The organism is bacterium, assembly GCA_020444065.1.
GTDB lineage: Bacteria > Sumerlaeota > Sumerlaeia > SLMS01 > JAHLLQ01 > JAHLLQ01.
Genome location: JAHLLQ010000001.1, coordinates 461,374 through 519,044, shown reverse-complemented (window position 1 = coordinate 519,044; position 57,671 = coordinate 461,374). Strand labels below are relative to the sequence as shown.

At 58.4% G+C, this 57,671-nt stretch carries 37 protein-coding genes and 1 tRNA gene (2 of these 38 only partly in view); 21 read left to right on the top strand and 17 right to left on the bottom strand.

The genetic code is table 11. The features are described from left to right. Positions 1–147, bottom strand: the 5' portion of a protein-coding gene (locus KQI84_01940; GenBank protein ID MCB2153620.1) for a hypothetical protein. 3,234 nt of this gene lie to the left of the window's left edge; 147 of the gene's 3,381 nt are visible here — the first part of the coding sequence; its start codon is at positions 145–147; its stop codon lies beyond the left edge, outside the window. A 132-nt stretch (positions 148–279) separates the two neighbouring features. On the opposite strand from KQI84_01940, the gene KQI84_01935 reads away from it, so the two are divergent. From KQI84_01935 to KQI84_01925, 3 genes are all read left to right on the top strand, one after another. Next, positions 280–702, top strand: coding sequence for a hypothetical protein (locus tag KQI84_01935; protein ID MCB2153619.1), 423 nt, complete (start codon positions 280–282; stop codon positions 700–702). Between the two features lie 27 nt (positions 703–729). Continuing rightward, the gene (locus tag KQI84_01930; protein MCB2153618.1) at positions 730–3,417 is read left to right on the top strand and encodes a DEAD/DEAH box helicase family protein; all 2,688 of its coding nucleotides are present in this window, start codon (positions 730–732) and stop codon (positions 3,415–3,417) included. Positions 3,418–3,551: 134 nt separating this feature from the next. After that, positions 3,552–3,641 (top strand) — tRNA-Ser (locus KQI84_01925). Positions 3,642–3,695: 54 nt separating this feature from the next. On the opposite strand, the gene KQI84_01920 is transcribed toward KQI84_01925, so the two are convergent. Continuing rightward, complete coding sequence (locus KQI84_01920) at positions 3,696–6,932, bottom strand: carboxypeptidase-like regulatory domain-containing protein (protein MCB2153617.1); 3,237 nt, start codon at positions 6,930–6,932, stop codon at positions 3,696–3,698. 178 nt (positions 6,933–7,110) lie between these two features. After that, a complete protein-coding gene (locus KQI84_01915) occupies positions 7,111–8,067 on the bottom strand; it encodes a sigma-70 family RNA polymerase sigma factor (protein ID MCB2153616.1) in 957 nt (318 codons plus the stop codon). Positions 8,068–8,335: 268 nt separating this feature from the next. Between KQI84_01915 and KQI84_01910 the strand changes: the two genes are divergently transcribed. Then, entirely contained in the window at positions 8,336–9,415 is a 1,080-nt protein-coding gene (locus KQI84_01910; GenBank protein MCB2153615.1) for a hypothetical protein, read from the top strand. Between the two features lie 176 nt (positions 9,416–9,591). Then, positions 9,592–14,745: a VCBS repeat-containing protein gene (locus KQI84_01905; protein MCB2153614.1), complete on the top strand. Its 5,154-nt coding sequence runs from the start codon at positions 9,592–9,594 to the stop codon at positions 14,743–14,745. On the opposite strand, the gene KQI84_01900 is transcribed toward KQI84_01905, so the two are convergent. Continuing rightward, a complete protein-coding gene (locus tag KQI84_01900; GenBank protein ID MCB2153613.1) occupies positions 14,746–17,901 on the bottom strand; it encodes a serine/threonine-protein kinase in 3,156 nt (1,051 codons plus the stop codon). It abuts the gene before it with no gap. A gap of 115 nt (positions 17,902–18,016) precedes the next feature. Further along, positions 18,017–21,613, bottom strand: a complete 3,597-nt coding sequence (locus KQI84_01895; GenBank protein MCB2153612.1) for a carboxypeptidase-like regulatory domain-containing protein — start codon at positions 21,611–21,613, stop codon at positions 18,017–18,019. A gap of 580 nt (positions 21,614–22,193) precedes the next feature. Between KQI84_01895 and KQI84_01890 the strand changes: the two genes are divergently transcribed. After that, positions 22,194–23,138 (top strand): dockerin type I repeat-containing protein, encoded by a 945-nt coding sequence (locus KQI84_01890; GenBank protein ID MCB2153611.1) that lies wholly within the window; start codon positions 22,194–22,196, stop codon positions 23,136–23,138. Positions 23,139–23,202: 64 nt separating this feature from the next. Here KQI84_01890 and xseA read toward each other — a convergent pair whose 3' ends face one another. Then, complete coding sequence (gene xseA / locus KQI84_01885) at positions 23,203–24,465, bottom strand: exodeoxyribonuclease VII large subunit (GenBank protein ID MCB2153610.1); 1,263 nt, start codon at positions 24,463–24,465, stop codon at positions 23,203–23,205. Between the two features lie 145 nt (positions 24,466–24,610). Here xseA and KQI84_01880 point away from each other — a divergent pair, with 145 nt between their 5' ends. The 5 genes from KQI84_01880 (at position 24,611) to mnmG (ending at position 31,866) form a co-directional block, all read left to right on the top strand. Beyond that, positions 24,611–24,898: a hypothetical protein gene (locus tag KQI84_01880; protein MCB2153609.1), complete on the top strand. Its 288-nt coding sequence runs from the start codon at positions 24,611–24,613 to the stop codon at positions 24,896–24,898. Positions 24,899–24,972: 74 nt separating this feature from the next. Beyond that, positions 24,973–25,692, top strand: coding sequence for a methyltransferase domain-containing protein (locus tag KQI84_01875; protein MCB2153608.1), 720 nt, complete (start codon positions 24,973–24,975; stop codon positions 25,690–25,692). A 204-nt stretch (positions 25,693–25,896) separates the two neighbouring features. Next, positions 25,897–27,591 carry an AarF/ABC1/UbiB kinase family protein gene (locus KQI84_01870; GenBank protein MCB2153607.1) on the top strand — a complete coding sequence of 565 codons (1,695 nt, stop codon included), beginning with the start codon at positions 25,897–25,899 and terminating at the stop codon, positions 27,589–27,591. A gap of 267 nt (positions 27,592–27,858) precedes the next feature. Next, positions 27,859–29,901, top strand: coding sequence for a peptidyl-prolyl cis-trans isomerase (locus KQI84_01865; GenBank protein MCB2153606.1), 2,043 nt, complete (start codon positions 27,859–27,861; stop codon positions 29,899–29,901). 78 nt (positions 29,902–29,979) lie between these two features. After that, a complete protein-coding gene (mnmG, locus tag KQI84_01860) occupies positions 29,980–31,866 on the top strand; it encodes a tRNA uridine-5-carboxymethylaminomethyl(34) synthesis enzyme MnmG (GenBank protein MCB2153605.1) in 1,887 nt (628 codons plus the stop codon). 57 nt (positions 31,867–31,923) lie between these two features. Here mnmG and KQI84_01855 read toward each other — a convergent pair whose 3' ends face one another. Both KQI84_01855 and KQI84_01850 read right to left on the bottom strand, forming a co-directional pair. Further along, a complete protein-coding gene (locus KQI84_01855) occupies positions 31,924–32,202 on the bottom strand; it encodes an HU family DNA-binding protein (GenBank protein MCB2153604.1) in 279 nt (92 codons plus the stop codon). A gap of 147 nt (positions 32,203–32,349) precedes the next feature. Further along, a complete protein-coding gene (locus KQI84_01850) occupies positions 32,350–33,456 on the bottom strand; it encodes a hemolysin family protein (GenBank protein ID MCB2153603.1) in 1,107 nt (368 codons plus the stop codon). Between the two features lie 300 nt (positions 33,457–33,756). Here KQI84_01850 and KQI84_01845 point away from each other — a divergent pair, with 300 nt between their 5' ends. The 5 genes from KQI84_01845 to KQI84_01825 all read left to right on the top strand — a co-directional run bounded on the left by KQI84_01845 (position 33,757) and on the right by KQI84_01825 (position 40,599). Beyond that, positions 33,757–37,578, top strand: coding sequence for a hypothetical protein (locus tag KQI84_01845; GenBank protein MCB2153602.1), 3,822 nt, complete (start codon positions 33,757–33,759; stop codon positions 37,576–37,578). Positions 37,579–37,679: 101 nt separating this feature from the next. Continuing rightward, a complete protein-coding gene (locus KQI84_01840) occupies positions 37,680–38,420 on the top strand; it encodes a glycosyltransferase family 2 protein (protein ID MCB2153601.1) in 741 nt (246 codons plus the stop codon). Continuing rightward, the gene (locus KQI84_01835) at positions 38,421–39,170 is read left to right on the top strand and encodes a VTT domain-containing protein (GenBank protein MCB2153600.1); all 750 of its coding nucleotides are present in this window, start codon (positions 38,421–38,423) and stop codon (positions 39,168–39,170) included. Continuing rightward, a complete protein-coding gene (locus KQI84_01830) occupies positions 39,167–40,093 on the top strand; it encodes a 3'(2'),5'-bisphosphate nucleotidase CysQ (GenBank protein MCB2153599.1) in 927 nt (308 codons plus the stop codon). Before KQI84_01835 ends, KQI84_01830 begins: the two co-directional genes overlap by 4 nt. An 89-nt stretch (positions 40,094–40,182) precedes the next feature. Beyond that, complete coding sequence (locus KQI84_01825) at positions 40,183–40,599, top strand: PEGA domain-containing protein (protein ID MCB2153598.1); 417 nt, start codon at positions 40,183–40,185, stop codon at positions 40,597–40,599. Positions 40,600–40,683: 84 nt separating this feature from the next. Here KQI84_01825 and KQI84_01820 read toward each other — a convergent pair whose 3' ends face one another. The 5 genes from KQI84_01820 to KQI84_01800 form a co-directional block, all read right to left on the bottom strand. Continuing rightward, complete coding sequence (locus tag KQI84_01820; GenBank protein MCB2153597.1) at positions 40,684–41,538, bottom strand: LEA type 2 family protein; 855 nt, start codon at positions 41,536–41,538, stop codon at positions 40,684–40,686. Positions 41,539–41,639: 101 nt separating this feature from the next. Further along, complete coding sequence (locus tag KQI84_01815) at positions 41,640–42,347, bottom strand: TVP38/TMEM64 family protein (GenBank protein MCB2153596.1); 708 nt, start codon at positions 42,345–42,347, stop codon at positions 41,640–41,642. Positions 42,348–42,479: 132 nt separating this feature from the next. Further along, positions 42,480–42,662 carry a PLD nuclease N-terminal domain-containing protein gene (locus KQI84_01810; GenBank protein MCB2153595.1) on the bottom strand — a complete coding sequence of 61 codons (183 nt, stop codon included), beginning with the start codon at positions 42,660–42,662 and terminating at the stop codon, positions 42,480–42,482. 85 nt (positions 42,663–42,747) lie between these two features. Next, positions 42,748–42,948, bottom strand: a complete 201-nt coding sequence (locus KQI84_01805; GenBank protein MCB2153594.1) for a YtxH domain-containing protein — start codon at positions 42,946–42,948, stop codon at positions 42,748–42,750. A gap of 329 nt (positions 42,949–43,277) precedes the next feature. Beyond that, positions 43,278–47,288 (bottom strand): S8 family serine peptidase, encoded by a 4,011-nt coding sequence (locus KQI84_01800; protein ID MCB2153593.1) that lies wholly within the window; start codon positions 47,286–47,288, stop codon positions 43,278–43,280. Positions 47,289–47,715: 427 nt separating this feature from the next. Here KQI84_01800 and tig point away from each other — a divergent pair, with 427 nt between their 5' ends. The 5 genes from tig (at position 47,716) to KQI84_01775 (ending at position 53,362) form a co-directional block, all read left to right on the top strand. Further along, positions 47,716–49,152: a trigger factor gene (gene tig / locus KQI84_01795; protein ID MCB2153592.1), complete on the top strand. Its 1,437-nt coding sequence runs from the start codon at positions 47,716–47,718 to the stop codon at positions 49,150–49,152. Continuing rightward, positions 49,152–49,865, top strand: coding sequence for an ATP-dependent Clp protease proteolytic subunit (locus tag KQI84_01790; protein MCB2153591.1), 714 nt, complete (start codon positions 49,152–49,154; stop codon positions 49,863–49,865). The genes tig and KQI84_01790 overlap by 1 nt, the downstream gene beginning before the upstream one ends. An 18-nt stretch (positions 49,866–49,883) precedes the next feature. Beyond that, entirely contained in the window at positions 49,884–50,507 is a 624-nt protein-coding gene (gene clpP, locus KQI84_01785; protein MCB2153590.1) for an ATP-dependent Clp endopeptidase proteolytic subunit ClpP, read from the top strand. A gap of 360 nt (positions 50,508–50,867) precedes the next feature. After that, a complete protein-coding gene (locus KQI84_01780; GenBank protein ID MCB2153589.1) occupies positions 50,868–52,061 on the top strand; it encodes a hypothetical protein in 1,194 nt (397 codons plus the stop codon). Between the two features lie 197 nt (positions 52,062–52,258). Beyond that, positions 52,259–53,362 (top strand): type IV pilus twitching motility protein PilT, encoded by a 1,104-nt coding sequence (locus KQI84_01775; protein ID MCB2153588.1) that lies wholly within the window; start codon positions 52,259–52,261, stop codon positions 53,360–53,362. Between the two features lie 10 nt (positions 53,363–53,372). Here the strand turns inward: KQI84_01775 and KQI84_01770 are convergent, their stop codons facing one another. The 4 genes in view from KQI84_01770 to KQI84_01755 are tightly spaced (at most 53 nt apart) and all read right to left on the bottom strand, a layout consistent with a single transcriptional unit that may run on beyond the window. Next, complete coding sequence (locus tag KQI84_01770) at positions 53,373–54,116, bottom strand: ROK family protein (protein MCB2153587.1); 744 nt, start codon at positions 54,114–54,116, stop codon at positions 53,373–53,375. Positions 54,117–54,165: 49 nt separating this feature from the next. Next, positions 54,166–55,434, bottom strand: coding sequence for a response regulator (locus KQI84_01765; protein ID MCB2153586.1), 1,269 nt, complete (start codon positions 55,432–55,434; stop codon positions 54,166–54,168). A 2-nt stretch (positions 55,435–55,436) separates the two neighbouring features. Next, complete coding sequence (locus tag KQI84_01760; GenBank protein MCB2153585.1) at positions 55,437–57,548, bottom strand: hypothetical protein; 2,112 nt, start codon at positions 57,546–57,548, stop codon at positions 55,437–55,439. A gap of 53 nt (positions 57,549–57,601) precedes the next feature. After that, positions 57,602–57,671, bottom strand: partial view of a hypothetical protein gene (locus KQI84_01755; GenBank protein ID MCB2153584.1) — the 3' portion only. Its footprint extends 503 nt past the window's final position; only the last 70 of its 573 coding nucleotides appear in the window; its start codon lies beyond the right edge, outside the window; its stop codon occupies positions 57,602–57,604.

Sequence of the window (57,671 nt, the reverse complement as noted above, 5' to 3'; positions counted from 1 at the left end):
CGGATGGACATTGAGAGAGAAGGGCTCGGCCTTGCCGGCCGGCCCTTGGGGGAGGATGAAATCCGCAGTGGTTCCTGCCGGTGCGGGTGAAATGCACCAGACGAGGACCACGAGTAGGCTCACGAGCACGCGTGCTTTGGGGTCCATTGTGCAGTACCTCCGTTTTGGCATGGAACGAGCAAGATCCGGCCCGAGCGGAAATCGTTGCCATTCCGTCCTGGCTTGTGTCTACAAGGCCTGTCGCCGAAGGAAGTCGTTTCGAATACACAAGGGGTCACAATGCACGCACTTCTGACTGTCAGTCACATCATTCATTTGATCGGTGCCGCCGTGCTGGTGGGCGGCGTGTTCTTCTTCCGAGTCATCCTTTTGAAGTACGCCGCGCGCGAAGGCGGCCTGGACGATCAATTGAAGGACCGCATCGCCGGGCGTTGGATTCACTTGGCGTGGATGATCATCGCCATCATGATCGCTACCGGCATCTTCCAATTCACGCAAGTCTACAAAGACTTCACCAGCGTCTCTCACATGCTTTTCGGCATCAAGATGTTGGCGCTTGTGGGAATTCTTGCGGTCCTGGGCCTACTGTCTGTTGCAAAGGCCGGCAAGTGGGCGCAGCGTAAGTCCGCCCTGCTGACGATCAACGTTCTGCTTGGGCTCTTGATGCTCTTGCTGTCTGCGTGGTTGATCAAAACGCACTGATTGCGATTCCTGTCCCGCTGAAGCCCTATGCCGCCCCCGATCGAAGGACCTGCCAGCCACTACATCACTCGCGAAGCGCGGGAATTGATCGCCGGCGAAATCGCCGAAGCGGGCGGTGTTGAGGTCTTCTTCATCGGTCGGCGGGGGAGCGATGGCCTTGTCCAGGAAGTCGAATCGCACGCGTACGGTTCGGCGGATGCGGTGCCTGCGCTGATCGATCGCGTCCGTCCGGGCGAAGTCATTCTGCACAATCATCCCAGCGGAAACCTCCTGCCGTCCGATGCCGATCTCAGCATCTCGAGCCAGATGGGATCGCTCGGCGCCGGCAGCTATGTGATCGACAATGCAGCCGAACGCGTGCGCGTGATTGTTCGCCCGCATGATCCGAAGAAGAAAACTCCGCTCGATATCGCAGAGATCGAACGAAGCCTCGGGCCGAACTCGGCTATGGCGAAGGAACTGGAGCACTACGAAGACCGCCCCATGCAGCGCGACATGGCCGGAGCAGTCGCCGAGGCGCTCAACAACGACGGAATTGCCGTCATCGAGGCCGGCACGGGTACGGGGAAATCGCTGGCATACCTGGTGCCGACTGTTCAGTACGCTCTCCTGAATCAGGAGCGAGTCGTCATTTCCACCAATACGATTAACCTGCAGGAGCAGATTCTGCACAAGGATCTGCCGGCCGTTCGCCATGCTCTCGACCGAGAGTTCCGCGCTGAACTGGTCAAAGGCCGGGGCAACTACGTGTGCAAGCGCAAGGCGGAGTTTGCCGCCGAGGAAATCAACAGCGGCCAGGCGCAACTCTTCGTCGATGAGCGCGTCGATGAATTGCGCGAGCTGCTGAACTGGGCCTCCGCCAGCGAGACTGGCGACGTCGGCGAACTGGCCGTCTCGCCGAGTTTCGATGTGTGGGAACGCGTTGTTTCCGAAGTCGACAATTGCCTTCGCGTGCGCTGCAAGTTCTACGAGCAGTGCTTCTTCTACAACTCGCGTCGACGTGCGGCCCGGGCAAACATCCTCGTCGTCAATCACTCGCTGCTGATGAGCGACCTGGCCGTCCGTCGCGAGACCGGTAATTGGTCCACGGCTGCCGTGCTGCCGCCCTACACGCGCGTTGTTCTCGACGAAGCGCATCACGTGGAGGAAGTTGCCACGCGCCATCTCGGGCGCCAGATCACACGTGCCGGTTTGGCGCGGATCACCGGGCGCATCTATCGGCGCGATTCACGCCGCTCTTACGGATCTCTCGCTGCTGCAGCCGATCAGATGGAGAAGCTGCGTTCGAGCGGCAAAGTCGGCGTGGAGTGTCCAGCGCTGCAGGCCATCCAAGTCGCTGCTGTCAACGCCACCGAGGACATGCGCCAGAGCGTCGACTTCCTTCTCGAAGACATCGGGCAGCGATTCCTGGATATCACAGGACTTCCGCGGCCACGCCGCCGCAGCCTGGAACATCGCAAGCGCCTCGTGCCGGATATTCTTCAAAACCCCCGTTGGGCGGATGAAATCGAGCCGCTGATCATAGACGCATCAAACGAGATCGCCGCAGCGGTCGAGGCGAATAAGGCGGCTCTGAAGGAAATCGAAGAACTGCCCGAAGACGTGCAGGAGAGCCTGCTCAATCACGTCATGGAGTGGCGCGCTCACGTCGGGCGCCTCGACGAGCAACGTCGGATGCTGCGCAAGTTCCTCGAAGACGATCCGATCATCTGTCGATGGATAGAGCTCGCGGCCGACGCGCGCGATCGATTGATTGTGCGCCTTTGCCATGCGCCGATTTCCGTGGCGAAGGCGCTGAAGGAAACCCTCCATCACAACATGAAGACGGAAGTGCTGACGAGCGCCACACTGACTGTCGACAACGAATTCAACTACCTGATGGATCGCATTGGGCTATCCGGCGAACTGACGGCCGCCTTCGAACCGTCCGTTGAGGATGACGAGCCCGACTGGGAAAACGACCCGGTGATGGAAGAGTCCGAGATCGATCCGGAAGAGCCATCGATCGAGGAATTACCCGCCGCGCGACCGCTCGATACGCGCCAATTGCAGACGCCTTTCGTCTATCGCGACCAGGTCTTCTTTGGCGTTCCCAACGATCTCGGCGATCCGCGCCGACCAGGCTACGAGGACCGACTTGACGACCTGATTGTGCAGGCCGTTTCCGTCAGCGGCGGGCGCGGCTTCGTGCTCTTCACCAGCCACGGCCACATGCGACGAGCCCACGCCAAGTGCGCTCCCACCATCCAGCGCCTCGGCATCGATTGCCTGATCCAGGGCCAGGAATCGCGCGACCGGCTCCTCCGTCGATTCCGCGAGGACCATTCGAGCGTGCTATTCGCGACCAGCAGCTTCTGGGAAGGCGTCGACGTGCGCGGCCGGGCGCTCGAGCTGCTCATCATTGCGCGCCTTCCATTCAGCGTGCCCGACGAACCCGTTCACGAGGCGCAATTCGAGCACCTCCGCAACCTCGGCCTCGACCCCTTCCAGAATCTCGTCGTACCGCGGGCCATCATTCGATTGAAGCAGGGCTTCGGTCGCTTGATTCGCTCGCGCACCGATCGAGGCGCGGTGCTGGTCGCTGATGATCGCGTCACGCGGATGTACTACGGACGACGGTTCATCCGCTCGCTGCCCGAGATGGAAATCCAGACGGCTCCGTCTGGTGAACTTGTCCGCCGGATGAGCGACTTCTACCGCGGCATCGGCGACTGAGCGCTCCGCTCCAGCCCCCAGCCGGTCGTCGTGCGGCCCAAAAACTCCCGAAATTCCGGGTTGACCGCCCCCCGGGCTTGGTTGCACTCTTCCGGCCCTGAACCGAGGCGCTTCAGCGCCTTTCCTCAACCCGCGGTGGAGTGTCCGAGTGGTTGAAGGAGCCCGCCTCGAAAGCGGGTGTGCCGGCAACGGTACCGGGGGTTCGAATCCCTCCTCCACCGCCATTATCTCTCAATCAAATCATCACACAAAGCCCCCGGACTGGCCGGGGGCACTCGCTAATTCTCCGGCTGAATCTCTGTTTTACTGACAGTCTTGAAGATCCGCTCGCCTGGTTGGGGAACCAGGAAGATTTCCCAGTGATGCCCATCTTCTGCCCACATCTCAATATGATGCTCGGATTGATCCGGATCGATCAACACGACGCCCAGGCGATTCATGTACGCCCCCGCTGGACGAGGGAGCATGGAGGCTCGATTTAGGATCTCCCAATCGGGGAGCCGCTGGACGGGAACTGACCTGCCGCCTCCTGTCTCTGTCACTTCGACACGTTGGACAGGGTAGTCCCGAGAGTGCTCGGCAACGAGCATGACCTGCGCGGTTACGCGGAGGCGCATGGATACCTCGCACGTGCGTCCTGCTTCAACGATCGCCTTTGCTGGTACTGCGCTTACCCAGCCACTCCCACCGGCCGACACGAGATACTCGCCGGGTTCAAGACCTGCCAGGGTCAATCCCTCGATTGCTCCGACGCTCGTCGCCACCGGTGGTATGGTATCATCGGCACTTTCCTGCGCAACTGCGAAACCCGCCCTGTTTGTCTCATCATCTGCGACCCGGATGCGGATCTCTCCGCGTCCCCCCAGCGGGATATCCCCAAGGGCAAGATCCTGGGGCGGATCGGGCATCATGATCCCTTCCAGAACGCGCCATGAATTTCCTGTTTGCCCGTCGTACGAGATCAACTCATATGGCCCGGGAGTGACGCTGGTTACCTCGAATGACCCATCCTCTTCCGGTTCGACACCCAACCTCGCCATTTCCGATACCGGGGCATCGGTCCGCACAAAAAGGAATGACGTCGAAATGCCGCCTCGACCGATCAGGCGCCCCCGAATCGATCCCACGGGCGGAAAGATGAAATCGCGGTCGATATCCGTAGTTCCGAGTTCAAACTGCAGCCGAGGTGCGGTGTTGAGAAGAAGGCCAAACTCCGCCGGTTCGGCGCCAAGAGCAATAAGCTGATAAGATTCTGGATCGACATGCTCAAAGAGGAATCGCCCTTCGCCATCTGTTCTCGTCAGATGGTATCGAACAAGACCCTCGACGGGCGGTAGGAGCGCAATATTGGCATTGCTCATTGGAACATTGCCGGCCAGGGCACGTCCAGACACACGATGAGAGTCTGGCCCTGCGACTTCCATAAAATATTGTTCGCCGGCTTCCAGTTCGACTCTTCGCGATCCATTCCAACGACCAGCCTTCGCCTCCCTGAGATGTGCAGCCCTGCTCGGATCCGCAGCCCCCGCCGGAGCCGGAAGGCGTATTGGTTGCGCGTTTACCAGGTACTCGCCGGCCGCCAATCCCGTAAAGCGGAACTCAGCACCCTGCAGATTTCCCATCCTCTCGACTATCCCGTCATCATTGTATTTCCAAAGCCCGACTTCAGTCTTCGAGGCGATCTCAGGATCCAGGATTCGGCCGGTGATCGTAGCTTCACGATCAAGTGCCACCCGTACGGCTTGTGCCTCCTCATCGGAGAAGTCCTCCAGCCCCTGCACACGCTTGTCAGCAAATCCACTGGCTCGAATGCTGAGATCGATTGGGGCATTCGGCGGCATTTCGGACAACGTGAACCCGCCATCGTTACTCGTGGCCGTTACTTCACGGTGCAGTATTATGCCAAGGTGTGGATCGAGTGTACCATTCTCCCAGAGTTGCGAATCACTAATCCGAGAGCGCAGAACCTCCAATGCCGAACCGCGCACTTCGGCTCCCCCGATGGGATTCCCCTCTTCATCGAGTACTTTCCCCGAATAACGTCGATTATCGCAGGATACCGCGTAATCCACAGTGTCGTCGGCCTGATCCTCTGTTGCCAATACAGTCGTGAATATCGCCGGCGGGCAACCTTCCTGTGTGATTGTCAAATCGTACAATTCGCCCGCATCGAGTCCACCGAGCAAGAACTTCCCGCTCGGCGAATCGAATTCGACGCCGCGCCGAATACGCGATGCTTCAATCCCGCCGGCACCAGCATTGGACGGAGAAATCTTCACGTTGAAGCGCTCGATGGGGGTGCCATCCTCGGCACTGACAGCACTTCCCTGAATTGCTCCGGTTCGATTAAGACGCACCCGATTCTCATTGCTGTTCAGGTTGAGCGCGACACCGAACTTCATGCTCAGCTCGTTGGTGGAATCGATGAAACTGAACGTGGTATCAGATGGAATTTGGTGAACCTCGAAGCGGCCGGAGGCGTCCGTCTCCACCTTCAAGGGTAGCAGTTGGGTTCGGGCGTATGCTCGTTCAAGGACAGGGATCACCCACACACCTTGCGCGGGATTATCATCCGGATCTTCGACGTGTCCACCTACCCAATGCTCCTGCTCCAGAATGATTTCCAAAGGCTCCGCCTGAACCGCATCTTCCGGCGTTCTCAGATCCACGATTGCTACTGCATATCCATCGGCCATCGCCATGATTTCGCTCCCGAATTCCCCAAGTTGAGCGTTCTCGAATCGGAATTCCCCTGAGTAATCCGTCTGTGTTTTGATTTCATGCATCGAACCGGAGTTGAGAATAACATCTGCGCCTACTATCGGCTTCCGATCCGGCGAATGGACCCTGCCTGTGACTAGCGCTTCGGGCTGGAGAACAACGTCGAACTGTCTCTTTGGCTCTTTCTCAGTCAGTCGGAGATTCTCCTGGGTCAACCTCAAGTCGCGGAAGCCATGCGCTGTAATCATCACCGGGAGTGTCGTGTCCAGTGCCAGATTGCCGATGCGGTAATTGCCGTCCTGATCTGTCGAGGTTTGCGTGGCTTTGATGAACACGTAGGATCCGTTGTGATATTGCGCGACTGTTGCCGCCTGGACGGGGTTGCCCATGGAGTCCGTGACTTTTCCATAGAGTGTGCCTCCCTGCTCCATTTCAGCCACGAGTGTCATTGGTTCTCCATCGATCAATCGACCCGTCATACGCTTCAGTGCATAGCCGTTGGCCAATACTTGAACCTGCCATTCGCGCGAGGGTAGCCCCTCGAAGTGCGCCTGACCTTCCTCGTTTGTCCGACGTTCATCCCCGACATCGGTAAGGACATCTGCATCGGCGATTGGCTGAAGGGTCTCGGCATCCAGGACTGCAACTGTCAGCAGCGTACCTTCCTGCAAGATTAGCTTTACCGGACCATGTCGTTCGCCCACATGGAGCTCGAAATAGTCCCGCTCGAGACTGCCGGTACGAAGACCCGCGTGCTCCGCAAACAGACAACATACAGATGAGATGTCAGTCATGAAGGAGAATTTCCCCTGAGAATCCGTTGTCTCATGGAGTTGCTCACCGAACATCTGCCAGTAGCGTACGTCAGCACCCTCGGCAGGCGTCATGCCGTCCGGCATCAGAACTTGTCCGAAGACTACCGCTCGATCTGCCGGGACCACTGGGGGAGCGGGCCGTGACTCAGGCGGCGACTCAGTAGCTTCTTGAGGGGGGGGAGGCATTGCCCTCTGAGGGAGTCGGGGTGGGTGCTGTGGCCGAACTGGTCGCCTGCAGGTCCTTCGAAGGCGCCGGGCTGACTGCAGTGGGCGTGCTTGACGGAGTCGGAGCGGCCCCACTCGCCGCAAGTTGGCTCTTGACTGTGAATCCGGCCGCAACGACGAGGATTAGCGTGGCCCCAAAGATGATGGCGGCGACGGTACCCTTGGATATCGCCACCGTAGTACTTGCGCCGCCGATCGTGCTGCCTTCGGTGCAAGCCACGTGTGCGACCTGGTGTGTCTCCGCTGCACTCGCGCTCGGAGGCGAGAGAAGTTGCGCCCCTCCTGCCACAACAGCCAGTGCCACACTGCTTCTGGTGAATCCGGCTCGTCGCGCCATAGGCTCCAGCTTCCTCAGCCCGCGAGCAATCTGATTGGAGACGGTGCTCAGGGGGCGCCCCAGCGCATCGCCGATCTGCGCATGCGTCATGCCGTGGAAATAGTGCAGCAGGATAGGGAGGCGATAGCGTTCCGGCAACATCTCCACCAGCCCTTCGAGTTTCGCGCGCTCTTCGTTTTGCTGTGCCCCCAGGCGTGGCGAGACTCCAGTCGCTTGTCTCTCGGGAAGTTCCCCCACGACCAACTCCTTTCGCGTCCGTCCGGCGAGGCGCTTTCGCAAGGCGTTCGCTTCGCAATAGGCGTAGCGGCGTAGGACGACAAGCGTCTCCTCACGGGCACTGAGCGTCACGGCACCCTTTCGCGAGGAATCCAACAACCGAGAGAAGGTGGATTGGAACGCCTCTTCGGCCTCGCATTCACGGCCGTGCAGAACTCGGTAGCAGATCGTCCAGACGGTTGATCGGGACACCTCGAACAGTTCCGCAAAATCTGTTGCCTCTCGAGCAGACGGCACTGGTTGCTCGGTGGCATTGTCATTGGACTCGCGCGCCATCGATTCCTCCTCTGCGAACGCTATGGTCTACCCATGGAAGGACACTGCGGAAGAGAATTCTCTCAGATGATGTCGATTTTCTTTTGCGGGCTCCCCTCACGAGACGGTGCAGGGTACCAGCTTTGCCCACCATAGACAGAGCTTTCCCTCGTTTCGCCTTCTGCGCCAAGCGCTCTCAACACATGCGTTTACAAGAAACCCCTCGACGAGTGCTTTGCTGACGGAATAGACATTGATCATCCAAAATGCTGATCTCAAAGGAAGAGCCATGAAGAAGGCGCTCATTTGGCCGACCATCCTCTTTTTGCACGCGTTCGTTTGCGGGAATCTCTGGGCGCAGCCTCCGTTGCCATTGCCACAGAATCCCGTGAAGGATGCTATCTCCAATCAGGCAGAGGAGATAGTCCTCCAGATGTCTGCAGAGCAGCGCAACGATCTGCTGTGTTCGGTCGCGTCCTATCCCGACGATGTTCTGGACGCCGTTTTCTGTGCGTGTCGTTACGCTCCGTTGCTCGTCAAATTGGAGAGGCATCCTACGGACGAATCATTCAACCGAGCCGCATCCTATCTTTACACAACCTATCCGGATCTGTTCAAGACGCTGCAGCAGAATCCTTTGGCGGCCCAGGTGACAGGGCTTTTTGCGGAGAAACATCCGGTCGAGACTTACCAGATCATTGATCAGTGTCGCCGCAACAACAACCTACTGCCATCGGGTCTCAACTCGAGTGGCGCCGCCGCAGTTCCAATCGCACAGGGCGGCCTTTCCGCCCAACAGCCAATCCAAGTCGAATCCCAATCACTCGATAGTGCCAGCGAATCCATTGATGAGCTCAGTGAGTCCGTCGATGAATACAACGAGACGATGGATGACTTTAATAGCAACTTCGAGGATTACAACGAGAACCTCAGTGATCTGAATACCAACATCGACGAAGTCCAGGAATCCGCGGACGAAGCCGAGGAGGCTGTTAAGAGTGGCGAAGTGGAATCAAAGGCGGAGGAATACGCGTCGAGTATCTCTTCTTCGAATGGACTGGAAGCGTTTTCCTCTTCGGTTTCAGAAGATGGAGGAGCGGCCTCCTTTGGTGTGGACGTGGATTCATTTGGAATCGGCGGATTCGGCTACGGCCGCGACGTTTCACTGTCCGGCTCCGGGATGGCCTGGAATTCGAATCAGTTGTCCGCCAAACAACTCCAGTCGCAGATGACGATGGGCAATCAACGCATGAACGTTGGTTTCGGTGCCCAGCAGCAGAGTTTCGGAAGGATGGGCGGTCTGAATCGCGGCGGTGCCGGTGGGCGCGGAGGAGGAAGCCCCGGAGGGCGCCGCATTGGCCCGCCTTAATTCGCGGATGGGCGTTTTTTGAGCACAAATGCCTGCTCGGGTTGACTCATCGACCTCGCCCTGAGATTATTCGGACAATGGGGATCATAATAGGCTGATTTTGGGCGGCGGAGTCTTTCCACCTTTTCCCCAGCGTAATTCCAGCCTCGCCCGGGCAGCCGAGGGGAGTGCCTTTCATGCGGCGTCATCTCTGGTTCTTGCTCCTGGGATTTTGGGTGTTGGCAGGAGGTGGACCGGCGGCGGAGATCCCAGCGGATTTCCATCCCAATCTCGGCCCTGCAGATCGCGAGAATCTGTATGAGAATCGCCAGCCCGTCGTGCTGCGACGCGCCGAACTGCCCGCGCGAGTCATCAATCACGAGCACCTGCCGGTTGTGCGCAGCCAGGGCGATGAGAACATCTGCGCCTGGTTCGCGTTGGCGTACTACATCCGCACGTATCAGGAAGCTCGCGAGCAGGGTTGGGTTCATCCGGACGCGAGCACTCATCCGGAGCGCGTGATCGATGTCTACTCCCTCTCTCGATTCAACAACTACCTGAGCGTGATGTATGTCTTCGGCGCGAAGACGTTCGATACGTATTGGAGTTCCACCGATTCCATTCCTCCGCCCGAAGTCTTCGCCGAAATGCAACGTCATCGACTGGAGCACTACTGGTCGCCTGCAGCGTCCACAGCCGAGGAGCAGTTGACGAATGTGAAGCAGCAACTGGCCGGCGGCGACATTGTCTATTCCGAAATCTATGCATCACCGAATTTTGACTACTACCCGAACTACGGCGAGGGAATCGACGACAATGTCTTCCTTGCTTACGCAGGTCCGGGGAATCGTGGCCTGCATGCCATAACAATGATCGGTTACGACGACGACATGGCGTACACGGATGGTGGCGTGCCGAAGAGCGGCGCTCTGCTGGCCGTCAATTCCTGGGGCCCGGGCTGGGGTGTGGAACTGCCGGAAATGGGAACGGCCGGGTTCATCTGGATCAGCTACGATTTCTTCAAGTCGCAGATGGCAGACACGATCATTCTGCAAGAAGATCGTCCATCCGTGGACTGTCGTGATTATGCGATCGTCGACTACGTGCATGAAAATGCCGACGAGTTGATCCTGAGTGTCAATGTTGGGGATTCGGATATCGGACCGGACGAGCATCGGTCACTGTCGCTGGACCAGGCGTTGGGCATGCGCCGTGTGGATGGTCCGATCCCTGTGCCCATCGATCGGTTCACGGAGATCGGTGCGCTCAACTTCAATCTGTCCTTCGCAGACATGGACCTCCCGATTATCTACGGCGCGGGGCAACGCGTGGGGGTGATTCGTTCCTTCGAGGTCCAGTTGGACGACGGCGCATCCGTTTGGAAATGCGAGGATACCATGGTGCCGACCATTGATTTCAATCCGCTGGCCAGCCCCCCCGAGTTCCCCGATGCTTTGCAGATCATGGAGGCGGGTCTGTTCGAGGAACGCTATGTGGACAAGCGTGATGGCCATCCGATGTTTCTTGGGTACGGCGACTATACGCTAAAGGCCGGCGACCTCGATCGAGATGGAGACGTAGATCTTGTGGAGTGCTATCCCACCGGAGGCGATACGCAGTACGAGATCGAATTACGCCGTAACAATGGCGACGGAACGTTCGATCTCTACGACACGAATCTACCAATCGGAGATATCGCGCTGGTGGATGCGGCGGACTTCAATCGGGATGGCTTTCTGGACGTGGTTCTAAAAGTAGGGACGGAGTTTGCCATTTATCATCGGGATACGGTGTTCGGCCAGTTTGTGGATTCCGGCGCTCGCTTCTCGGGAGTAGAGATTTCCCTTTCCGCTCGAGCCGTGGACTGGAATCACGATGGCGCGATGGACATCGCGATCACCGGGCGACCGGATTACTACCTTCCGCATCCGACAGAGACGACATGGCGGTTCTACTGGAATGACGGCTCCGGGAGCTTCACGGAATCTTCCTGGCGTCTTCCCGGCACTTTCCAGCAGTGGCCCCATATGGAATTTGCCGACATCAATCGCGATGGATGGGAAGATCTCGTCGTGGCGATGCATACCGAGGCGGACGATTATGGGATTTGGATCTTTGGTTTTGCCGGAGAGGAAGTGCCGCTTCGGGAGATTGCGTCAATCAGCGGGATGCACTACAAGGACATTGAGGGGTTGGCCGTCGCAGACGTGACCGGCGACGGATGGGTCGACATCATCACGACGAACAGCGATGGCGAGCACACGCTTCATACGAACTCATCCGGTACATCTTTCACCTCTTCAGTATGGGGATTCACGGGGTTGGATAAGTTCGCCTTCGGCGATGTCGATCTGGACGGACTCCCGGATGTGGCGATGGCGGGGGAGTGGAATGGCGAGCCGCACAATGGCCTTTATCGGAATGTAGACAACACGCGGCAGTCCTATCTCTGCGGGCCGGACATCGTGGTTGCGGTGGCCGGTGAATCGGCAGATTTGACGAACGCGGACGTGGCGTTGGCAGATTTCGACGATGACGGCGACTTGGACTTCGTTGTCGCCGGCGTGTTCAACCCGGATTCGATTGACTGGTGGGAACACTATTCCGGGTTGCACTACTACGAAAACCTGACGGCTCAGCCGGAGCGTCTGAATCTGCCCAATCAAGCACCCGCCGCGCCGGAAGTTGCCCTACAATCTCTCGATACGGGCAGTGGTGCCTTGGCGATTGAGTTTCTTCCCCCGGCCGATGATTACACCCCGGCGGATCAACTGGGTTATCAGTATGCCCTCGGCACCATGCCCGGGTGGGGAGACTTGTCGACGGATGCGTTTGCCTTCGGTCAACCTCTCATGGCGCGGCCGACTGCCAGTTCCGGGACGGCGGCCATTGCTCTTCATGTGCCGACAGATCGGGCGAGTTTCGTCCGGCTCCGCGCAATCGACGAAGGCCTGGCCGCTTCTGAATGGAGCGAACCGCTTCTGGTAATGCCGCCGGGCGTTGCGCATCCATTCGATATCAACCGTGACAATCTCGTCGACGCGGCCGATGCGGTCGAATTGCGACAACTCTTCTACACAACGATTCCAGACGACATCGGCCGTGGCGATTTAAACGGTGATGGGAAAGTCGGTGATCCAGATCGCGTTCTGCTCGCTCGGGACTTGACTGGTCACGGTATTGCAGATCCTACGCTGATCGATGTTCTGAGTGTGACGCCGGAGGATGGCGGGATTCTTGTGACGGACGACTTCGTGGTCAACGTTCCTGCTGGAGCCGTGAGCGAGTATCTGGAAATCGAATTCTACCGTGGCCAGGAACCCATGCCGATGCCAGGCGCCATCGCCGATTCGATCGTGCGCATGGAAGGCGTACCCGTCACTCATACGCAGCCATTCCAGGTGGCTTTCCCCATTGGGGCGTACAATCCGGACTCCACAGTCCTGATGTATGGGCGAGAGGGATATGTGACCTCGGTCTGGGATGATGTCATGTCATGGAAGATTCTGCGGCCCGTGTCCACTCAGGATGGAATGCTGACTTTCGATCTGCCGTCTTTGGAGGATCCTGCGCGCGAGGTCGGCAGAGGTGGCTACCAGATCAGCAAAGTGACTCGCTACATAGGCTTGGGGGAGTACGTTTTTCAAATGGAAAGCGACCACTTTCTTGTGCAGTTTGACCAATCAGTCGAAACAGGCGACATCGTCGAAATGTTGGATGCCGTCGAGTGGGCCTGGGATCAACTAAGGAACATCTACAAGTTCGACATCGGCGGTATCGATGGCAAAATCAACATCCAAGTATTGGAAGGCATCAACTACGCGGGATATTACGATCGGGATGATGACTATATCGGAGTGAACTCCCATGGACTCACTCAGGCGCTCCCGCCGGGCAACTTCCTCACCTCCACGCGGACTGCAGTGCACGAGACAATGCATCGATTTACGGCCCAGTATTACAAGCCGGCATCTGCGCTGACCTGGAATTGGAAGAAAGACACCGAATGGCCCGACGAGGCGTGCGCGATCTGGTTGGAATGCACGTATAACCTCGACTCAGGCGAAGCGGCCCGAACGTTGCTCGATAACAACTTCATGGCGCCCTTCGAACGCTCCTTCGAGGGCGGCGTGAAGGCAGACCCGGACCAGTATGGCTATGGCCTGGCCACGCTTGTGCGCTACATGGTGCAAGGACAGGGCAAGACGACGTTCCCAAAGACCCTTTGGGACAACATCAAGCTGAAGAAAGAGACGCTGGTTGCCATCGAGACCGCTGCCGGCGCGCCGGCCACCGATTGGTGGCACGACTATACGTCCGCTCTTCTATCCAACGAGCTCTATAGAATACCCAACAGTGTCCTGTCCCCGCGATTGAAAGTCCGAGAATTCGATACCACATCGATCCTGCCCACAGATATCAACGAAGGTCCCTATACGCAGCTCATTATGCCTGATGTCGAGTTCCTGACTTCGCCATTGTTCAGCACTTTGCTCGACAATCAGAAGCTCGAACCGGACATGAAGATCAGCCATTGCCTGACCACAATTCCCGGCACAAACGTCGAGTTCTCCGCCTTCGCGCATTATGGTACTTCGACCCCATCGGAATTCATCATGGCTCCGTTGGGTGCCACAAAACCAATGAACGCCGGCCTCAAGCTCGACGTTCCCATGGAGCAGGCCTACCTCAACGAACCGGGCTGGCGAATCGTCAGCCTTGTCTCCATGCTCTCCGAATCTCCCGGCTCCGAAAACCCGTTGCGCATGCAAATCGCCGTAACGCGCGATCGCGTCTGGAATGGACCGGAGAACATCAATGTCCAGAACGGTGGCACGATCGTCATTGGCACCGATGAGGGGTTTGCCGCCGCCTTCGATGTCACGTATTCGCTCGAAGGCCCCGGCCTCGCGCGCGTGAAGACGACTGACTACGACAACTATGGCACGTTGTTCCAGGCCTGGCTGCTGGGAGAGACACCAGCCGACTTCACGTTGAACGTCTCGGCCACACAGACTGTAAGCAGCAAGCGTGAGGACTATGTCGGCGGCTACACCATCCACACTGCAGGTCCGATCAAGACCTATCGATTCGAGGCCTTCAGCGATGACGTCGACGGAGGACAGACGGAACTGACTTACGAGGATCCCGCCGGTTCCTTCCAGTTCACGATTGGACAAGATTCCCTCAACTGGGGCGGTAATCTCCAGGCCGTCTACGACATCACGGAGAATCGCTACGACGCCGATGACAATCTGATCGAAAGTACGCCGCATCCAAACCAGACGACCAGCCTGTCCTCCGTCTGGCTGCCACCTTACCCGTGGATGGTGCAAACAGAGGAGCGATGATCAGAGGTTCTCATCACTGGCAGGCGGCGGCACTCCAATTCCACATTCCTCGGCGAGGCGCAGGATGGCTTCGCCGAGATCGTCGTTTTCCTGCACAAGGCGATTGACCAGTTCGCAGGCCTTTTCCCGTTCGCCTGTGCCCATCCAGACCTCGGCCTGGAAGCGATCGGCGACGACTTCCGTCAGGCCTCCCCGATTCTCATCGATAAACTGCTGCAGGACTTGCCAGCGTTCCGGAGCGTTTTCCGGATCCGATTCGTCCGCCCAGTAGTAGAGATTCAGCGCTGTGCTCCTGCAGGTCTGACTCGTGAATGGATGCGCGGCGCCGTAGGCCTTTGTCAAATTCGCCAGCGCTTGGCGGTACAACGGATCGGCTTCGCTGTAGCGCCCCTGCTGGTAGTAGAACAGCGCAAGGTTGCTTTTGGTCACGCCGACATTCGGGTGGTCGGGGGAGTAGTTCTCCTCCAGAATCGAGAGGATTTGCTTGAACGTTTCTTCCGTAAGGTCCTTGTTTCCGCTCTGATCGTACAGCGCCGCCAACGTCATCAGTGTCTCTACGTGGTACACCGAGTTCTCTCCGTGCTCCTTGTTCTGCAACTCCAGCGCACGATTGAGGCACGCTCGTGCCTCTTCGTAGTCGCCCTGGCGGAAGTGGATCGTCCCGAGGGCCTGCAGCGTTGGAGCGAGGTAGTAGTAGTCGGGGCCGAACACGCTCTCCTGAATTGTCATGCATCGATTGTAGTATCCAGTCGCTTTCTCCAGATCGCCAGTAACGTAAGCGATATCGCCCAGCGATGAAATCGTCTGAACGATTCCGGGATGATTCGGCCCGAGCTTCTGAGAGAGAATCACCTCCGCGTGCTCGAGCAATTCCCTGCCTTCATCCAGACGGCCGCGATCCTTTGCAATGATCCCAAGGTCCATCGTGCGATAGCCTGTTTCCTCGCTCTCCGGACCATAGAGTTTTTGCGTTATCTCCAAGGACTGGCGGAACATCTCCTCCGCCTCCTCGCGCCGCCCCTGGAAGCGATAGAGTCCTCCCAGGTTACCGAGCGCCAGAGCTTCCCGACGCGGCGCAACATCGGACGCTTCGCGTGCGACTTCCAGTGACTCCAGGAACAGCTTTTCCGCATTCGGCCAATCTGCCAGTTCGCGCTCGAGTCGCGCGAGACGGATCAGGCCTGAGTAGAATTCTTCGCTGTCGCGGGGGGCATTCTCTCGCAGGAGCCGCATGGACTCTCGCAGGATCGGTTCCGCGCTCGCCGTATCGCCCATCATGTCGTAATTGCGCCCGACCTCGCCAATCGAATCTGCCCACTCCATCGTCTCCTTGCCCAGCAGCTTCTCGCGAATATCCGCCGATTGCTGCGTGAGTCGAATCGCTTCGTCGTACTTGGCCAGCCGGCTGATTGCGTGCGATACGCGCAACAAACCTGCTGCGTGCTCCAGTCGAATCTCCCTCGAATCGCGGGACGTATCGATCTCGTCGAAGTGCTCCATCACGCGATCTGCGACCTTTCCGATCAGTTCCGCATCGCGCGGAACATCCGAGCGCAACGAGTCGCCGAGATCTTCCAGCATGAAGTTCACGAGGCCTTGCGACGCCCGCGCTCGCTCAACGGCTACGGCCTGAGCAGCCTCCGCCTGCTCGCGCAGTCGCTGCTCTGCGTTCCGCTGCTTTCGGAACGTGTAGCCGCCGGCGATAGAACCGCTGAGCAAAACGATCAACAGAATGAACGACGTGGCAACCGCCCGCCGCAGCTTCTTCCGCTGCCGGATTGCTTGAGCTTCCGCGGTTTGTACTTTGGCAAGCAACTCATCGCGCTGCGTTCCAGCGTCCAGCAACTCCGCCTGGATCCGCGCCAGCGCCAGATCGCCGCGCTCGAGCGCAGCGCGGCCGTGTCCCGCATGTGTACGCGTTTTCAGCGACGGCAACTGCGGATTCTCCGGCCACAAGGCGCCGGCCTGCTGCAATCGTGACGTGCAATCACCGAAAACCGAGTAGTCATCCGATGCAGTCTTCAGCATCCGCTCGACTTCATCGGTGATCGCAGTGGATTCGCGGCGCCGCGTCGCGCCGCTCAGGTAATCTTCTAGACCCGCAATGAAGTCCGTGACCGAGTCCAGTCTCTTCGATACGTCCGGCGCGAGGCCCCCCAAACACAGGTCGCGCAACTCCGGCGGAATCCATCGGCCGGGAGCACGTTCCTCTGGCGGATCGATCGTTCCCATCGACGCATGCCAGAACGAACGCCGGCTGTCACCAACCGCATGTGGGTAGGTCCCAGTCAGCAAGTAGTACAACGTCCCTGCCAATAAGTACACGTCCGTGTGGAAACCGATTCCGTCCGTGGTTTGCATTGTCTGCTCCGGCGCCATCAGAACGGCCGTTCCACACGGATTCGTCGCTGTGTGCAATGTGGGCATTCGCGTCGCGGCGCCGGCCCGAGGCACCTCGGATGACGAAACCTGCGTGACTTCCACCGCCAGTCCCCAATCGGTCAGTAGCACTTCGCCGAACTCGCCGACCATCACCTGGCTTGGCTTGATGTCTCGATGCACGATACCGCGCGAATGCGCAAAGGCCACGCCCTGCGCAACGTCGATCAGGATCGGAATGTGACGCGCCAGGAATTCCTGTGGCGACAGCTCAGCAAAATCCTCAAGCAGCAGTTGATTCCAGGGCGTTCCGTAGATGCGTTTCATTGCAAGGAGCGGATTCCCATCGTCATCCACACCGAAGTCGTGCACCGGCAGGATGTTCGGGTGCTCCAGACGGGCAGAGACGATCGCTTCGCGCTGGAAGTCGATCTGGCGACGTCGCAGCGCCCTTGGCTCTAAACGGTCCTTCTTCAGAAGGTCCCGACGGATCATCTTCACGGCGACGACTCGTCCGAGTGAAACCTGAATGGCCTCCCAGACCTCTCCCATTCCGCCCCCGGCAATTTGGGACAGCAACTCGTACCCCACAGGGGCCTGTCCGGGATCGGGCTCTCCCTCGTGTGTGTCTTCCTCGCAGGCGCGCATCATCCACCGCAGGATCGTCCGTGGCGGCAGATCCTGTGTCGGATCGGAAGTCGCGTACGCCCCGGCGGGACGCGTCGTGTGAGATGCCAGCGGGTCCGAAGGGAACCCATCGGGAAACTCGTTCGCCATGTCTTGGCTCCATCTACGCAGAATGCTCGATCCCGAAAATTTGAATCACAATCAGGGACGATGCCAAGCAGATGTTTTATGGGTATTGTGGAGGGGTTTGCCCAGGAACCGGAGGTCACTCCTCGACGGGATCATCGCCGCCAGATTCGGGAGTCTCCCACTCGAATCGTTCATTGACTGTCTCCCCAGGCACAAGCTCGACCGTCCCAACCCAGTAAGCTTCTTCCTCCCCCCAGGCCTCGATGCGATACTGTCCGGGCGGTACGCCGAGGATCTGGAATCCATTCCTACGGGCCAGAACAATGCCGCCCTCTGGCGGCACCAACGTTTCGGAGACGAGCTCGAATTCGGTGCCCCAGTGGACAGGAATCGCGACTTCGGATCCCACCTGGCTGACTTCCAATCTCACAACTTCGGCCGGATTGTTCCGACCCGGCCTGAATGAGCACTCAACGATTTGCTGCGTCTCCAATGTGACTCGCGCTTCCTCGCCCTCCTCGACAGTAACCGGCGACATCGATCGTCCCCGGACGCCCTTTCCAGCCGCGAGCAACCAGTATGAGCCCGACGGCAGATTTCTTATTTGTGCCTCTGCCATTCCATCGAAATTCCCCATGCCGGAGAGGCTGGTGAGAGTGGCGGATTCCCCAACCGGGCCTGCGTTCTCAAACGCCAGGCAGACCGTCAGCTCGCTCTGCATCGAATGATCGGAGGCCTTGGCGACGATCGAGCCCCCTGCTCCGTATGGGATTTCGCCGATATCAATGTCCTCTGGTGGATCCGGCATCACCATCGTCGGGCCGATAGGAGTCGCGTTTGCCCCTCCCGTATCCTGCATTAGGAACATCTTGTACGATCCCGGATAGACTTGGCCGATGCGGAAAGATCCGTCTCCCTCGACCTGGACTTCATCCATTGATTTCCCCGAGTCGGGTGAATCCACCCTCAACACCGACACTCGCGGTCCCCCCTTGGGCAAGCCAGTGAACCGGCCGAAGAACGAGCCGACGCCACCAAACGCGAAATCGCGGTCGATGTCAGCGGATCCGACCTCGATGATCTCGCGTTCGTCTGAATCGCTGGGAGAGCCATAGCCACTCGGGGTGCCCCCGACGGCGATCACTTCATACGGCCCCGGTTCGACGTCTTCGAATTGGAATCTACCTTCCTCATCTGTTATTCGGATGGCATTGATCCAAATCCCGCCGATGATCGGTTTCAGTGCCACTGCACCGCTTGCCATGGGCCGATCGCCGAAGAGAATGCGGCCGCGCACTTCGGCCAGCGAATCCTCCGCCAATCGCACCTCGACCTCATCGCCTGGCTCCAAGTGCACTTCGCGGTGGGCGCAGAATGAATCCTGGTTTGTCCACTTCCCGGAGTAGACCAGGTAGTCCCCGGCTGCAAGTCCCTCAAAGCGAAAATCAGCGCCTTCTGAGACCCCATTCTGGAGCCATCCGCCGGAAACCTGCAGACTGTAGACATACACCTGCGCGTGCTCGCTCCATCGCTCGTCCATAACTTTTCCGTAGATCACTCCTGCAGGAGCGAGCTGGATGCGCAGCGATTCACGATCCTCAGGCGCATAGAGCTGCATATCTTCAAGGAACTGGCCTCGCATTCCTCTCGCCTGTACCAGCAGGTAAAGTGGCATCCCTGACGGCAGGCCATCGAAGTAGAACTCGCCGCGTGCATTGGTGACAGCATCCTTCATCACCTCCGCATTCGAGTTAATATAGGAACGCACAATCTGTTCTAATGAAAGCTGTTCAGAATCGATGCTGAATCCATACGACGGGGAGAACATGATCACATCGGCGCCCGGGATGGGCTTTCCTGCATCATCAACAACCACGCCGGCGAAGTCCAACTTGTCGCACGAGACGGCGAACTCCTCCCGTATCGCTTCATCCGAGGGCCTGGCGATTTGGAGATCAAACAAGGTCGGGCTGCAACTCTCCGACGTGATAATTACGCGATAAGAGGCATCAGCAGTAAGCCCCAAGAGTTCGAACGTTCCATCGGGCGATTCGAACTGCGTCCCCTGGTTCATGTTGTATTCGTCCAGGCGTGCATAGGGCTGCGTGTAATTTCCGTCCCGCGACCCCTGCGCCAGTCGGACACTAAATCGCGTCATCGGATCGCCAGTCGAATTATCAAGAACGCGGCCGCGGATCGCACCGCTGTAAGAGAGCGTCACTTCGTTGTCGTCTTGGTTGAGTTCGAGGAATACCCGTGAGTTGCTTGCGAATCTCTCGTCTGAGGGCTCGAACCAGAAGCCCACATCCTTTGGAAGGTTGCGCAAAACAAACTGACCATTCGAATCCGTTCGAACATTGAGAATGCCGATGAAACCGCTGATCGAATTGGCGCTGACGGCAACGGAGGGAATCGGGTTGCCCTCCGGATCAATCACGCGTCCGCCCACCCAATTTCCCGGCTCGAGCATGATCTCCACTTTGATTGGATTCTCGCCTCGGATGGAATCCAAATTCCTGCTAGCCCCGGCGTAGCCTTCGGCGATCACGGTCAACCAGGGATTGCTGGTACCAATCGAATCAAATCGGAAGCGTCCCTCCGAATCTGTTGTGGCTTCCTGTCGGGTTTGCCACCTGGGCGCAGCCACAACCAGCGCGCCCGCGATCGGTGTCTTATCCATCGCGATCACCCGGCCAACCAACGCCGGGCCGCGCTTCAGAGTAATGTCCAGGCGATACTCCGATTCCTCCACCAAGAGCATTTCCGGCTCTGAGTAGAGGCTGTATCCAGGCGCAAATGCCATGATTTGATTCCGTTGCCCACGGGGAAAGCTCTCCAGGCGATAGTAACCCTCGTAGTCGGTGATTGCACGCGTGGCATCGAGCAAGATCGAGTTCTTCGATTGCATGAAGGAGAGTGTCGCCCCGGCCACGGGTTCCTCGTTTTCGTTGGTGACCTGGCCATACACAGCGCAGCCCGGATCCAATTCCACGACCATCCAAAGGCCTGCACCTGAACTGACCGATCCGGCTTTGATTTCCGCGGCGTAATTCTTCGCCATGACCAGCACCTGCCACTCGCCCGGAGGCAAGGCGTCGAATTCCGCCAGACCCTCCCGGTCCGTCGTTCGCTCATCGCCCTGATCCAGGATCACACGCGCGCGGGATACGGGCGCCATTGTCTGCGCATCAACCACGGCCACAGTCAGCAAGGCGCCTTCGGCGAGAACGAGATTCACCGGGCCGTGCTGCTTGCCAAGGCGCGGATGGAACCACTCATTGCGCCTCGATGCCGGCGCGCGGAGAAGATCCCGAGTCGCAATCAGAAGTGCATCATCTTCCGAATCCGTGAGAAGGGCAAACCAGCCGGAATCATCCGCCACCGCATCCACACCGGGCCTACCCGGCTGAACCATTCGAACACTCGCCCCTGGGGCGGGCGTCTCGCCATCGGGCAGGAATACTCGGCCAAACACCAAAGCTTGGTCAGCCGAAACAGGCGGCGGAGAGAAGCGATCGGGATCGAGCTCTTTGGCACGCGTCACAGACGGAGTCGGCTGGGGATTCGCCGGAACTTGATGAGTTCTTTCCGCCTCCACGGAATGAGTCTGGGCCTCGGAATCATTCGTGGGGGAGGAGTCTCTCGACAGAGCAATCAACCCCACGACGATCAGCAAGCACGTTACAATCAGCCCAAACGTCGAGGCCAGTTGCAGTCGCTGAGTCCGGTTCATGAGATCACCCTACCTCATCCAAGTCCGGCGAAGAGAGACCACGATTCATCCAGAACGAACGGCCGGACTGCCGGGACGTTCGATAACGTGCAGGATCGACGGAATTCCATTATTCCCACTCCCCATTGAATCTGGTAGATCGCAGTATCAAGGACGGGTGTCGCTTGCGCAAGTCAATTGCCGGTCAGGAGCCATTTCTGGAGTTCCATCGGACCCATTTCACATCCGGAATCACTCTTGCTTACACAGTCGGAAACGGAATCCAGCGGTAGAGGCCCGGAAACCGGGTGTGGAGCCGTCAAACAGTGTGGGAAAGGCCGGTCGGAGAGGAAAATTCTGATTGCCGTCCTTTCAGTGGGTTTCTACATTGGTTCCAAGCATGGAAGCGCTAGACGGGGAGAATTAAGAGGACGAGAATGGCACGTAGGCTTTGACACGCCCGCCATGCCCGTGTTCATATATGGCTGTTTTGACCATATAGACGGAGGGCATGGGACATCGGCCTTGTAAATCTCGGACCCGGAAATCGCTTCCAACGCCGGAGAAAACGGCCACCCTCGCTCCCAAGGGAGATACTATCGTGAATCGGATCAAACTTGCTGCACTGCTGACTGCCGGGTTGGCGCTCCCCGTTCTCGGCGGCGCCGCCGCGGTGTACGAAACTGGCTTCGAGGCCAGCGGAGACCCGAGCGGAACAGCTTTCACCGTCGGCGATCTCGACGGACAGGGCGGTTGGGCCGTCCTTGAAAGCACTGCCTCCATCGCAGCCGACGCGGGCGCACACCAGGGCGGACAGTACGTCGTCCAGGACCCCGCCTCTTCCATCGATTTCGCCATGGACGGCTCGGGCCTCGACTCGATCTTCATCGAAGCTTACCACCAGGGCCCTGGTGCGGCTGCTCCCCAGCTTCCCCCGGACGATCCCGCAGCTTCTGCTGTCATCGCATTCAAGTCCACCGGCGTTGACACTTACACGATTTCCTGCCTCGACGGCGACGGCACCGGCAACACGGGCGCCAGCTACGTCGATGGCGGCGTGAACTACCAGAATGACTCCTGGACACGCATCGTCCTCCGCGTCGACTACACGAACGAGATCTGGGATTGCCTCGTCGACGGCAGCACGTACCTCAGCAACCTCGGCTTCCGCGACAGTGGCGTGACCCAGTTCAACGGCTTCCGCTCCACGACCGAGAGCGGATCCTTCCTCGACACCTTCTCCATCATGGTCTCCACGGGCGACCTCGATGGCGATGGCTTCGACGACGTCCTCGAGATCGAGCAGGACAGTGATCCGACCAACTCGGGCGACAAGCCCCTGTTCGGCGACGTCAACCGTAGCGGCGCAGTGAACTCCACCGACGCCATCCTGCTCTATCGCATCGTCATGGGCACAATCATCAACAGCGGCCAGTACGACACTTTCGATGTCAACATGGACTCGCAGATCACCGTGCTCGATGCTCGCCTGCTCTATCTGTGGGCCATCAATAGCTCCGAAGTGCCGACGCTTCCGGTCCGGTAAGACGTCGCACTCCAGCGCAAGAAACAACTCGGCCCCCGCGTCTTGCGGGGGCCGTTCTTTGTACTCAGGCGCCTTCGAACAGATCCGGCGCGTCGTCCGTAATCACAGATCGCACAGTCCCATCGATGAACTCCGTTCGCACGTGCTGCCCGGGTTTCAGTTTCTCCGCCGTCGTCACGACACGTCCGTTCTTCACGCGACGAACGATGGCATAGCCCTTCTTCAGAATGAGCGCCGGATCGTGTCCCTGCATTGCCGCCAATGCGCGCTTCATACGATGGCGGTGTTCGAGCAATCGATCATGCACTGCATCATCCTGTCGCCGCAGTGCATCATCCACACGTTGTTGCGCTTCTCGAAGGCGAGTCTCCGGCTCGCGCAAGGCATAGCTCGACGTCGCCGCCCGCACGCGATGGCGCAAATCGCTCAGGCGAGACATCATCGCTCTTTCCGTCCGCTCTGTCAGATCGCGAATTCGCGCCTGGAACTGTGCATGATCCGCGCTGACAAGTTCCGCCGCCGCCGAGGGCGTTGGTGCGCGAAGGTCCGCGACAAAATCGCTGATCGAGAAATCGACCTCGTGCCCGACCGCCGAAATGACCGGCACGGGACACGCCGCGATCGCGCGCGCCAAGCCCTCATCGTTGAACTCCCACAGGTCCTCCAACGACCCGCCGCCCCGGCCGATGATGAGCACATCGATCCGTCCCGAGCCGCCCAACTTGCGCACGCCCTCAATGAGCTCAGTGGCTGCTCCCCGCCCTTGCACCTTCGCCGGCCAGATCGTCACCGGAATGCCGGGCGCCCTGCGCTTAAGCACGTTCAGCATGTCGCGCACTGCAGCACCTGTTGGAGATGTCACGATGCCGATCGAATTGGGCAGGGTGGGGATTCGACGTTTGCGATCCGGGTCGAAGAGGCCCTCCGCCTCAAGTCGCGCCTTCATTTCCAGGAACTTCTGCCAAAGCGCGCCAGCGCCTTTCTGCTGCAGAGAATCGGCGACCAACTGGTACTGGCCGCGGCGCTCGAAGAGGCTCAGCCGACCGCGTGCTTCCACTTGGTCGCCATCGCGGAATTGGGCGGAGGTACGCGACAGCGACGACCGCCACATCACGCAACTCAAGACTGCACCGCCGTCCTTCAGGGCGAAGTAGGCATGACCGGAAGCCGCCACCGTCCAGTTGCTGATCTCGCCTTCGACCCAGACCCGCGGGAACCGATCCTCCAGTAGGAATCGCACTTGGGCCGTCAGTTCTGATACGGTCAGGGGCTTGCGATCTGGATCTTGTGTGCTGCCTGGGGGCGAGAGCGGGCGTAGGTCTTCCATTCACGGATTCCTCGACGGAGCTGGCTGAACGTTATCCTGGCTGGACATGCAGTGCAATCGAGACTGGTGGGCGTCTTCCCTTGACCCCGCGGCCCGCCCGATTCCCTTTATTCACAGGCAACGAAGTGCGAAAAGGATGCGAACGATGAAATATAAGGATGAGGATGGACAAGTTTTTCGCGTGGTCGTGAACAGCGGCACATGCAACCTGGCGCTGCTGCTGGCCGTCTTTTCGACGCGCCCCGAGGAAACGCTCGCCAAGTACCTGGAGCGCTCCGCCGTCGGCGTCGTGGAAGAGCCCACGCTGGTTGAGTCGAAGAAGCCCAGCGACAAGGGGATCGACCTCTTCATCGTGGAATCCAAGCGCGGCCCCGGTTTCGAGATTGCGAACCGGTTGAAGATTGGGAAGATTGACCGGGTCTTGAAAGACTGATCCGCGATCGACACTTTCCAGAACTTGAAGCATCATCCCCTCCGCTGCGTACCACACGTCGGAGGGGATTTCTCATGGATAAGCACGAGCAACTGACAGCCGGTCAATTCGGCGGAGATATTCTCGATGTCGCCACCGGCCGTGGATTCTTTGCACACTGGATGATGGAGAATCTGCAGGATGTGCGCTCGGTGACCGGCATCGATGAATCCGACAAGGGCTTCGAGCAGGCTCAAGAGCTGTTCGGCGAGCGCGACATCAAGTTGCTGCAAATGAGTGCCGCGAGGATTGGCCTGCCGGACGCCAGCTTCGATACTGTCGGAATCTGCAATTCCATCCACCACCTCGCCGATCGATATTCCGCGATGTGCGAGATGTCCCGTGTTCTTCGCCCCGGCGGAACCTTCCTGCTGACGGAGATGTATCGCGATGACCTGACGGAGACTCAGCAGACCCACGCGATCATGCACCATTGGTGGGGAGAGATCGACCGCTCGCTGGGCATCAGTCACTTCAAGACCTTCCGGCGAGCGGAGCTCTTGGAACTGCTCGAGTGGTCGAATCTCGAAGTCGAAGTGGTCATTGACCACAAGGATCTCACCCCTGATCCCAAGGCGCCGGAGACTTTAGAACACCTGGACAAGGTCATCGACCAGTACCTCGAACGCGCGGGTCAAACGGCGAACCGAGAGCACTTCTGCCGTCGAGGGGAAGAAATTCGCGCGCGTCTCCACGATATCGGGTTCCATTCGGCAACGCTTCTGACGGTGCGCGGACGAAAACCGGTCAACTGAGGCAAGACGGCGCACCTGTCCCGCAGGGTGTCCGCTGGGGGAACGCTTTCACCTCCTGGATCGTCATTTTGTTCGCCATAAATAGTTGAAAACAAACGGGTTGAGCTGTTTGGCCGGTTGGGGTACACTCAGTCGCAATTGGTTCTGGATTTGCTCCATCTTTCAATGGCGTCCTAATGCTCGTGCGCCTTCGGAGGGAACTTCTTGCTCAACAGCATCCGAGTTATCGAACGAACCTATTTGCACGCCCAGCGCTACCGCCAGATTCTTGCGGTGCTCTTCAAGTATGGATTCGACGATCTTGTCGAGCGCCTGAACCTGGAGAGCTATGTCGAGAAGGGGCTGAAGCTGATCGCCCGGGGCGACCAGTCGGAAGCCATTCAGAAGGCAACATCCGCCGAACGGACGCGCATGGCGATCGAGGAACTCGGCCCGACGTTCATCAAGCTTGGCCAGATTCTCTCCACGCATCCTGACATCTTGTCCGAAGAAATTGTCGTCGAATTCGAGAAACTGCAGGACCACGTTCCTGCCTTCTCGTTCGATGAAGTTCGCAAGATTGTAGAGGAGGATCTGGGCGAGTCGATCGAGTCGGTGTACGATGACTTTCAGGAGACTCCGATCGCGGCCGCATCGATCGGTCAGGTCCACCGTGCGAAATTGAAAGACGGCAAGGAAGTCGTCGTCAAGGTCCAGCGTCCCGGGATCAAGCGTATCGTCGAGACCGATCTGGATATTCTGTTTCACCTCGCGGAACTCGCCGAGCGCCACATGGAGGGGATGGAAGCCCACAATCCCTCCAAGGTGATCGAGGACTTCTCTCAGACGATCCACAACGAGCTCGATTTCACCACCGAAGCCGCCAATATGGAGGCCTTCCTCGGCGAATTCCGTCACGAAGAAGGCGTGTATGTCCCGACGGTGTACCACGATCTGACCTCGCCGCGTGTGCTCACGATGGAATTCGTTCGGGGGATCAAACCCTCGAACATCGAAGAGCTGCGCAAGGCCGATTTCGATCCAAACCAGATCGCGCATCGCGGCTACAAGTACATGATTCAACAGATTCTGGTGTTCGGTTTCTTTCACGCCGACCCTCATCCAGCGAATCATCTGGTCATGAGCGACGGCACGATCTGCTATCTCGACTTCGGCATGATGGGTCATCTCAGCCGACGCGAACGCGAGGAGTTCGCAGACCTCGTCACCGCCATTGCGAAGCGCGACGAGGTGCTCGCGGCAAAGTCCTTTGTACGTCTCTCGAATTGGGATACGGAACCCGATCGGGAGAAGCTCGAGAAGGCGCTCGAGCACTTCATGAACCAGCACTTCCACAAGTCGCTGAAGAAGATGGAACTGGGGCGCTTGCTGCGGGAGTTGGTTGAGATCCTCGGCGACTTCCGTATGCGCCTTCCGCAGGACCTGTTGCTTGTCGTCAAAGCCCTTAGCACCGTGGAAGGACTGGGGCGGATGCTGAATCCCGAATTCGATCCGATTGCAGAGGCCGAGCCGATGCTGCGCCGGCTCCAACGCGCTCGAAAGCATCCGTTGCGGGTTGCGCAGGACACGATGGACGCAACCGGCGAGATGCTGCACTTCCTCAGAGAGCTTCCCGGTCAGATGCGGACGTTCTTCTCCGCCATTCGGCGCGGGCGGTTGGACATCAAGTTCGAACCGACCGGGCTGGAGCCGCTCCTGACGATGCTGGACAAAGTCAGCAGCCGATTATCACTGGCGATTCTCGTCGGTTCCCTGGTGATCGGCTCCTCGGTGATTGTGCTGTCCGGAGTGCCGCCGACGTGGCACGATATTCCTCTGATTGGCATTGTGGGATTCGTCGTGACGGGATTCCTGTCCCTCTGGCTGATCGTTTCAATCATCCGTCAATCGAAGCCGTAGACGTCCGCCGATGATGATTCAGAGCGAAGCCTGCCAGCCGGAATTTCCTTGCCTCCCGGGCCGCCATCGCCCGAAATCGGCGCCCCCGGTTGAGAGCAAAGCCCAGCTTCGAAAACTGGGGATGATGAGTGACGAGAGCACTGAATTTGAAGGATTTACCCTTCCGCTTCTAACCCGGCGGGGGAGACCGCAGTCGAATCAGCGGACAATGCGCCCATTCCGGCCCATGGCGGGCCTTATCGAACCCAAGACGAGGAGTTCACAAGCATGACTCGGAAACAGACGATTCGCAGACTTTCACGTGCAGCGGCAACCGCGGCGGCCGTCCTGGCATTCGCAGCCGCAATTGCCCCCTCGGCATTTGCTCAGGACTCGAGACCGGCGGCGGTCTCTTCCGCGAAGGTCGAGGCAATCGACACTGCTACTCTCAATCTTGCGGACGAGGATCCCATCTTCGAGGCGTTCGGCAAGACCTATACTGCAGGCGAATGGAACGCGATGGTTCATGACTATCCGCCCGCCATCCTGCGATCGCAGGGAATGATGTCTTTTGATATTAATAATGCCACCAAGCCTCGCGTCTTAATGGCCATCAAGTCCTGGGCGACTGAGCAGGCCGCGGCCCGAAAGGGACGTGAACTCGGATTGAAGCCTAGCCCTGGCGAGCAGCAACACCTCGATCGCGAGAAGCAGCGCTTTGCCCGTAACATGTGGGTGGAGAAGATGGGTTTGTCGGATCTTCCAGAGCCAACCGAAGAGCAGATGCGCACCTACTACGACGAGCACAAGTCGGACTACAGCCGTCCCGAGCAACTCCAGATGCGCCATATCTTCATTCCGACCTACCGTTTCTACACGGTCGAGGATGGCGACACGCTTGAGAGCATTGCAGAGAAGATCGCCGGCGACGCTTCGCTGGCGGACAAGATTCTCGACGACGCTACAAAGAAGCCTCGGGCAGACAAGGTCATCGACGTGAATGGCGAGGAAATGCCTGCGCAGGCACTGCAGACTGGCGAACTACTGCTCGTTCCCGTGGCTGGAAAAAAAGCCGAAGAGGCAAAGCAAAGGATCGACGAAGCCTATCAGAAACTCAAGGACGGCGAGGACTTCCTGGACGTCGCGAAAGAGTATTCGGACAGCAAGGAGCCAGGGCGTCTGATTGTCGTCGATCCGAACAGCGAACAGGAAATTCTGCCGCTAATTTCCGAGACGTTTGAGGCTCTTGGTGATGGTGAATTCTCCGAACCCATTCGCACCAAGCACGGCTGGCAAATCGTCTATCGCGAGCAGCACCTTGAGAAAGGCTATCAACCGTACAACGAAGTCGACCAAGCCGCCAAACGTGCTGTCCGGCGGGAGATGCAAATCGCCAAGTTTGGAGAGATTTTCTCGCGTCTCTTCCTGCAGTTCCGCGACCGAATCGATATCAACGAGGAAGCGCTCGCCAATATCTTCGATGACAAGTACGCGGGCGATATCCTCGTAAAGACCGAGGACTTCGAGTATCCAGTCAGTGACTTCCTTGCCGACTACGGTACCCACATTGACGAAAACACGCCGATCGAGGAGCGCGTCGAGATGCTGAGCACTCTTCCTCGCATGCGCCAGCAACTCTTCAAATGGAGCATGGACCACGAAGGCATTATGGATAGCGACGAGCTCAAGGTGAAGATCGATTCTCTCGCCGATATCTTCTACTCGAATGCCTATTATCGGTCCGAAATCCAAGAGCAGGTAGAAGCACCCTCTGAGGAAGTTCTGCGTGCCGAATACGACAAGAACATCGAGAAGTATCGTCAGCCTGCCACAGTTGAAGTCTGGCAGTTCTATGTCGCCCCTCCGATTCCGGACGGTGCTGACGAGGCGAAGCGCGCAGAGATTCTGGATGCAGAGAAGGATCGCGTTACCAAGAAACTCGCCGATGTAACCAGTCCAGAGGCCTTCTCGAACAAGGCGCGCACCATTGGCGAGGGGCCAGATGCTCAGAAGGGCGGGGAGATGGGAGCTGTCGGAGTTCACTTCCTCGATGGTTTCGGCGAAACGTTGATTGAAGATGCCGAGGAGAATTCAATCTACGGCCCGGTTGTAATCGGCGATCGCGTCTATGCATTTTGGATCGGCGAGAAGACAGCCGAGAGTGTGAAGCCCTTTGAAGACGCCAAGCAGGAGATCGGAATTCGCCTGTCCCGTGTCGCAGAGCAGGAAGCGCGCGACAGCGTTTCCCAGGATCTTCTTGAAGATGCCGATGTGGTTATCCTGGTCGACGATCTGAAAGAACTTGATCAGAATTCCAAGAGCGAAGAGTAATCTCGAAGTCGAAGAACGGATTCATCCTTGGGCGGCGGCTTCAGAGCTGCCGCCCCTTTTCTTCGAAGTGAATTGGACATGACGGAACGATCATTCGATGTGCTGGTTGTGGGCGGCGGACACGCCGGAATCGAAGCAGCCCATGCGGCAGCGCGGATGGGCTGTTCGACGGCGCTACTGACGATGGAGAAAGCCGCCATCGGACGGCCTTCCTGCAACCCGGCAATCGGCGGACTTGGCAAAGGTCACCTCGTTCGAGAGATCGACGCTTTCAACGGGGTGATGGCTCGTGCAACGGATGAGACAGGCATTCAGTATCGCCTTCTCAATCGTTCAAAAGGACCTGCCGTTCAGGCACCTCGCGCGCAGATCGATAAGGATCTTTATCCGGCGTGGGTTCAGGAGTACCTGGAGACTGTCGAGAATCTCACCATCATCGAGGGAGAAGGCGCAGAGATACTGACCAGCGGCGGACGTATCTGTGGCCTTGTCACGGCAGATGACATTCGACTCAAGTGCCGAGCGCTGGTTCTCACGACGGGAACATTCCTGAATGCAGTCATGCACTGTGGAATGGTGAGGACGGAGGGGGGACGCATCGGCGAACGGGCTTCGAAGCGCCTTGCAAGTTCCTTTCTCGACCTTGGGCTCGAGACGGCACGACTCAAGACAGGGACGCCCGCGCGCCTGCGACGTTCTACGATCGATTTCTCCGTCTGCGAGTTGCAGCCTGGCGACGAGCCAGCCCCGCCGATGAGCATTCGTACTCCCCGCATCGACCGGCCGCAGGTCCCATGTTACATCACGCGCACTAACGAGAAGACCCACGAAATCATTCGCGGTGGCCTCGATCAATCGCCGCTTTTCATGGGCGTGATCGAAGGCGTCGGTCCACGGTATTGCCCTTCCATAGAAGACAAAGTCGTTCGTTTCGAGGAGCGCACAAGCCATCACATCTTCCTCGAGCCGGAAACGCGCGATGGCGAATCGATCTACCCGAACGGCATCTCCACAAGTCTGCCGCGGGAGGTACAGGAAGACTTCGTGCGGAGCATTCCCGGTCTCGAGCGCGTCGAATTCCTTCTGTACGGCTATGCTGTCGAATACGACTACGTGCCTCCGCGCCAGTTGCATCCGACACTCGAGACCAAAAGCGTCCCGGGTCTTTACCTGGCCGGTCAGATCAATGGCACCAGTGGCTACGAGGAGGCCGGAGGCCAGGGACTTCTCGCCGGAATCAGCGCCGCACTTTCGATCAAGCAGCAGGAGCCCCTCGAGATTCGACGCGATGAAGCCTACCTGGGCGTGATGGTTGATGATCTTTTGACCAAAGACCATCGTGAGCCCTATCGCCTTTTCACCAGTCGCGCGGAGTTTCGCCTGATCCTTCGCTGCGACAACGCGGACTTGCGAATGGCTCCGTACGCCTATCGCGTTGGCTTGATCACAGAGGAAGAGTACGAACGCACAATGTTGCTCCGCGATGCTGTCGAAGCAGAGCGCGAGAGGCTCGACGAAATGCCACTGAGGCATTCCGATGTCGATTGGGAGGTTGCGGACGAGATCGGTTTCGAGCGCCCCGACAAGGCATTGATGCTCTCGCGCGTCCTGTCTCGTCCCGATCTCACGGTCGATGAGTTTGAACGACTCGTGGGTCCATTGGAAGATCGCGTTCCCGCAGATTTACGCGAGCGCTACCGCCAGCTTGTCGAAACCGAGACGCAGTACTCCGGCTACCTGGGCAAGCAGTTGCGACGCGTCGAAGCCATGCGAGAACGCGAGGAGGTGCACTTGCCGCAGGACTGGGACTACGCCTCGATTCGCTCGTTGAGGCGAGAGGCTCAGCTCGCGCTCGAGCACTTCCGTCCCGCGACGCTGGGCCAGGCATCGCGCCTCCCAGGCGTGAATCCCTCCGACGTGGATATTCTGTGGGTCGCACTCCAGAAACGGCACGGGAGAGATTAAAGCAAACGTCCCCGGACAGCGAATGCCCAGGGACGCAAAATCGGAATGTCGATCCGATTACTTGTTCAGTTTTTCCTTCAGTGCACCTGCCTGGCGGAAGGAAACGCTCTTGCTGGCCGGGATTGTAATTTCCTGTCCGGTCTGCGGGTTGCGTCCCTTGCGCTCGGCGCGCGACTTCACCTCGAAGCTACCGAAGCCGGCCACGGCAAACTTGCCGTCGACTTCCAGAGCCCGCGCGATCGTCTCAAAAACCTTGTCGTGAATCCGGGTCACGTCAGCCTTCGAAACCCCTTCCACGTTTTCTGCCACGATATCGATCAGTTCAGCTTTCGTCATGGAGTCTTCCTTTCTGTGTGAATGGCCTCCAGCCTCTCCGGCGAGAAACCCATAATACGTATGCTCCCGTTCGGGCTTCAAGGGTGAACCACCGCCCACCCCTGGCGGTAAAGGGGAAAATGCGAGTCCCTCACGCCGATTCACACCCTAGCCCAGATCCTGATCCGTGTCGTCCCCCGCATTTCTCGCGCCTCGGTTCATGCGGAACTTCTGTAAACGACGCTCTGCTTTCTGACGGGCCACGTCCTGCATGTCGATGTGTTGATCGTGCAGATCAACGATCTCCTCGCCCAGCAGGTACTCCAGAACATCCTCCAGCGAAATCACCCCTTCGATCCCGCCGTACTCATTCGTGACGCAGATCAAGTGCTGGCGGTCTTCCAGGAATCGCTTCAGGAGCTCGTGGCACTTCACCGTCTTGGGGACCAGAACGACCGGGTGCATCAGGTCGCGCAGTGTGGTTCTTTCCAACTCCTCGCGCGGCGAATGCACCAGCATATCAAACACGTCGCGGCGATGGACGACGCCCTCGACCTGGTCGGGGTCGTTGTCCTTCACGACCGGCAGGCGGCTGTATGTCCAATGTTCCGAGTGCTCCTTGACCTCGTTCAGGGGCAGGTCGGCCGACAGCATGTAGACCACGGTTCGTGGCGTCATCAGATCCCCGGCGGTCACGTCGTTCAGGCGGAGCGCATTGATTGCCCAGCGCGCCTCCTCCGGCAGAAGCGTCCCCGCCCGGGCACCCATTTCCGCCAGAGCCAGGATTTCCTCTTCGCTCGGTGCGCTGGATTCCTCCGAAACATTCTTGCGAATCGAATGCGTGATCCGCTGGCTCAGCAAGACAAACGGAAACAGCCCCTTGATGATCGTGACCATCGGCAGTGAGAGCGAAGGAGCCAGGCGGTCCGCATACGTCACGCCAAGGGTCTTCGGGATGATTTCGCTGATAATGAGGATGATGAGTGTGAAGATACCAGAGTAAACAGCAACGGCCACATCGCCATAGTGATGCCCCACCAGCGCACCGGCGACCGTCGCGCCGACCGTATTGGCGATCGTATTCAGCGTCAGGATCGCAGAGATTGGTTCATCGACCTTCTCGCGCAGGCGGGCCAGCCGCACTCCACCGACATGACCCTGACGGCGCAGTTCCTCAATCTTGCCCGGCGGGATGGCATACAGGGCGGCCTCCATCAGACTGCATAGGAAGCTGGTGCCCGCCGCGATGACTGTGACAACAAAGATGAGAAACAAGCGCTGCCGCCGATCCTTTCGTGAAGAGAAGTGAGCGCAAAGTCTTGTCCTTCCATTCCTCGCCCCACCCCAGGGCTTCAAGCAAAAGCATCATGGGCAGGCGAACCGTAGCACCAGGCTGCACCGGGACGGGACAAACTGGACCAGCGTTCACCCCATTTTGAGTTGCCCGACCGCCGGGAGCGTCCTACATTCTTTCTATATTAAGATCTTGCTTGTCTTGCTGCGTCCCCTGACCGCGCCCACATGCGGTCATTGTCAATCTTTGTTGCCCGCCCATGGGCCGGCAGGTGAATAGTCATGCACCGTTCGTTCCTCCGCTCCCCGCTTCTTCTCATTATCGGGTTCACCATCCTTGGTCTGACCAGCAGAGTTCCCGCTGCGACGCTGGACATCTCCGACGGCACGGGCATTTTCGTCGCCGATGATGGCGAGTCCAATGCTCTTACGCTCGACTTCTACATCCTCTCCGACGCCTATGAATTGCACGACGCGAACAACATCATTGTGCTGACCGGAAATAGGCTGGCTGGAACTTCCGGATCAGGCACCAACACCGTGACTGTACCGAATCAGAATGTTGGGATGTTCCTCTTCCTCCTGGGTGACATGGCGGACGGGCTGGAGGTCAAAGGCACAGACGATTACATCAGTGCCTTCGGCGGCCCAGGTGGAGATCTGATTGTCTTCCACAAGGTGGACGAGACCGGCGCCTCGGCAGATGGAGAGGACGGAGATGACACGGTCACCGTAGTCGCCTGCGAAGATTTCTGCGTGGCACCTTGCGACTTGGACTGCGGAAATGTGGAAGTCACCGACTCCGGATCCGATACCAACGATGCTCTCTACTGTCTTGGGTCTGCGAATAACGACATCTTCGACATGCAGGGCGATGCCGTGTTCGCTTCCACCGCCGGGGGCATTCAGCGGACGATCGGTTTCTCGGCCACGATCGACATCCCGAATGTCAATGCCCAGGATGGCAATGACTCCATTACGCTGCGAGCCGGCAAGGGATACGTTCGTGGAGGAGCGGATGACGATCAGATCCACGTGATGGGGTCCGACGATGTGTTCGACATCAACGGCGAATCCGGAACCGACATCATTACGGTGGACCTGGGTGACCTGGGCGGTCGCGTCATCGTTAATGACTTTCAGGACGGTTCTTCCTTCAACGAACTCTTCGTAAACGGAACCGAGGGTCGAGATGTTCTCAATGTATTGAATTACCAGATGACCACGGCGACAGATCAGATCGATTTCACGACCGGCGCTTTCGTTGGTATCGAGATCAACACCCGGGGCGGAGACGACGACATTCTGCTGCTCGATCGCATGAATACTGGTGTCCTGAAGTGCGGTTCAGGAGATGATTACGTTCAGACATACAGCGCAACAAGCGGTGGCGGCTATTACCAGGATGGCGAGGATGGGAGCGACACATACCTCTTCTACTTCGATCCCGATCCGCCGTCCGTCGTTTATCAGGAGCAGGTGGAAGATACTGGTACGGGTGCGACCGACGTAGATAGAATGACTGTCGAAGGCACATCTGGAGTGGAGTCCATCCTAATCAAAGAACACGCCTCCTATTTTGGATTCAAACGATTCTACTACTATGGTGTTGAAGAGCTGACGCTCGACCTTCTTGAAGGAGACGACACTGTTTCAGTCGAACGTCTCGCATCCAATGAACTTATCCGAGTTAGCGGCGGCGACGACAATGATTCCTTCGAGTTTGGAACGACGCTGCTGCCGCTGACAACTCTGATTGCTGGAAGCATGATCCTTACGGGCGGGTATGGCGAGGATTCGCTCGTCGTCAACGACTCCGGTTCCACATTCGGCAGAACCGTGAATCTCTCCACGAACTTCATCAAAGGGATGAACCTGGCACCTCTAGGGATCATGTACTCGGGATTCGAGAGTGGAGCAATCACGCTCGGCTCTGGCGAAGACGGTGTTTCCGTGGTGGGCAATGGTGCGCCTTTTACTATTGAGACCGGTGCCGGAAATGATCTGGTCAGCATCGACCAAGTGACAACGGACGTGCTGGTGAACCTCGGTCCGGATGACGACCGGATTGGAGTGGGCACATCTGGTGACCTGACTCAGATCGCGGGTGACCTGCGCGTGATTGGTGACGGTGGGGTAGACCTGTTGGCAGTTTCCGATAGCATCGCAGTGACTTCGAAGACCGGAACCCTTGAGGCCCGTCGCGTGACAGGGCTTGGAACATACTCCGGCATCGTTCACGAAGGCTTTGAATACATCAGCGTCGACCTGGGAACGAAAGGCGACCAGTTCGACATCTACAGCATTCCCACAGTCATCGCGTCGATTCGGGGCGGCGAAGGCGATGACATCATCCAGCAACTTGCCGACCAACAACCTGTCGTCGGCCAGTGGGCGTTCGATGCCCCGGACGACATTGGAATCGCCCAGAACGGCAGATGGTGGATCGACTGGGGACAGAACGGGAGTATCGATCCAAACACACGCGAGGACGGGCAGGCCTACGCCTTTTTCCTGGGTCCTCAGACGCCCGTCGTCGGAGACTGGAACGGCGATAGCATCGATGATATTGGCGTGTTCGATCCCGATTCCGGTGTTTGGTTGCTGGACCTGAACGGAAACCTCCAGATCGACGACACACCGCTTGTGGCAGGTGTCTTCGGAACTGGCGTGACTCCCATCGTTGGAGACTGGAACGGCGACGATCATGACGACCTCGGTGCCCATGATCGTCTGGGAGAGAACTTCTATCTCGATTTAAATGGGGACGGAGTCATCGATCTTCTGGGGACCGAACCGCCGATCCCCTTTGGCACTGGCTCCGGCGGACGCGATTTCCCGCTGGTGGGCGACTTCAATGGCGATGGATTTGACGACATCGCTGCCTTCGATCCACAGACCGCAAATTGGGCAGTCGATTTCAACGGAAACCTGATCGGCGACGAGTTCATCACGACGTTCGCGACGAATTCGGGCGACGGAGGCGTTCCTCTGATCGGCGATTGGGACGGTGTCGGTGGGGATGAGATCGGCATCTACGAACCATATACAGGGCTTTGGCGCCTGGATGCTGATGACAGCGGCACCTATCAGGTCGGCACGGACACAGTCGTATATTACACGGCCGGGACGACATTGGAGCAGCCGGTCGTCGGCGATTGGAACGACGACGGGACAGACGATGTGGGGGTCTTCGCTCCGGAAACGGGCGAGTTCCTTCGCGATCGCAATGCGAACTACATCGCAGACGATTTGTTCGACACTCCCAATGCAGTCGGGATCGCCGAAATCCGTGGAGACGGCGGCGAGGATCTGGCCTGTGCATTTTCCAATACCCCATTCATCGCCAATGGTGGAACACAGGCTTCGGGCGATGTTCTGCAGGTGGACATCGAAGGAACGCTCCCCACGTTCCGCCAAACCACGGTCTCTATCCCTGGCAAGCCCAACGGCTCTTACGAGCAGACGGAAGTTGTCCTGCCGATCGATCCCGGCCCGACGATTTTCTTCGAAGGGACAAGCATCGACGATCTGATTTCCCTCGAGGATGGCTTCCTCAAGATCGCCGACGTGAGCATCAAGTACATCGACGCCACTTCCTTGCAGGTCGATGGCGATGACGGTTCAGATCACCTCGAGATTCGCATGCCGCACGTTCCATTCGACGTTGACTTCACTGATACGGGCGGAACCGGCACGAATACGCTGGAGATGAACGGTCAGGTTGGAACCGACGTGTGGCACCTGGCGGGGAATACGCTGACGATCGACGGTCTGACGGTGACTTTCAGTGGCGATACGGACGGGCTATTCGTCAATGGTCTGGACGGCGACGACACGGTGACTGTCGAAGGCGGCTCGTCGAGCACCGAAGTCTTCCTCCACGGCGGCCCCGAACCCCTCGCCGACACCTTCAACTTCGACGGGCTCGGTCTTGGCGGGACGAACAATCCCAGCGGTCCCGAATCCGGTATGGTCCAGGCCAATGGCTACCGCCCCGTGCATTACGAAGAGTTCGAGGCTCTGAATATCACGAACTTCCTGGCTCCCACACCGACTCCTACGCCCACTCCTGGGCCGTACGTGGGCTGGAGCCTGCGGTAGGGGAGTCGGGCGTTTGGAAACTTCCGAATTGACGGTCTGAGGGGCCACTAGGACAACGTGGCTGCGAGAGTAAGCAAACGCCCCCTCAGGAATTCGCCAATATGCCAGGATCGGAATCCAGGCCCGAACTCAGCATCGTCATCCCCGTCTACAACGAAGAGGAGTGCATCCAGGAGGTCGTGGATGAACTTGTCGGCGTTCTGAAGGATACGACCTACGACTGGGAAGTCCTGCTGGTGAACGACGGTTCACGTGATCGTTCGCCGGAAATCCTGGACGAAATGTCGGCGGAAGAGCCACGGCTGCGAGTCCTCCATTTCGTGCGCAACGCAGGTCAGACGGCTGCCTTCGAAGCCGGGTTCCTGGCCGCCCGAGGCGGCATCGTCGGCATGATGGACGGCGACGGACAGAACGATCCACGCGACTTCCCCCGCCTGATCGAGGCCATGCGCGAGCAGAAGGTCCACATGATGTGTGGCTATCGCGCCAAGCGCCAGGACAGCATCGTGCGCAAGATTTCCTCTCGTCTGGCGAATGGCGTACGCAATTGGGCCACCCGGGAGGAGATTCGCGATGTGGGTTGCTCCATTCGCGTCTTCGATCGCCGGTGCCTGCGCCGGATCAAACTCTTCAACGGAATGCACCGCTTCTTTCCGACCCTGGTTCGCATGGAGGGATTCCGCATCGGCGAGATTCCCGTCAATCACCGCCCACGCACATCCGGCACGTCGAAGTACGGCATCAACAACCGCCTGTGGCGGGGAATCCGCGATATCTTCGCGGTTCGCTGGATGCAGAGTCGCGTCCTCCACTACCGGGTGCGTCGCCCGAACGATCACTGAATGAGCAAATCGTCCGATCAGAAGAAGGCGAAGAAGAAACTCGGCAAGGACATCATCCGCGTCCTGCTGATCGCTGCGATATTCGCTCTCGCGGCTATCCTGCTACGCCACGAATCCGTTCGAGCAAACCTGTTCAACATCGAGCACATTCGAGACACATTGAACTCCACCGACAGTGTCGGCGGGCGTCTGAAGTCCTATTTTCTGTTTATTCTGGTTTCGGCTCCGCTCGTTGTCGTTGGTATGCCCCGTATTTGGATCAGCGTCGTCGCGGGATCGGTCTTTGGCGCCCTGGTCGGGATTCCTGTTGCATTGATCGCCTCGGTAATCGGCTGTCTGGGAACCTATCTGGTGGGCCGCTCGATGCTCGCCAGCATGATTCGCAGGCGATTCGGGAAACGCGTCAAGATGATGCGCGAACGATTCCGCGAGAACGCCTTCTTCTGGACGCTCTACTTTCGCCTGTTTCCATTCTCAAACGCGACGTTGACGGGATTGCTTTGCGGAACATGCAAAGTGAATATGCGCTCCTATGTACTCGCCAGCGCCATCGGCTTTACACCGATGACGATCATCTTTGCAGTCTTCGGCAGCGGCGCGGCGAAGGCGAACTCGCTCCAGATAGGGCTTGGAATTGTTCTCTTCCTCGGCAGCATTCTCCTGCAGCGCATGCTCTCGCCGAGAATGAAACTGGCTAGTGAAAGACACCAGGCCGAACTGGCCAGGAATTCGTCGAAGGATAAGCCGTGACTGATCGCCCATTGGCAAGCTACGAAGATTGTCTCAATTCCGCATTTCACGTTGCCCTGGAAGCATGGGGACGGATTTCTCACTACCATCGGGCCGATGACCTGGACGTGTACGAGAAGCCCGACGGACCGGTAACCGATGCCGATCGCCTGGCCGACCAGATCATCGTCCAGGCGCTTGAGAAGCTCTACCCGCGCACGGACTACGGCTACCTCTCCGAGGAATTCGAGCGCGATCCCGACCGGTTCGCCAAGTCCCGCGTCTGGATCATCGATCCGATCGACGGAACCCAGGACTTCATCCAGGGGCGAGATGACTTCGCCATTCACATCGGCCTTGTTGAGCGAAACGAAGACGGCATCTTCGAACCGATCGTCGGCATCGTGTACCATCCCCGTGCCGGACGCATGTACAGCGCCATCGTCGGTCAGGGGGCCTGGGTTCAGGAAGAAATCCGACCATCCGAAGGCGCCTTCTGGTGGACTCCGGACGAGCCCGATCCGGCGTCGGCTCGCTTTGCCGAACCCCAGCGCATGCACGTCTCGGCCCGGACGGAATTATCGGAACTGACGGCCGTGATCTCGCGCTCCCACATGACTCGCCGGCTGAAGGCGACCGTCGAAGCGCTTCCTCTGAAGGGCTACTACCGCCGCGGATCGCTTGGCGTGAAGTTGGCAGAAGTCGCTCGTGCCGAAGCCGACTTTTACATCCTGACCGAGCGCGGGCGATGCAAAGAGTGGGACACCTGCGCCCCACACATCATCGTTATCGAAGCGGGCGGGCGTGTGACCGATTTGGACGGAAAAGAACTGACGTACAACAACGAGGATGTCCACATCCACGGCGGATTGCTCGCCACGAATTCCGTTAGTCATGACATGCTATTGTCCGCACTCGAAGATATCCCCATCCTCTACAAATGAGTGCCTCCACTTGACACGGTGGGAAAATGTTGGCTGATTGGAGCGGACTCTTGTACGAGCGCCAATCTTTCCCACGTGGAGGGGATACAATGAACTCAGTAGCGACACCCAGGGGCCGGTCTCCATTCTATCGAATCGTTTCCAGTATCGTGCTGGTCACGTTTACGACGTACATGGCTGGCTGCTCGTTCTTCGTCTCCGGACAACAGAACATCAGCGTCACATCCGATCCGGACAATGCGAAGGTCATCATCAACGGCAACTTCGCCGGCACGACTCCCTTGATGTATTCGATCGACCGCAAGAACGAATCGATGATCAGCGTTTCCAAAGATGGCTATCGTTCCATCAATCGCCCGACATCCCGCAAGCTCAGCACCACGGGCATCCTGGATGTCATCGGCGGCTGCATCTTCCTGCTTCCGTTCCTCGGCCTGATCAGCTCCGGCGCCTGGGAGCAAGAGCCGGCACACATCGGCGTCTCGCTCATGCCGAATGAAGAGTGACCTGCCCAGACATCCCTGATTAAAACAAGAACGGCCGGCCCTCATCGCGAGGGCCGGCCGTTTTGTCTCATCTCTTGTTGAATCTTACCGGGTCAGAGGAACCTTTCCGGACTTCTGATAATCCGTCGACAGCGGACCATAGTCGGTCAGCAGATCCATCTTGCCATCGATCGAGTACGATGCCGAGTCGCCCTTGATCATGTTGAATGCCGCCGTGCCCAACTGGATCGGTTTGATGCTGATCGGAATCTCCAGTTCAGCAGCCTTGCCCGGCTCCATCGCGATTGCCTTCTTCAGTTCGCCCGTAGCCAGCGATACATCGCCAAGGTTCAGGTCGTAGCTCAGCGCATTCAGCGTCGCGGCGAACTGGTTCATGTTCTCGACCTTCAGTTTCGCAACCGCCTTCGCATCGGTCAGCGAAAGCGTTTCCCAATTGATACCGCTCACTTCGACTTTCGGGATCGCCGGGATCGGAATCGAGCCCGAGTGTGCCAGCGGAATGGTCATCTCTTCGCCTGCGACCTTGAACTTCAGGGCCATGTTCGCGTTGTAGGGGAAGGCCTCGCCGGGCTTGATCGTCTTCAACGTCTTCAGCACATCGTCGTACTTCAGTTCCAAGGGAATCCCCAGCGTCTCAGAAGCCTGCGACGGGATTGACTTATCGTAGGTCGTCTCGCCATTGGCGAAAGTCGAACCGTTGGATTCCAGGGCATAGGTGAGTCCGGAAATCGGGAGTTCGAAGGAGTAGGGGTTGTTCACATCGACATCGAAATTCAGCGTCGAGGAATCGAGGCCCATATCCTGAATGTTGGCACTCTTGACGTGGGCGGTCGGTTTGAACGAGACGTCGTTCCAGGCTTTCTGGACGGCTTCGCAGCCAGCCAGCGTGATCAGCAACAAGCTTGCGATAGCGGCCATGGCCGCAAAGCGGTGTTTCATGTCAGGGTCTCCGAATTTGGAATAACGTACCTCCATAGAATTCCCTGAGGGCGTTTGCCCTCAATCCTTTTCCGTGGTCGGCAGGGGAGAATCGGGAAGGCTCAGACTAACTCGTCGCGGGCGGCAGCGAGGCGGCGCTTCAGGAAGAAGCCTGCGGACAGGATCAGCAGCCCGAATGCGCCCAGCGACCAGATCATCGCGCTCGAAAGATGCCCAGTCTCGAATGCCTCAGAAATGGCTGTACCAACACCGGCATAGAAAGCCGCCCCGGGAATCGTCAGAAGAAGCGAGAAGATGAAGTACGAACGGAACCGCATTCTCGTCAGCCCCAATCCGTAATTGAGCAGTGTCACCGGGAAGACGGGAGCGATTCGAAGGATCGCCACGACGATGAAATCGCGCTGAGCGGCGAGTCGTTCCAAACGTTCGATGACAGGGTACTTCTCTGCAAGACGGAGGAAGAAGTCCTGTCCGAACTGGCGGCCGAGAAAGAACGTCATCGACGACCCACAACTCGCCCCGGCGAGCGAATACAGCGCGCCAAACCACGGCCCAAACAGCACACCCGATAAGATGGCCATCGGGATGGAAGGCATCGTCGTCAGCGTCCATGTTGCGTAGATGCCAACGAATAGCAGCGGGCCCCAGTGCCCGAACTGGCCGACGAATTCCTGGATCTCGCCGATCCACTCTTCAATCGGGAAAAGGAAGGTCGCGGCGCACAAAAGCACCGCCACCAGCGCCCCAACGGCCAGTCTCCATTGCTTCTTTGGTTGTTTGCCGGGGTCCGGAGTTGAGCCTGTCTGCATTTGATATTGTTCAGCTTAGGGTCTCTTCGGGGAGGACCTCAACCCCGATGACTCCAAGCGTCCACAGACCTTGGCTCATTGGCAAAGGGATTTTCTTCTTCTGCGATTAGGAATTCGTGAGCGCGGAGAGGCTCAGCCAGGCTGCCGCCCCACAAGATAGTAGGCGCCCATCCCGATGCATGGGAAGATCAGGATGGCCAGCATCCATAGAACCTTGGACAGGACGGATCTTCTGGGATTACTCAAGCAGTCGACGATCGCGACCACATCGAGCACAAGGATCAGCAGTCCAACTAGGGAATATCCATAATCCATCGATCATCTCCTTTCCACATCCAGACGAACGAGACCAGCGGGGAACGCACCGAGTGCGGTGCGCCTCGCCGACCGTTTCAGAAGGTCAGTCCGTCGCATCTTCGATTTCATCGCCGGCATCCTCGATTGCGTCTCCGGCATCTTCCCAGGCGTCTTCCGCGCGATCGCCTGCTTCGTCCGCGGCATCTTCTACCTTGTCGGATGCATCATCGAAATCCTTTTCGTTTCCGGCGCAGCCCGTCAGCACAATCGGAGTCGCACTCGTCAGGAGTGCGATAAACAAGATTCCAGAGTATCTTTGAAGAGTGGCTTGCACACGCATATTCAGTCTCCTTTGCAGGGGATTCGTCAGGCTTTCCTCATTCTTGCCTGAGTACCTCGTGGTTGATACATGCGTTGAGAGGAGCAACGGAGATGCCAGGGGGCCGCCCCATTCTCTACGAGGCGGCCCCGATCATGAGTGATCTCAGTCGTCTGCGTCCCCATATTTCAGGGGAGTCTTCCTGGCATCGTCGAGCCCAACCGTATCATGTTGCACGGCGGCACCGACGAATTGTCGCACCTGTCGGTCTTACGACCGCGATCTTAGAGTCCCAGCCAGAACATCGATTCAACTCACCAAAGCATCCACGCATCTGCGTCGGTTGCCATCCTATCGCCGATCACTACCGGAATGCGGAGGATTTCGGAGATGTTGCTTGGTCCGACGAGGATCATGCCTTCGTATTCACCTTCCAATGGCTTGGACCAATTGACCGTGAACTCGACCGGCGTGCCGGCCGTCACTGGACCAGAAGGAGGCGTAGGAATTGTCAGTCCGGAACCGTAGATTCCTTCGATATCGATATCGAACAATTGCGACCCGCCCGGGACAGACCAACCGTGCACAACAACGAAGTACTTCCCATCCGGCAACTGCGCCTGCTTTAGCTCGACCGTTTCATTCGAAGTCGACGTCGTCGACGATCCGAGCAGTGAATCCGATCCGCAATTGAACGTCCCGTCGCCATTATCACGATAGACAAACAAGTCGATATCCATGCTCGCACTGGTGCTCGTGACGACCTTCAAATAGGCGCCGTTGGCCATGTCCAGTGAGTACGTCCAGCTCGCGGTGCAGACGTTGTTGGGATCGTCTTGGTCGATTGTCTGATCGGTCAGATGGACCGGCTGACTTAGGCCAAAGGCCGATACGGACAAACCCTGCGGGATGTCTCGTGTACTCGTGATGCTCTGCGTCCAACTGCCCGTGCTGCCAGTGCCGGTCGCAGGATAAGGATCGAATGAAATGGCATACGTGCTGCCGACGAGCGGTTCGGCGATCTTCGCGCCGCTACTCGATACGTTGTGCAGGCTCAGGAAATGATAACCTGGCTCTGCGATCGCGCCGATTGCCTCCGTCGGTCCGCCGGTTGCCGTTTCAACGGCAAAGAGTCCACCGCCCAAGTTCAGGTTTGCACTGCCCGCAATCTGCTCCTGTCCGTAAGGACCGAAGAAGGCCTGATTCGCGTCGGAAAACTCATCCAAATGTGGCCCATAAAGCCACGAGTCCACATCCGTCGGCAGTGCATCCCAGTTCGTCTCCACGAGTATCTGTGTCCCGGCTTTTGTATCGCCCGGAACGACGAATGGGAAGAGACGCCAGTCGCCACTTTCGTAGCGCCAGGACCAATCGAAACCTCCCATCACATGACCATTGTCGTAGGGATATTCTCCGGCAGGTTCGACCAGCGAGGCAGCACCGAAATCGAATGCCACGTCGTTGGCCGCAACCTGCGAAACAATCGGAACTGTCTGCGTCCCCACTTTCAGAATGCCCTGATAGACGCCGGGGCGAGTGTTGGCGGGAACAGACAATGTGGCGGTGAAACTCGAGGCGCCATCTGCGGGAACGGAGACGGAACTCTCCGACAGAGTGATCCAATCCCACGCAGTGCGTTTGAAGTACGTGATGCGAATTTGAACCGACATCGCATTCGTCCCCGTGCGACGCTGCAGGCCCAAGAAGACTCCATCCTTCGCACGACTCAAGACATCGCGTCCGGCAGAGGCCTCCAGGTATGTCCCGGAGACGTAGCCGACACTGATCGGTGTGTATTCCTGGATTCCATCGCCATCGATATCGATTTCTGAAGACTGCACCATACCGTCGACGTTTGTGTCGGTCCAGAGATTCGTATCTCCGTTTCGATCCGACCAATCGTACAGCCAGACACGCCAACGGCTATCGATATTGTAATCATTGCCTGCGTCGAACTCCGAGAACGGGAAGACGGCCTGGACGCGTACAAGATCCGGATCGTACAACGCAATATCGTCGGTCAATTCGCGAAGGTAGGTGGGGATGATGAAGTCCGGCGGATCGCCCGAAGGGAGATTTACCGTGAAGTTCTCCTGATAGACGCGCTTCAAGTGTTCCGCCGACACCGGGAAGTCTGTTTTCGATCCGCTCGGATTGGTGACATCGAACGTCTCCTGCGTCGAATCGCCAGCAAAGACGACGTTGGGGAAACTCGGATAGGTCATGCCGTCGAAATCGCCTGCTCGCCATTCCGAAGGCGTCACTGCCGACGAATCTCCGGCAGCAATGTCAGTTGAAAGATCCGCATCCACATCACCGGCGCCCATTGTCAGCGGATCGTAGCCCAGGTCTCGCGCGCCGTTCTGCAGCAGTTCCTTTGCCTCTTCCCACGTTGGGAAGCGGCCGTGCTTCTCTGCAAATGCCTCGTGCACAAGGGCCAGCACACCACAAGCGATCGGGCTCGCCATCGACGTTCCACCGAACGCGCGATAGGCCGCTTCGCCATTGCCGATGACGTTGAGCGGATACGCGCCGGTTCCCCAGGCGCCAACGGCAGTAATCGAGACGCCCATCTCGCCGCCCATGCCCGGGCCACGATTGGACCATGGTTGCACGGCCCCCCATGTAATCTGCTCTGGGGTCACGAATCCGTAGTTCGTCATCGAGCCATAGTTCGTGCTCGCGCCGACACCGATGATCGAACCGCCACTTGGCGTTGCGACCGTGCCGTATCCATGTCCGCCATTTCCTGTCGAAGCCAGAAACGCCGTGTTCGGCGCAACGCCGGCATTGATGGCATGCACGAATCGCGACTCGTAATCCCAGCCATCTTCGATGACAGAACTTGAGCCGAACGAGTTGTTGACGATGTTTGCCTCATCGCCCGTCTGCGGCTGGCCGTCAAAACCGAGGGAAGCCAACGTCCACGCATCGTACGTCAGGTGAAGCCCGTGCTCGAAGGCCGCCAGTTTCGCGTCCGGCGCCATTCCCGTCATGACAGGATCCCCAACGCCACTAGCATCGGCACCGCCGGCCAGCAACGGGTTCGTCAACCCCTTGAGATTAGGATCCGTAATGACGCCCTGCGCAGCCACGTCGCTTGCGACACCGGTGCCGTGTGTGTCGCTGTCGCTGACAAAAGCCACCAGCGTGCCCGCGTCGGGAACGGATGCAAAATCCGGATAGAGAGTTCCCATGCCAGGGGGTGTGTTCACTCCATCTGAAATCCAAGTCAACATGCCCGCAGAAATATCCCACGTCCCATCCGTTCCCGCCGTGCCGGACGCGTCCACCAAGTCGGCTCCGGCCAACTCATCGCCCTTTCGCATCGGCTTCTCGTCGAGCATCGACCCGTCTCCGTCCAGGTCCACGTAAACGGTATCGTAGACTCCCGACTCTCCTTCATCGATCAGAACGAAGAAGGAGGGGATGCCGGAGCCGGCGATATAACCTGTTCCGAGATAACTCTGTATGTTGATCAGTGAGGGATCCGGATGCACCCCGTAGCGGTACTCACCACTCATCGAAGTGGCCGGCCAGGTGATGCTCTTCGTCACCTCAGTCCCATTCGAGTCGCGAGTGGTCAAGTCTGCCGTGCAGGTGCCGCCGTCGCAGACCGGGTTGGTTACGGCCACAGTCTCAGCATAAGCTGAGTACCCGGTCATGTTCCAGAAGTTACTCGGCGTGACCACGTAGGTCGTATTCAGTGCATAATAGTATCCTGAGAGAGTATCGTACGCGAACGGCCATCCTGCATACGGTCCGCTTTGGATCCGCGCCTGAGTACCATTGAGGTCCGGATGTCCGAAATCCACCCCGGTATCGACGATCGCGACCACGACGCCTTCGCCCGTGTAGCCCTTGGCCCAGGCGGCAGGAGCCTTGTGGATGTCCGCGACCTTTCGTGTTCGAGCGGCGGGGGAGAGAAGCCTCTTTGGCGGCACAATCGTCCGAGCCTCGGCGGCACTGTCGCGCTCCGGATCCGGAGGCGCCGTGGCTGGCTGATAGGTCTCTGAGGACACGATATTCCGAACTTCCGGACGCTCTGCCGCTCGGGCCAGCGACGCCGGCGAGGACTTGCAGACGATCCACCGGATCGGCCCCACTTGGCGGGAGATCACCGCATTTTCTACCAGAGCGGCGATCGGTGCCGGATCGGCATCTCGATCGATGACGATCGTGGCGAGCACAGCCTCGGAGTCCTTCGTTTGAATCGCCGCACGGAGATCGGGACTCAGTTTGCTGACCGTTCCGGCCTTGCCAGGAGCAGCCGGCAGTAGCGTGGCGCTGGAAACAGCCAGCGCAATCAAGAGGTGTCGAATCATTATCTGTTCAGCCCCCAGTATTCCCATCAAATGAGGATGTGTGGGATCGCCAGAGTGACAATCCACTGCCCCCAGGATCGACTGTTCCAGGGCATCGGGTCAACAGCTTCAGACAATCCCGTGGAGCGTGTCGGAATGATCCGCCCACTCCAGAGAGCGCTTCTCGCCGTTTTCCGCATTTCATCGCGCCTTTTCGGGCGCTTTTTGCTTGATGGGCAAGGGGGGGGATCGCTAATCCTCCCGCCCCTGCTTGATGCGCGGCAGTTGGGGCTCCGATTGGCGGCGACTGTATTCGCCTGCAATCGCGCAGTGGTTTCGCTCCGTTTCCCAGTCCGAAGATGGCGCGAAATACGCTTACGAATTGCCCCCAATGGTGCCGGCTCCAGGCCCAAAACACGCAGATGAACACCACAACGAGGAGACCGACGTGGCGGAAAACAAAGAAACTTCGACAAACGCCGAGGCCCAAGCGACCGAAGGCGAGGCCTTGACCTCTGTTATCGAAAAGAAGAATGAGCAGATCCCCCACGAGGTGCTCAGCGCCGAAGCCATCGAGGGCTCCCAGGTGCGGGTTCAGGTCAAGATTCCGGCAGACACCTTCAAGGGCCAGGTCGACGAGGTCCTCGCCGAGTACAAGCGCTACGCCAACATCCCCGGCTTCCGCCGCGGCAAGGCTCCCGTCGCTCTGATTCGCAGTCACTACGGCCGTCCGGCCCGTGACGAAGCCGTTCGCAAGATGGTTCCGCGTCTGGCCGAGTTGATTGGCGAAGAGAAGGGCTACGAAGTTCTGGCCCAGCCCGGGTTCGAAGGTTGGGAAGAGGGCGAGGACAAGAGCGCCGTCGCCAAGATCGTCCTCGAGATTCGTCCTGAGATCAAAGTCGAGGACGAGACGCTCGCCGGCATCGAAGTCGAAGTCACCGAGCAGCCCGTCGATAACGAGCGCGTCGAGAAGGAAATCGAAGCCCTCCGTGCCCAGAACGCGACCTACGAAGCGGCCGACGATGCCGCCTTCGAAGAGAACGACGCCCTGAGCTACGATCTCGTCGTCACCGATCCGGACAGCGGCGATCGGATTTCCGATATGTGCCGAGACAATGATTACTCCCAGAACCTGAAGCAGGACATGCCCGAAGGCGTCCTGGCGGCCCTGGCCGGCAAGAAGAAGGGCGATACCGCCGAGGCCGACATCGAGCAGGCGCACGGCGATCATTCGCACAAGTACCACTACGCGATCACGATTCACGAAGTGAAGAAGCGCATCCAGCCCGAACTCGATGACGAGTTTGCCAAGGACGTTTCCGACAAGTTCGAGACGTTCGCCGACCTGAAGGCTGAGATCCGCAAGGAACTGGAGCGGGTCGAGGACGATCGCAAGCGCCAGGAAACCCTGACCGAGATCCACCACGTGCTGCGCGATCGCGTGGACTTCGACATTCCGCCGAGCCTCGTCGAGCACAAGGCCCACCAGTCGCTGGAACAGACCGAAGACCGCCTGAACCAGATGGGAATCAGCCTGCGTCAGTTCGGCCGCGATATGCTGACGAACTTCGTCAACAAGGCTCGTACGGAAGCCCGCAGCGACGTGAAGACGATGCTGATTGTCGACCAGATCGGCCGTCACCTGAACGTTGAAGTCAGCGACGAGGATCTGGACAAGGAAATCGAACGCATCGCCGAAGCCCAGGGCCGCAAGCCCCTGTCCGTTCGTGCTCAGCTCGAGGCCAAGAAGGCCCTTGAGGAGTTGCGCGCCAACGTTCGCATGCGTAAGATCAACGACATGCTGATTGAAAAGGCGGCCGTCAAGGTCGTCGAGAAAAAGGAAGAAGCCGCCGGTGAAGCGGCCGGCGAGGAAGGCAGCGAGTAATGTTCACGCCTCAGGACTTGCCACCGGCAGTCCGCCAGGCGATCGAGGCAACGGCGACGCCCCACAAGGGCGTCCGCCGGCCTGTCGCCCACGACGAGGATGAAGTCTACTACATCCCCGTTCCGCGCGTCTTCGAACAGACCGAGCGCGGCGAGCGCGTTTTCGATCTGTACTCCCGACTGCTGGTCGATCGAATCATCCTGATCAACCGCGAGTTCGACGATCGGCTCTCCAACCTGGTTTGCGCGCAATTGCTCTTCCTGCAAAGCCAGGACCCCGACAAGCCCATCAGCATCTACATCAACTCGCCCGGCGGATCGATCACGTCAGGCCTAGCGATCTACGACACGATGCAACTGGTCAAGCCGCAGGTCTCCACAACGGTGATCGGCGAGGCAGCCAGCATGGGCGCCGTGATTCTACTGGCCGGGGCAGACGGACAGCGTTTCGCCCTCCCGAATTCCCGGATCATGATTCACCAGCCCAGCGGCGGTGCCCGCGGCGTTTCCCTCGATATCGAAATCCAGACCCAGGAGCTGATTCGCCTGCGCGAGCGGCTCTACCAGATCATGGCGGATCACACCGGCAAGTCCGTCGAGCAGATCGAGCGCGACTGCCGGCGCGACAACTTCATGGGACCGGAAGAAGCGCTGGAGTACGGCATCATCGACCAGATCGTAGTCAGCAAAAAGCAACTCGAGCAGAAGAAATAGGACAGGAAGGAAGCGATAATGGACGTCCCCTTCGTATTGGAGCAGACCGAGCGCGGCGAACGCTCGATGGATATTTTCTCCCGGCTCCTGATGGACCGCATCATCTTCATTGGCACCCCGATCAACGACACGGTGGCCAGCCTTGTGACGGCCCAGCTCCTCTTCCTGGAAAGCCAGGATCCGGACAAAGACATCAACATGTACATCAACTCGCCCGGCGGCAGCGTCACGGCCGGCCTGGCGATCTACGACACCATGCAGTTTGTGAAGCCGGACATCGCAACGACATGCGTTGGCCAGGCCGCCAGCATGGGCGCCGTTCTGCTCGCTGCAGGCACCGACGGAAAGCGTTTCGCCCTTCCGAATGCCCGCGTCATGATCCATCAACCCCTTGGCGGCATGCAGGGCCAGGCCAGCGACATTGAGATCCAGGCCAAGGAAATGTTGCGGATAAGGGATCGCCTGAATGAGATCCTCTCGAGCCATACCGGTCGGAGCATGGACCAGATCCGCGAGGATACCGATCGCGACAAATTCCTCTCCGCGGCCGAAGCGGTCCAATACAAGCTCATCGACCAGGTTATCGAGTCCAAGGGGCCGGTTGCCGAGAAGACGGCCAAGGGCAAGGACAAGAAGAAGTAATTCCCAGTCCTGCAATTTCAAGAACGCAACTCGGGCCGGCTCAATGCCGGCCCGTTCTCATATCCGGATGACCGAATCTATCATCGGGTTTTACACGACTTCTTGTTGCCCCTTCTACCTGTGAAACGTACCGTGAGACTGTCCTAGCCGAGAAAATCACTTGGCAGGATAGTGGAAACGGTCCAAACTTCACCAGTCCTCGGGCGGGTCTGTTAGAATGAACGGACCGGGATGTGTACTCCAGCGTCGGAATTGGCTGGACACCTTCCAAATGCAAACCTAGTGTTTAGAGCGATGCGCCGACCTCAGGGAACAGAACAAAGAGGCGCAACAATCAGCTTAATGAAGGAGTTTGGGAGCATGCGGCGTCGACAACGAAATCCGATCTTCATCCTCCTCTGCCTGTTGGCACTGATTCCAACGGCAATGATGGCAGCGCCGCAGGCCGAGGCACTGCCGCTTGTCCACACGCCAATCGGCGTCTTGTTCCGCGTCAAAGCGCCTGATGCCCAGTCTGTCTACCTAGCCGGAACATTCAACGGCTGGGCCGGATCCGACGGCTACACCGTCACCGACCCGTCGGCCCGTATGTACGGACCTGATGACAACGGCGTGTACGAAATCTTCTACCCCCTGACCCCCGGGACGCACATCTTCAAGTATTGCGTCAACGGAGCTCCCGACGGCTGGATGCCCGGACCATCCGATCTTCCGCGTGCCAAGGATGACTTCGACAACACGCCCGGACAGGCGGGCCTGATGGGTTCCTCGTTTGAGTTCTCCCTGACGGAGCCCCCCTGGCCGCCCAAGATCCCCAACCAGTTGATGCGTCCCGTCGTGCTGGTCAAGAATACCGACGGCCAGCCCTATCTCCGCGTTCGGTTCTTCAGTCGCCAGGCCAAGTCCGTCCATGCTGTCGGCTCCTGGGATGGCTGGACCGGCATCAGCGATCGCGCGGTCTTTGACGACTATCACAAGCTCAGTGTCACGAATGTTCCGCACGTGTGGGAAGGCTATCTTGGCCCCCTGACCGAAGGCACCTTGGAGTTCAAGCTTGTCGTCAACAATCGCCAGTGGCTTTCCGACCCATCGGTGCTTCAGGTCAGCCAGGACGGTAACTCCGTCATCCAGATCTTCCAGCGCAACGGCCAGTGGTACGCAGGCTACACGCCGCGCTTCCCCGACGGCGCTCAGCGTCAGGCCGAGGAGAACCGCTGGGGCAACGCCCTGAAGTGGCACATCGAACGTGAAGATACCTTCAAGATGGCAGCAGACTCTAATACTCCGCTGCTGTGGGTGATCACTCTGCCGGGCTCGAAGTACAGCCAGGAACTGATGGAACAGATCAACACCGACCCGGCGCTCGTGACGGAACTGAAGAACCGCTTCATTTGCCTGGAGACGCCGGCTAACGAAGTGCAGCACATCCTGCGCAAGTACCGAATTTTCCGCGTTCCGTATGTGGCCGTGTTCGATTCCAACATGACGCCGACATGGCGCGGGTTCAATCCGAGCACCAGTTTTTTGCGCCAGGAGCTCGAGAAGGTCAAGTAGGTGACTTGCCCGATGACTGTCCGTACCCCCAGGCAGAAGCCTGGGGGTACTTGCTTTGAATCGATCTTTCGAATGGCGGAATTTCTTCCGACTCCGCCCGAAAGGCGGCTTGCTTTCCCCACGGAATTTGGACAATCTCGACCAAGATCATACCGTGTGGCACAAACGGCAGTGCGCGCGAAGGAGTATTTGTCATCATGATGGATATGAATGAAATGCTGAAGATCATCGTCGAGCGCGACGGATCCGACTTGCACTTGCAGGTCGGCAAGAGCCCCGTCATGCGCGTGAGTGGCATTCTCGACGTGGTCGATCCGGACGTCTTGACGCCTGAGGACACGGAGCGGCTCATGCGTGAAATCACGCCGCCCCGCTATCAGCAGATGCTCCAGGAGCACGGCTCCGCCGACTTCGCGTACTCTTACTCCGAACAGGCTCGTTTCCGCGTCGCCTGTCTGCGCGCCCGCGGTAATCTTGGCATCGTCATGCGACTCATCCCGTCCCGCCTGTTGCCATTCGATGTTCTCGGTCTTCCCAAAGCATCCATCATCGAGCTGCTCCACGCACACCGCGGTCTCTGTATTGTGACGGGCCCGACGGGTTCCGGTAAGACGACGACGCTCGCCACGATGATCGACTACATCAACGTCAACCGATACGCGCACATCATCACGGTTGAGGACCCGATCGAATACACGCACCCACACAAGAAATCGATCGTGACACAACGTGAAGTTCACGTGGATACGCCCTCATTCGCTTACGCTCTTCGTGGCGCCCTCCGTCAGGACCCGGATGTGATTCTCGTCGGCGAAATGCGAGACTTGGAAACGATGGAAGCCGCCTTGACCGCTGCTGAAACGGGCCACTTGGTTTTCGGTACGCTTCACACGATTAGCGCCTCCGCCACCATCGATCGTATCATCGACGCCTTCCCGGCCAACCAGCAGGAGCAGATCCGTTCCGTGCTCGCGATCGCTCTCCGCACGATCATTGCGCAGACGCTTCTTCCCCACGCTTCGGGCAAGGGCCGTCTCGCCGCTTACGAGATTCTGCACAATACGCCGGCCGTGCAGAACCTGATCCGCGAAGCCAAGACGAACCGCATCATCTCGACCATCCAGACTTCAAAGAAGCAAGGCATGGTCACGATGGACGAGTTCCTGCTCAGGCTGTATCATGAAAACAAGATTACCGGTGAAGTGGCACTCACCCGCGCGCACTTCGCAGAAGAACTTCGCGTGAAGATGATGTCCGCTCCACCGCCGAGTGCAGAAGAGGAAGAAGAGCCGGTGATCTGAGGCGGGGAGCCTACTTCACAAGCCGCCGTTCAGCCATTAACGCAGCTCCGATGATGCCCGCTAGATTCTTGAGCTTTGCGGGCATGCAGGGCACGCGCGTCTTCAGGTGAGGCGACCACTTGTCGTACTTCTTCACCGCGCCACCACCGAACATGAAGAGATCCGGCCAGAACAGACGATCCAGTTCATTCAAGTACTGACTCAAGTTCTTCGCCCAGGACTCCCAGTCCATATCATTGCGTTTCTTCGCAGCCTCCGATGCGATCGCTTCGGCTTCGACCTTCCCGAGCATCAAATGGCCTAGCTCCGTGTTAGGGACGAGTTGACCCTGATTGAGAAGCGCCGTGCCGATCCCGGTTCCGAGGGTCAGAAAGAAAACCACTCCCGACCCACCGTCGGGAGCTCCAAATGCAACTTCTGCGATTCCCGCCACATCGGCGTCGTTCGCAACGGCAACCGGGCAACCTGTGCGCTTTCCCAGCAGTTTCTCCGCATTCAGCCCAATCCACGATTTATCGATATTGGCTGCCGTAGAGATCACGCCATCTTTGACGACTGCCGGAAAGCCGCACCCAATTGGGCCGGACCAGTTGAAGTTCTCCGCGACCTTGCCCGCTGTCTCAACGACCGCTTCGGGCGTTGCCGGCTGGGGGGTCTTCAGGCGAAAGCGTTCCGATTTCATTTCGCCGGACTTCGTATCGATTACGGCGCCCTTGATGCCGCTCCCTCCGATGTCCAAGCCGAGGATTTCCATTGGTATCGGTTCCTATTCCTGGAATGGGATTCGTCGAATCCGATGTACTTCACCCTAACCGGGAGATTTCGCGCAAGCATTGGATGGCAGTTTCGCGAATCTTCGAAATCTTCTCCATCTCGCTGATCTCGGGATGGATGTACGGATTGCGATAGTGCTGGAGCGAGACCAGCAAGTGCGCAAACCGAATGATCTCGTTCTCCGACTCGAACCCGCGCAGATTCATCGGATTGTTGATCTTGATCGTCTCGCGCAACGTCTTGATCGAGTACTCTCGTCCAAAGCACAACACCATGATCCCAAGTGCCTTCAGGCCGTCGGGCTTGTAGCGCGACTCGTGCTCGAGGATCCGCTGGAAGACCTGGCGGACGTTGTCGATCGTGAAATCAAACGCCACTTGCTGCTGCAGCCGCGCGAGATGTTGATGGTAGAATAGGTCGAGCTGGCCTGTCTTCTTGTCGATCAACTTGCGGATCAGCCGAACCGAGTCGCTATTTGACAGGAACTTGTGTAAACGCTTGCGCAGACGGCTCTTTGCTTCGTTTTCCACCGCAAAGCAGAACGAAAAACCGATATTGCGAGAGAAGTCCGCCTGTCCCTGCACGTGGTCTCCGCCCTGGCGATGGAAGAAGTACTCCGCCGTGCAAAGCTCCTTTCGCGAATCCGCCGAAAACGATTGGAACCCGGGGATCAATTCCTCGAGTCGCTGCTCTGCTTCTTCCAGTTCTGCGCGATCGGCCTCCTCGACTTCTTTCTCCATGGACAGGCGAACTTCCGTCTCGGTTGCTTGAAGCAAAGCGTCGTACGCCTCGCCACGGACGCTGGCGTGGAGCTTCGGATTGCCAATGATCTGCCGCAAGCGATCGATTCGATCCTGCGAGACCTCGCCCTCTGGTCCGCCGGAGAGCTGCTGCACTTCATCGCGAACGTTTCGGTTGAGTTCACCGACTTGGCTGGCCTCTTCGATGGTTCGATAGAGGCTTTCAATCTCCTCATCAATGCGGGCCTTGCTGATCACGGAATGAGCGCCAAGTCGCGAGGCTTCTGCACCCTCTTCAAACGTACCGACTGCGCTGATCATCACGATAGGTACCAGCGGCTCCACCTGTTTGATCGATCGAATCAAGTCAAGGCCCTCTGTCGGCGAACCCATACTCAGATCCGTAACGACCACATCCGGCCGAGATTCCTGGTAGACGCCGATCGCCTGCTCTGCGTTTTCCGCTTCGACAACGTCGTAGTTCTGCAACATCATGTTGCGTTTGAATGCGTTGCGATACATCGCGTTGTCATCCACGATCAGTACTTTTACCGGCATGCTCAGCCTCCGGATTGCGCGTTGGTCTCGTTCGATTCGCGGCTGCCGTTACTTTCGGCACCTTCCGCAGGTTCCAGCGGAAGGATAATGCTGAAGGACGCTCCGCCCGCAGAGCGATTGCGTGGCATGATCTGGCCCTGGTGGAAATCGCGCACGATCTGCTGTACCCAATTCAACCCGAGGCCCTCGCCTGAGTTCTTCTCCTTCGTGGTGAAGCCCAATCGGAAGATCTCATCGATCTCTTCCGGCTTCAGCAGATGCCCATCATGGCCACGAATGCCGTCGCCGTTATCTTCCACCAGAACTTCCTGCGTCTGTTGACGCTCTCCCCGTCGAGTGCGCAGCCAGATTTCCCCGCGCGGTTTCTCTGCTGCCGTCGATCGCTTGATCGAATCGGCCGCATTACTCAGGATATTGAAGAGTGCAAGCCGCAGCAGCCGCGGTTCCACTTCCAGCGGTTGCAAGTTTTCGTCCAACTCCAGGTGCAAATCGATGCTCGGCGAAATCGACAGCGAAAACAGCTCGCTGACGTCGTGTACGAGCTCGCTCAGGCTGACCTTTTCGAATTTTGGCCGGGACAGATACGTGAAAGAACGATAGAGATTCACGATCTCTTGAAGGAAGCGCGTGTTGTTCAGCAGCGCTTGCAGCGATTCGCCAAAGATCTGCTGCTTCACAGGGGCGTCGCGAATCTCCTGCGGGGGCATTTCCAGGAATCGCTTCACGGTCATCAACTCGAGCTTGCTTGTCGCAATGATGTTTGTGAGATCGTGCCCGAGGTTGCGCGAGAGCGAAATGTTCGCTTTGCTCTTCTCCTGCAGAATCATCCGGCGCTGCTCGGAAATCGTCCGCATCGCGAAACGGATTTCCTGGGCGATGTTCTGATAGAGTTCCTGCCACCAGCCCGCGATGATGCGCCGCCCGCCGGATGCATGCGCTACGAAGAGCGTCACCGTCGAGTCACTCGTCTCCAAGTGCTCAACAAACCACGATTGAGCAGCGTCGTTATCGTCGAAGAACTCCCGCACGCACGCGGACCACGCATCCGGATGTTCGTCCGGCGGTTCCGAAGCAAGGGCGTGTGCCAGCATCATCTGAAAGCCGGAGTCTGGTTTCGCATCATCGGCGACAGAGTAATATCCCTCAGACACCCAACGATCCTCATCCGGTGAGTGGCGGTAGGTCCAGATCTCCACGCAATCCAGGTGGAACAGTCGATCGATCAGCGGGGGAGCGAGCCGCAGCAAGGGCTGGTGATCCAGCAAGCCCTCGCGCGACACAAACTCGCGAAGTCCCGTCGAGAAGAGCGACAACGTCGCATCCCGCGCCAGATTGTTATAATATCTCTCCAGCAGCGTCCGGGGCCGCGGAATCACTGGAGCACCGACTTCCGCTCCCTTGTCGAGCGCCTTGATCACGCGCCGCACCGGCAGTAGAAGTCCCCACAGCAGTGCCGCATAGAAGCAGGCCAGCCCGACGCCGACCGCTGCGATGCGGAAACGCCACTCACGCGTCAGGGATTCGATTTCCGGCACGCCAAGCGGCGATGTGTAGTACAACTCCGTCGTCCCGACGTTTTGGTTTCCGGAGCGCGAATCGCTCACCAAACGCTTCAACCACTGGCGCGTGAAGAGTGAGTTGCTCCAGTTGTTCTGCTTCTCGATCCGATCGTAGTCTGAAGTCTCCGCAACGACTTCCCCATTTCGGTCCTTCACAACGACCCGATAGGCCATCGGGTTGTTTTCCAGGAGCACCACCATCTGATCTTCGATGCGATGGAGCAACTCCAGGCGCTGCTCCTCGATGCGGGGATTGGGGTGGGGTTGCGCTGTGTAGGTTAGAAGGAATGACTTCGTCAGTTCTGAGAGTTGATCCCGGGAACCGTCGCCCAGCAGGCGGTTGAGACGAATCTCATCGGCGACCAGTTGTTCCTTTGCCTGTCCGTAGTACACGCGGTCCATCTGGCTGAATACCATCACCGCGACTGACACGAAGATGATGGCAGACAGGATGATCAGAAGATTGCGACGAAGAAACTGGCGAATGGCCAGCGAACGGGGCGGCAGATTGGGCAGGTCGCGCTTGTGGAGGATCGATAGGTCGATTTCCGGCACGGGCCTACCTCACTTGCGTGGGAATTCGAAGGAAAGTCGCGAGTCGCTCGACCTCACGGGCTCAACGGCGACGGAACCAGGTACTCTTCGGCGGAATACTCGCCGGTGATGACTTCGCGAACG

Excerpts from the sequence above, each read along its gene's own strand:
- KQI84_01935 (MCB2153619.1), top strand. The coding sequence starts at position 280 with ATGCACGCACTTCTGACTGTCAGTCACATCATTCATTTGATCGGTGCC.
- KQI84_01930 (MCB2153618.1), top strand. The coding sequence starts at position 730 with ATGCCGCCCCCGATCGAAGGACCTGCCAGCCACTACATCACTCGCGAA.
- KQI84_01920 (MCB2153617.1), bottom strand. The coding sequence starts at position 6,932 with ATGACTGACATCTCATCTGTATGTTGTCTGTTTGCGGAGCACGCGGGT.
- KQI84_01915 (MCB2153616.1), bottom strand. The coding sequence starts at position 8,067 with ATGGCGCGCGAGTCCAATGACAATGCCACCGAGCAACCAGTGCCGTCT.
- KQI84_01910 (MCB2153615.1), top strand. The coding sequence starts at position 8,336 with ATGAAGAAGGCGCTCATTTGGCCGACCATCCTCTTTTTGCACGCGTTC.
- KQI84_01905 (MCB2153614.1), top strand. The coding sequence starts at position 9,592 with ATGCGGCGTCATCTCTGGTTCTTGCTCCTGGGATTTTGGGTGTTGGCA.
- KQI84_01900 (MCB2153613.1), bottom strand. The coding sequence starts at position 17,901 with ATGGCGAACGAGTTTCCCGATGGGTTCCCTTCGGACCCGCTGGCATCT.
- KQI84_01895 (MCB2153612.1), bottom strand. The coding sequence starts at position 21,613 with ATGAACCGGACTCAGCGACTGCAACTGGCCTCGACGTTTGGGCTGATT.
- xseA (MCB2153610.1), bottom strand. The coding sequence starts at position 24,465 with ATGGAAGACCTACGCCCGCTCTCGCCCCCAGGCAGCACACAAGATCCA.
- KQI84_01880 (MCB2153609.1), top strand. The coding sequence starts at position 24,611 with ATGAAATATAAGGATGAGGATGGACAAGTTTTTCGCGTGGTCGTGAAC.
- KQI84_01875 (MCB2153608.1), top strand. The coding sequence starts at position 24,973 with ATGGATAAGCACGAGCAACTGACAGCCGGTCAATTCGGCGGAGATATT.
- KQI84_01865 (MCB2153606.1), top strand. The coding sequence starts at position 27,859 with ATGACTCGGAAACAGACGATTCGCAGACTTTCACGTGCAGCGGCAACC.
- mnmG (MCB2153605.1), top strand. The coding sequence starts at position 29,980 with ATGACGGAACGATCATTCGATGTGCTGGTTGTGGGCGGCGGACACGCC.
- KQI84_01855 (MCB2153604.1), bottom strand. The coding sequence starts at position 32,202 with ATGACGAAAGCTGAACTGATCGATATCGTGGCAGAAAACGTGGAAGGG.
- KQI84_01845 (MCB2153602.1), top strand. The coding sequence starts at position 33,757 with ATGCACCGTTCGTTCCTCCGCTCCCCGCTTCTTCTCATTATCGGGTTC.
- KQI84_01840 (MCB2153601.1), top strand. The coding sequence starts at position 37,680 with ATGCCAGGATCGGAATCCAGGCCCGAACTCAGCATCGTCATCCCCGTC.
- KQI84_01835 (MCB2153600.1), top strand. The coding sequence starts at position 38,421 with ATGAGCAAATCGTCCGATCAGAAGAAGGCGAAGAAGAAACTCGGCAAG.
- KQI84_01825 (MCB2153598.1), top strand. The coding sequence starts at position 40,183 with ATGAACTCAGTAGCGACACCCAGGGGCCGGTCTCCATTCTATCGAATC.
- KQI84_01820 (MCB2153597.1), bottom strand. The coding sequence starts at position 41,538 with ATGAAACACCGCTTTGCGGCCATGGCCGCTATCGCAAGCTTGTTGCTG.
- KQI84_01815 (MCB2153596.1), bottom strand. The coding sequence starts at position 42,347 with ATGCAGACAGGCTCAACTCCGGACCCCGGCAAACAACCAAAGAAGCAA.
- KQI84_01810 (MCB2153595.1), bottom strand. The coding sequence starts at position 42,662 with ATGGATTATGGATATTCCCTAGTTGGACTGCTGATCCTTGTGCTCGAT.
- KQI84_01800 (MCB2153593.1), bottom strand. The coding sequence starts at position 47,288 with ATGATTCGACACCTCTTGATTGCGCTGGCTGTTTCCAGCGCCACGCTA.
- KQI84_01790 (MCB2153591.1), top strand. The coding sequence starts at position 49,152 with ATGTTCACGCCTCAGGACTTGCCACCGGCAGTCCGCCAGGCGATCGAG.
- clpP (MCB2153590.1), top strand. The coding sequence starts at position 49,884 with ATGGACGTCCCCTTCGTATTGGAGCAGACCGAGCGCGGCGAACGCTCG.
- KQI84_01780 (MCB2153589.1), top strand. The coding sequence starts at position 50,868 with ATGCGGCGTCGACAACGAAATCCGATCTTCATCCTCCTCTGCCTGTTG.
- KQI84_01775 (MCB2153588.1), top strand. The coding sequence starts at position 52,259 with ATGATGGATATGAATGAAATGCTGAAGATCATCGTCGAGCGCGACGGA.
- KQI84_01770 (MCB2153587.1), bottom strand. The coding sequence starts at position 54,116 with ATGGAAATCCTCGGCTTGGACATCGGAGGGAGCGGCATCAAGGGCGCC.
- KQI84_01765 (MCB2153586.1), bottom strand. The coding sequence starts at position 55,434 with ATGCCGGTAAAAGTACTGATCGTGGATGACAACGCGATGTATCGCAAC.